This is a genomic window from Acidimicrobiia bacterium, from assembly GCA_041393965.1.
Lineage (GTDB): Bacteria > Actinomycetota > Acidimicrobiia > Spongiisociales > UBA5794 > UBA5794.
The window spans coordinates 55,564-113,234 of the sequence record JAWKJB010000002.1 but is presented as its reverse complement, the minus strand read 5'-3'; the positions used below and the strand labels follow the sequence as shown (position 1 = coordinate 113,234).

Annotated in this window: 57 protein-coding genes, 2 pseudogenes and 1 other annotated feature (2 of these 60 only partly in view); of the genes and pseudogenes, 32 read left to right on the top strand and 27 right to left on the bottom strand. The window is 61.5% G+C overall.

The window, feature by feature from the left end; genetic code table 11:
* Together R2823_05360 and R2823_05355 are read right to left on the bottom strand one after the other, a co-directional pair.
* A protein-coding gene (locus tag R2823_05360; GenBank protein MEZ5175616.1) for a hypothetical protein crosses the window boundary here: on the bottom strand, positions 1-46 show its beginning. 257 nt of this gene lie to the left of the window's left edge; 46 of the gene's 303 nt are visible here — the first part of the coding sequence; its start codon is at positions 44-46; the stop codon falls past the left edge of the window.
* Between the two features lie 64 nt (positions 47-110).
* Positions 111-389 carry a hypothetical protein gene (locus R2823_05355; protein ID MEZ5175615.1) on the bottom strand — a complete coding sequence of 93 codons (279 nt, stop codon included), beginning with the start codon at positions 387-389 and terminating at the stop codon, positions 111-113.
* Between the two features lie 98 nt (positions 390-487).
* Between R2823_05355 and R2823_05350 the strand changes: the two genes are divergently transcribed.
* Positions 488-1,054 carry a hypothetical protein gene (locus R2823_05350; protein ID MEZ5175614.1) on the top strand — a complete coding sequence of 189 codons (567 nt, stop codon included), beginning with the start codon at positions 488-490 and terminating at the stop codon, positions 1,052-1,054.
* Between the two features lie 69 nt (positions 1,055-1,123).
* On the opposite strand, the gene R2823_05345 is transcribed toward R2823_05350, so the two are convergent.
* From R2823_05345 to R2823_05335, 3 genes are all read right to left on the bottom strand, one after another.
* Positions 1,124-4,123 (bottom strand): hypothetical protein, encoded by a 3,000-nt coding sequence (locus R2823_05345; GenBank protein ID MEZ5175613.1) that lies wholly within the window; start codon positions 4,121-4,123, stop codon positions 1,124-1,126.
* A 142-nt stretch (positions 4,124-4,265) separates the two neighbouring features.
* On the bottom strand, positions 4,266-5,018 hold the full coding sequence (locus R2823_05340) for a potassium channel family protein (protein ID MEZ5175612.1): 753 nt from the start codon (positions 5,016-5,018) through the stop codon (positions 4,266-4,268).
* A gap of 111 nt (positions 5,019-5,129) precedes the next feature.
* Entirely contained in the window at positions 5,130-5,930 is an 801-nt protein-coding gene (locus R2823_05335) for an SDR family oxidoreductase (protein ID MEZ5175611.1), read from the bottom strand.
* 264 nt (positions 5,931-6,194) lie between these two features.
* Here R2823_05335 and R2823_05330 point away from each other — a divergent pair, with 264 nt between their 5' ends.
* The 6 genes from R2823_05330 to R2823_05305 are packed head-to-tail and all read left to right on the top strand — an operon-like array spanning position 6,195 to position 13,917.
* Positions 6,195-9,665 carry a molybdopterin-dependent oxidoreductase gene (locus R2823_05330; protein MEZ5175610.1) on the top strand — a complete coding sequence of 1,157 codons (3,471 nt, stop codon included), beginning with the start codon at positions 6,195-6,197 and terminating at the stop codon, positions 9,663-9,665.
* A complete protein-coding gene (locus tag R2823_05325) occupies positions 9,662-9,982 on the top strand; it encodes a hypothetical protein (GenBank protein MEZ5175609.1) in 321 nt (106 codons plus the stop codon). Before R2823_05330 ends, R2823_05325 begins: the two co-directional genes overlap by 4 nt.
* Positions 9,982-11,208, top strand: a complete 1,227-nt coding sequence (locus tag R2823_05320) for a 4Fe-4S dicluster domain-containing protein (protein MEZ5175608.1) — start codon at positions 9,982-9,984, stop codon at positions 11,206-11,208. Before R2823_05325 ends, R2823_05320 begins: the two co-directional genes overlap by 1 nt.
* 10 nt (positions 11,209-11,218) lie before the next feature.
* Complete coding sequence (locus R2823_05315) at positions 11,219-11,953, top strand: molecular chaperone TorD family protein (protein MEZ5175607.1); 735 nt, start codon at positions 11,219-11,221, stop codon at positions 11,951-11,953.
* The gene (locus R2823_05310; GenBank protein MEZ5175606.1) at positions 11,950-12,948 is read left to right on the top strand and encodes an ethylbenzene dehydrogenase-related protein; all 999 of its coding nucleotides are present in this window, start codon (positions 11,950-11,952) and stop codon (positions 12,946-12,948) included. The genes R2823_05315 and R2823_05310 overlap by 4 nt, the downstream gene beginning before the upstream one ends.
* A gap of 3 nt (positions 12,949-12,951) precedes the next feature.
* Positions 12,952-13,917 carry a hypothetical protein gene (locus R2823_05305; GenBank protein MEZ5175605.1) on the top strand — a complete coding sequence of 322 codons (966 nt, stop codon included), beginning with the start codon at positions 12,952-12,954 and terminating at the stop codon, positions 13,915-13,917.
* Positions 13,918-13,935: 18 nt separating this feature from the next.
* Here R2823_05305 and R2823_05300 read toward each other — a convergent pair whose 3' ends face one another.
* Both R2823_05300 and R2823_05295 read right to left on the bottom strand, forming a co-directional pair.
* Positions 13,936-14,127, bottom strand: a complete 192-nt coding sequence (locus R2823_05300) for a hypothetical protein (GenBank protein MEZ5175604.1) — start codon at positions 14,125-14,127, stop codon at positions 13,936-13,938.
* Positions 14,128-14,193: 66 nt separating this feature from the next.
* Entirely contained in the window at positions 14,194-14,496 is a 303-nt protein-coding gene (locus tag R2823_05295) for a hypothetical protein (protein MEZ5175603.1), read from the bottom strand.
* 197 nt (positions 14,497-14,693) lie between these two features.
* On the opposite strand from R2823_05295, the gene R2823_05290 reads away from it, so the two are divergent.
* The 6 genes from R2823_05290 to R2823_05265 are packed head-to-tail and all read left to right on the top strand — an operon-like array spanning position 14,694 to position 19,762.
* A complete protein-coding gene (locus tag R2823_05290) occupies positions 14,694-15,317 on the top strand; it encodes a TetR/AcrR family transcriptional regulator (GenBank protein ID MEZ5175602.1) in 624 nt (207 codons plus the stop codon).
* Positions 15,314-16,489 carry a 2-hydroxyacyl-CoA dehydratase gene (locus tag R2823_05285; protein ID MEZ5175601.1) on the top strand — a complete coding sequence of 392 codons (1,176 nt, stop codon included), beginning with the start codon at positions 15,314-15,316 and terminating at the stop codon, positions 16,487-16,489. The genes R2823_05290 and R2823_05285 overlap by 4 nt, the downstream gene beginning before the upstream one ends.
* Before the next feature lie 25 nt (positions 16,490-16,514).
* Positions 16,515-17,813, top strand: a complete 1,299-nt coding sequence (locus R2823_05280; GenBank protein MEZ5175600.1) for a 2-hydroxyacyl-CoA dehydratase family protein — start codon at positions 16,515-16,517, stop codon at positions 17,811-17,813.
* Position 17,814: 1 nt separating this feature from the next.
* Entirely contained in the window at positions 17,815-18,645 is an 831-nt protein-coding gene (locus R2823_05275) for an acyl-CoA dehydratase activase (protein ID MEZ5175599.1), read from the top strand.
* Complete coding sequence (locus tag R2823_05270) at positions 18,642-19,466, top strand: acyl-CoA dehydratase activase (GenBank protein MEZ5175598.1); 825 nt, start codon at positions 18,642-18,644, stop codon at positions 19,464-19,466. Before R2823_05275 ends, R2823_05270 begins: the two co-directional genes overlap by 4 nt.
* Positions 19,463-19,762, top strand: coding sequence for a hypothetical protein (locus tag R2823_05265; protein MEZ5175597.1), 300 nt, complete (start codon positions 19,463-19,465; stop codon positions 19,760-19,762). The genes R2823_05270 and R2823_05265 overlap by 4 nt, the downstream gene beginning before the upstream one ends.
* A 175-nt stretch (positions 19,763-19,937) precedes the next feature.
* On the opposite strand, the gene R2823_05260 is transcribed toward R2823_05265, so the two are convergent.
* Positions 19,938-20,558 (bottom strand): TetR/AcrR family transcriptional regulator, encoded by a 621-nt coding sequence (locus tag R2823_05260; GenBank protein ID MEZ5175596.1) that lies wholly within the window; start codon positions 20,556-20,558, stop codon positions 19,938-19,940.
* On the opposite strand from R2823_05260, the gene R2823_05255 reads away from it, so the two are divergent.
* Positions 20,543-22,327, top strand: a complete 1,785-nt coding sequence (locus R2823_05255; GenBank protein MEZ5175595.1) for an AMP-binding protein — start codon at positions 20,543-20,545, stop codon at positions 22,325-22,327. The two genes, R2823_05260 and R2823_05255, sit on opposite strands and share 16 nt — an antisense overlap.
* A 99-nt stretch (positions 22,328-22,426) precedes the next feature.
* Here R2823_05255 and R2823_05250 read toward each other — a convergent pair whose 3' ends face one another.
* Positions 22,427-23,851: a 4-hydroxyphenylacetate 3-hydroxylase N-terminal domain-containing protein gene (locus R2823_05250; protein ID MEZ5175594.1), complete on the bottom strand. Its 1,425-nt coding sequence runs from the start codon at positions 23,849-23,851 to the stop codon at positions 22,427-22,429.
* Between the two features lie 306 nt (positions 23,852-24,157).
* Here R2823_05250 and R2823_05245 point away from each other — a divergent pair, with 306 nt between their 5' ends.
* The 15 genes from R2823_05245 to R2823_05175 all read left to right on the top strand — a co-directional run bounded on the left by R2823_05245 (position 24,158) and on the right by R2823_05175 (position 38,770).
* Positions 24,158-24,925 carry an SDR family oxidoreductase gene (locus R2823_05245; protein MEZ5175593.1) on the top strand — a complete coding sequence of 256 codons (768 nt, stop codon included), beginning with the start codon at positions 24,158-24,160 and terminating at the stop codon, positions 24,923-24,925.
* Positions 24,926-25,093: 168 nt separating this feature from the next.
* Positions 25,094-25,879, top strand: coding sequence for an N-acyl homoserine lactonase family protein (locus R2823_05240; protein ID MEZ5175592.1), 786 nt, complete (start codon positions 25,094-25,096; stop codon positions 25,877-25,879).
* Positions 25,879-26,187 carry a RidA family protein gene (locus R2823_05235; protein MEZ5175591.1) on the top strand — a complete coding sequence of 103 codons (309 nt, stop codon included), beginning with the start codon at positions 25,879-25,881 and terminating at the stop codon, positions 26,185-26,187. The genes R2823_05240 and R2823_05235 overlap by 1 nt, the downstream gene beginning before the upstream one ends.
* A 55-nt stretch (positions 26,188-26,242) precedes the next feature.
* Complete coding sequence (locus R2823_05230) at positions 26,243-27,604, top strand: ABC transporter substrate-binding protein (protein ID MEZ5175590.1); 1,362 nt, start codon at positions 26,243-26,245, stop codon at positions 27,602-27,604.
* A gap of 92 nt (positions 27,605-27,696) precedes the next feature.
* Complete coding sequence (locus R2823_05225) at positions 27,697-28,575, top strand: branched-chain amino acid ABC transporter permease (protein ID MEZ5175589.1); 879 nt, start codon at positions 27,697-27,699, stop codon at positions 28,573-28,575.
* A gap of 19 nt (positions 28,576-28,594) precedes the next feature.
* Entirely contained in the window at positions 28,595-30,403 is a 1,809-nt protein-coding gene (locus R2823_05220; GenBank protein MEZ5175588.1) for a branched-chain amino acid ABC transporter ATP-binding protein/permease, read from the top strand.
* Between the two features lie 10 nt (positions 30,404-30,413).
* Positions 30,414-31,145 (top strand): ABC transporter ATP-binding protein, encoded by a 732-nt coding sequence (locus R2823_05215; GenBank protein ID MEZ5175587.1) that lies wholly within the window; start codon positions 30,414-30,416, stop codon positions 31,143-31,145.
* On the top strand, positions 31,145-31,966 hold the full coding sequence (locus tag R2823_05210) for a sulfurtransferase (protein MEZ5175586.1): 822 nt from the start codon (positions 31,145-31,147) through the stop codon (positions 31,964-31,966). Before R2823_05215 ends, R2823_05210 begins: the two co-directional genes overlap by 1 nt.
* Before the next feature lie 42 nt (positions 31,967-32,008).
* Complete coding sequence (locus tag R2823_05205) at positions 32,009-34,375, top strand: xanthine dehydrogenase family protein molybdopterin-binding subunit (protein MEZ5175585.1); 2,367 nt, start codon at positions 32,009-32,011, stop codon at positions 34,373-34,375.
* Positions 34,372-35,271: a xanthine dehydrogenase family protein subunit M gene (locus tag R2823_05200; GenBank protein ID MEZ5175584.1), complete on the top strand. Its 900-nt coding sequence runs from the start codon at positions 34,372-34,374 to the stop codon at positions 35,269-35,271. Before R2823_05205 ends, R2823_05200 begins: the two co-directional genes overlap by 4 nt.
* On the top strand, positions 35,258-35,755 hold the full coding sequence (locus R2823_05195; protein MEZ5175583.1) for a (2Fe-2S)-binding protein: 498 nt from the start codon (positions 35,258-35,260) through the stop codon (positions 35,753-35,755). The genes R2823_05200 and R2823_05195 overlap by 14 nt, the downstream gene beginning before the upstream one ends.
* Positions 35,752-36,954 (top strand): FAD/NAD(P)-binding oxidoreductase, encoded by a 1,203-nt coding sequence (locus R2823_05190; protein ID MEZ5175582.1) that lies wholly within the window; start codon positions 35,752-35,754, stop codon positions 36,952-36,954. The genes R2823_05195 and R2823_05190 overlap by 4 nt, the downstream gene beginning before the upstream one ends.
* Positions 36,955-37,000: 46 nt before the next feature.
* Positions 37,001-37,552, top strand: a complete 552-nt coding sequence (locus tag R2823_05185) for an SRPBCC family protein (GenBank protein ID MEZ5175581.1) — start codon at positions 37,001-37,003, stop codon at positions 37,550-37,552.
* A 76-nt stretch (positions 37,553-37,628) separates the two neighbouring features.
* Positions 37,629-37,910, top strand: a complete 282-nt coding sequence (locus tag R2823_05180; protein ID MEZ5175580.1) for a transposase — start codon at positions 37,629-37,631, stop codon at positions 37,908-37,910.
* Positions 37,907-38,770, top strand: coding sequence for an IS3 family transposase (locus tag R2823_05175; protein ID MEZ5175579.1), 864 nt, complete (start codon positions 37,907-37,909; stop codon positions 38,768-38,770). The genes R2823_05180 and R2823_05175 overlap by 4 nt, the downstream gene beginning before the upstream one ends.
* A gap of 50 nt (positions 38,771-38,820) precedes the next feature.
* Here the strand turns inward: R2823_05175 and R2823_05170 are convergent.
* From R2823_05170 to R2823_05135, 8 genes and pseudogenes are all read right to left on the bottom strand, one after another.
* A pseudogene (locus tag R2823_05170) lies at positions 38,821-39,890 on the bottom strand (IS3 family transposase).
* Positions 39,475-39,588: a sequence feature (AL1L pseudoknot), on the bottom strand. It overlaps the preceding pseudogene by 114 nt.
* 54 nt (positions 39,891-39,944) lie before the next feature.
* A pseudogene (locus R2823_05165) lies at positions 39,945-40,121 on the bottom strand (ATP-binding protein).
* Between the two features lie 8 nt (positions 40,122-40,129).
* Positions 40,130-40,384: a hypothetical protein gene (locus tag R2823_05160; GenBank protein ID MEZ5175578.1), complete on the bottom strand. Its 255-nt coding sequence runs from the start codon at positions 40,382-40,384 to the stop codon at positions 40,130-40,132.
* 233 nt (positions 40,385-40,617) lie between these two features.
* Positions 40,618-41,034 (bottom strand): hypothetical protein, encoded by a 417-nt coding sequence (locus R2823_05155; GenBank protein ID MEZ5175577.1) that lies wholly within the window; start codon positions 41,032-41,034, stop codon positions 40,618-40,620.
* A 393-nt stretch (positions 41,035-41,427) separates the two neighbouring features.
* On the bottom strand, positions 41,428-41,604 hold the full coding sequence (locus tag R2823_05150) for a hypothetical protein (GenBank protein MEZ5175576.1): 177 nt from the start codon (positions 41,602-41,604) through the stop codon (positions 41,428-41,430).
* A gap of 292 nt (positions 41,605-41,896) precedes the next feature.
* The gene (locus R2823_05145; protein ID MEZ5175575.1) at positions 41,897-43,027 is read right to left on the bottom strand and encodes an ABC transporter substrate-binding protein; all 1,131 of its coding nucleotides are present in this window, start codon (positions 43,025-43,027) and stop codon (positions 41,897-41,899) included.
* 143 nt (positions 43,028-43,170) lie between these two features.
* Positions 43,171-43,968: an ABC transporter permease gene (locus tag R2823_05140; GenBank protein ID MEZ5175574.1), complete on the bottom strand. Its 798-nt coding sequence runs from the start codon at positions 43,966-43,968 to the stop codon at positions 43,171-43,173.
* 19 nt (positions 43,969-43,987) lie between these two features.
* A complete protein-coding gene (locus R2823_05135; GenBank protein MEZ5175573.1) occupies positions 43,988-44,710 on the bottom strand; it encodes an ABC transporter ATP-binding protein in 723 nt (240 codons plus the stop codon).
* 347 nt (positions 44,711-45,057) lie between these two features.
* Here R2823_05135 and R2823_05130 point away from each other — a divergent pair, with 347 nt between their 5' ends.
* Together R2823_05130 and R2823_05125 are read left to right on the top strand one after the other, a co-directional pair.
* The gene (locus R2823_05130; protein ID MEZ5175572.1) at positions 45,058-46,449 is read left to right on the top strand and encodes a UbiD family decarboxylase; all 1,392 of its coding nucleotides are present in this window, start codon (positions 45,058-45,060) and stop codon (positions 46,447-46,449) included.
* 177 nt (positions 46,450-46,626) lie between these two features.
* Positions 46,627-47,025: a universal stress protein gene (locus tag R2823_05125; protein ID MEZ5175571.1), complete on the top strand. Its 399-nt coding sequence runs from the start codon at positions 46,627-46,629 to the stop codon at positions 47,023-47,025.
* Positions 47,026-47,172: 147 nt separating this feature from the next.
* On the opposite strand, the gene R2823_05120 is transcribed toward R2823_05125, so the two are convergent.
* From R2823_05120 to R2823_05075, 10 genes are read right to left on the bottom strand one after another with little or no spacing between them, the layout of a single operon-like run.
* Positions 47,173-47,655, bottom strand: a complete 483-nt coding sequence (locus R2823_05120; protein MEZ5175570.1) for an enoyl-CoA hydratase-related protein — start codon at positions 47,653-47,655, stop codon at positions 47,173-47,175.
* On the bottom strand, positions 47,592-47,960 hold the full coding sequence (locus tag R2823_05115) for an enoyl-CoA hydratase-related protein (GenBank protein ID MEZ5175569.1): 369 nt from the start codon (positions 47,958-47,960) through the stop codon (positions 47,592-47,594). Before R2823_05115 ends, R2823_05120 begins: the two co-directional genes overlap by 64 nt.
* Positions 47,957-49,057 carry a 6-oxocyclohex-1-ene-1-carbonyl-CoA hydratase gene (gene oah, locus R2823_05110; protein MEZ5175568.1) on the bottom strand — a complete coding sequence of 367 codons (1,101 nt, stop codon included), beginning with the start codon at positions 49,055-49,057 and terminating at the stop codon, positions 47,957-47,959. Before oah ends, R2823_05115 begins: the two co-directional genes overlap by 4 nt.
* Before the next feature lie 15 nt (positions 49,058-49,072).
* A complete protein-coding gene (gene had, locus R2823_05105) occupies positions 49,073-50,131 on the bottom strand; it encodes a 6-hydroxycyclohex-1-ene-1-carbonyl-CoA dehydrogenase (protein MEZ5175567.1) in 1,059 nt (352 codons plus the stop codon).
* Positions 50,128-51,123 (bottom strand): xanthine dehydrogenase family protein subunit M, encoded by a 996-nt coding sequence (locus tag R2823_05100; protein ID MEZ5175566.1) that lies wholly within the window; start codon positions 51,121-51,123, stop codon positions 50,128-50,130. The genes had and R2823_05100 overlap by 4 nt, the downstream gene beginning before the upstream one ends.
* Positions 51,120-53,504 (bottom strand): xanthine dehydrogenase family protein molybdopterin-binding subunit, encoded by a 2,385-nt coding sequence (locus R2823_05095; GenBank protein MEZ5175565.1) that lies wholly within the window; start codon positions 53,502-53,504, stop codon positions 51,120-51,122. The genes R2823_05100 and R2823_05095 overlap by 4 nt, the downstream gene beginning before the upstream one ends.
* Positions 53,504-53,986 (bottom strand): (2Fe-2S)-binding protein, encoded by a 483-nt coding sequence (locus R2823_05090; GenBank protein MEZ5175564.1) that lies wholly within the window; start codon positions 53,984-53,986, stop codon positions 53,504-53,506. Before R2823_05090 ends, R2823_05095 begins: the two co-directional genes overlap by 1 nt.
* Positions 53,983-55,158: a PrpF domain-containing protein gene (locus R2823_05085; GenBank protein ID MEZ5175563.1), complete on the bottom strand. Its 1,176-nt coding sequence runs from the start codon at positions 55,156-55,158 to the stop codon at positions 53,983-53,985. Before R2823_05085 ends, R2823_05090 begins: the two co-directional genes overlap by 4 nt.
* Positions 55,131-56,273, bottom strand: a complete 1,143-nt coding sequence (locus tag R2823_05080) for a thiolase family protein (protein ID MEZ5175562.1) — start codon at positions 56,271-56,273, stop codon at positions 55,131-55,133. Before R2823_05080 ends, R2823_05085 begins: the two co-directional genes overlap by 28 nt.
* Positions 56,270-56,689, bottom strand: a complete 420-nt coding sequence (locus R2823_05075) for a Zn-ribbon domain-containing OB-fold protein (GenBank protein ID MEZ5175561.1) — start codon at positions 56,687-56,689, stop codon at positions 56,270-56,272. Before R2823_05075 ends, R2823_05080 begins: the two co-directional genes overlap by 4 nt.
* 354 nt (positions 56,690-57,043) lie before the next feature.
* Between R2823_05075 and R2823_05070 the strand changes: the two genes are divergently transcribed.
* Positions 57,044-57,671 carry the 5' portion of a LeuA family protein gene (locus R2823_05070; GenBank protein MEZ5175560.1) on the top strand. The gene runs 623 nt beyond the window's last position, so only the first 628 of its 1,251 coding nucleotides appear in the window; it begins with the start codon at positions 57,044-57,046; the stop codon falls past the right edge of the window.

Sequence of the window (57,671 nt, the reverse complement as noted above, 5' to 3'; positions counted from 1 at the left end):
TGTCGAGCTTGGTGAGTCGCGATCGGGGTGTCTCGGTATCGTGCATGCGCGCAGTAGATCCGGTTTCGTTCCCGAATGCAAGAGGCAATCTCGCTTCCGTGCCGCGGACCTCAGGCTGGCGGTGCCGGAAGCTGCTCGGCTGCGAGTCGCACGAGATCCCGGACCATGTTCACCGCCGTGTCGGAGCTCGGTTCGGCGAGCGTCACCGTTGGTGCTTCCGTGCCGAGCCCGGTCCACATGCCGACAAGAAGCCGAAGCGGCCCGCGGAACACCGACAACTCGGCGATCCGGGCCCGCTCGTTGCCAACCACGATGCTCTGGGTGATCGATCCGAACACCATCGTTTGGGCAAGGCCGTTCGCAAGCGAGATCCCGGCTTCGGTGAACATGGGACCATTGGGCGTCGATCCTGCAAGGCCAGCAGCGATGAGCTCGTCGACGGCCTCTGACGAACTGGGCGGTCGGTCGGATCGGCGAAAGCGGCATCATGGCCGATACCAACCATCGCGTATCGTTGCTCGCTGCACCGGTCGACAGCGTCGCCATCATCGCGTCCTCGGACAGCACCGTGCCTGCGGGTCCCGATCGGTCGAGCTCGGCAAGCAGGTTCGCTGCGCGACGAAGGTCGGTCGCAGCGAGCATCCCCCACCATCCGTTCGGTGTCAGGGTCGCTTCGGTCGCCTCCGAAGGCGACACGAAGGTCGTCAGGTCGAAGAAGTCGTCAACGACGACCGCCACGCCGGTTGGCGTCTCGAGGAGGAGCAACTCGTATCCGCCATCGGTGGTCGCCTTCGCCACCCATCCCCGGTCATTCGACGCAACCTCCATCCGGCGCCAGGTATCGGACCCGGTGACGGTCGACATTGCGGAAAGAACATGGGTTGGATGGCTCAGGATCTGGAGTGATCGCTCAACGGCCGGAAGGAGGGTGCCGTGGTCGTCGACGAGCTCGGAGCCTTGCAGTGCCGCAGCGGCGTGCTCGATGTGGATCTGGGCGCCGAGCACAACGCCGCTTGGGCGGAGCCCGGCGAGGGTGATCGCGGCAGCCATCTGATGGTCCGTCATCGCGTATCGGATCGGGGTGTCGGTCATCGCAGTCTCCTCTTGATCTCGTAGCGGACCATCAGTACATGCCCATCAGTTCGGTTTGGGAGGGGCCCATGGACAGGCGGCCGCCGGTACCCATCTCTACGACGATCTCGCCTCCGTGGACCGTGGCGCCTTCGAGGTTGTTGCGGAGCTCCATGGCCTCGTCGAACGCCCTCCGGAACCCCGGATCGCCCGGCTGGAGGCCCTTGGCCTTCAAGATGTCTTGGACCGCGTTCATCTCGACACCGTGTTCCGCAAGCCCGAGGTCTTGGGCTTCGGCGGACAGGTCGGCGAGGCGCTGCCCGGTGATGATCTCGCCGGTTGTCGCGTCCTTCATGTACACCATGTCCATGTCTCCGGCGAAGGGTTTCCCGGTCTTGGTGTCGAAGACCCTGCCTCCCTCCCGGTAGATCGAACTCCCGGATTCTGCCGCGGCGCTCCGCCCAATCGGGATGTCGCCCGCCTTTTTGAATTCGGCAAGGCGTTGCGAGTATCGACTCGCGACCGCTTCGGCGAGCTCGTCGCTCATGTTGGAAGTGTCGGGCATCTTTGGTTCGAACAGCCCGACCGTGCCCCGGTGCTTGGGGTTCGCCCCGAGGTAGGTGTCGAGGTCCCCGATGGTCTTGGACTTGACGCTGAGGGGCTTGGGGATCGCGTCGCCTGCTTGCAGGTGGCGCAGCGAATACGGATTGGTCGTCCGCGACGCGACGACCACATTCCGTCGCCGCGAGAAGTCGGCGAGGCGTTCCAGGTGGTCGGCGGTGTAGCCGGCCTGGTTCAGCAGGCGGGGAGGGATCACATCGCCGGGGTTGAGCTTGCGAAGGGCGAGGTTGGGTGGGGGAAGGCCGACCTCTGGCATGTAGGTGCGCTGCAGGCGGTTGATCCGTGGCAGGTCTTCGGGGGCTTTCCCGCCGAATGCGCGACCGATCTTCCCCGTGATGTACTCGGTGAAGACGGCCTTCCCCACCTCCCAGGTGATCTCACCAGCGGTGAGGTCCCGGTTCGAGTCCGCCATCTTCTGGTCCGCAGCGGCCTCGAGGGTCCGGTACACATCGATCGGCGCGAGGATCACCTCGGACGCTCCCCCGGTTGCCCACGCGATCGCGATGCGTACCGGCATCTCCGGGTTCCTCACGGCCCATCCGGCGATCGCACCCCCGAAGGGCCCCGCCGCTGCGGTTCCCACCTGTTCGGCAAGCCACGCGGCATCCTCTTGCATGCCCTCGACGGTCATCCGGACGACCCCCGCGTCGCCGAGCTTGTCGATCGCTGCCTCGTCGTTGATCGTCGTGGCGAGGACGGTGCGCATCCGCCAGAAGTCCTCATCGGAAGGGGCAGGGTCGCGTTCGAGCCGGTCGAGCATTCGGTCGTACACGGGATCCCCCGCACGGTCCTCGATCACATCTCGGAGCCGTTCGGCGCGTGCCATGCGTGCGGCGCGCTCGGCCCGCTCGCGCTCGAGGCGCGCCCTCGCGTCGGCCATCCGTTCGCGGAAGTCCTCCGTGTATGTCGCCCAGTCCTGTTCAGCTCTCACCCGGTGTCGGTCAAGCCGTGCAAGCTCTTCGGCGGCGTTGCGGGCGCGGGCTTGGCGGGCGCGATCGATCAGCTCGATTGCCTCGGCTTCGGGCACCCACCGCACCGTCGTCCCGTCGTCCCACGGGTACAGGCCGTCCTCTCTCGGGACGAGCGGATCGCCATACTCGTCGACGAGTCCACCGCTGCCAGGCGTCTGGGGTGGCCGGTCGAAGAGATCCGCAAGGGTCTGCTGGCCCTCTGCGAGCGTGACGAGCCCGACCGCGACGGCCGCCGCAACAGCAGCAACCGCTGCCGCGGCGCCCTCATCGGTGTTGATGTCCCCTTCAGTGAGCCACCCGAGCGGATCGTCGTCATCGGGAAACGGTTGACCGATGGCGTCGACATCGAGCGTCGTCGTGGTCCCGTCGGTGGAGTCCCCAGAGGTCGTGCCGGGCGTGTCCGGTGGCTGTGTCGTTCCGGGGGTGGTCGTCGGCGGCGGAGCCGGCCCGGACCCGAGATTCGACAAGACCTCACCGAACCGCTCCGTCATCACGGTTTCGGTCTCCTCGAGCTGGGCGCCCTGACCGTACCGGTCGGTCTTGGCGAACGCGAGGTATGGCCCCACATCGGTGATCCAGAGTTCGGCGTAGTCGAAGCTGATCCTCACAATGTCGGGGTCGAGCACGGCGGCGGCGCCTGTCCCTGCGAGCGTTCCCACCTCGTTCGCGACGCCTTGGGCTTCCTGGGTGATCCGAGCGACTTCGGCCTGGGCCGTTGCGGGGTCCGGCATCAAGTACACGCCGACGGCGAGGTAGTCGCCCCAGTTGAATTGGTGGGTGTTCGAACATGCGGCGGTCGCGCCCTGGGGGTTCGGATCGAACGAGACGATGCCGAGCACCTGCATGTCGAATCGGACACCATCGGGTGATTGTCCCCAGTAGCCGTCGGACGGTGTGAAGTCGCAAAGATCGCTGTCCGTCTGGGCGAGCGCCGAACCACCGAGCATCGAGCCGAACACAACGACCGGGATGAGCACGGCAGCGACGGCCGCTGCCTTCGCGGTGGCACCGGTTCGGGCGACTCTGATGGGTCCCGATCGCCCGAAGATCAGCCCGAGGGTCACGAACGCCCCGAACAGCGCGATGCCCTGACCGACCCGAAACACACCGGTCCGGTTGATGATCCCTGCACTTTGCATCGCAACGAGTCCGGCAGCCCATACGGCGATCCCGACCATGGTGCGGACGGCGTACACCTTGTTGTCCCGAAATTCGACGGTGAGGTTGCGGCCCTGGAGGAGCCCGACGACGAGTCCCACCATGCTTGCCCCAACCGCGAGCGCAAGCGGTGTCTGGACCCCGACGATGACTCCCATGAAGACGATCACGCCCGCGGTGATCACCAGCTTGGCGATGTCGAAGCCGTTCCGGATCCGGGTGGGGCGTTTCGCGGTCCGAAGGGTCCACATCGTCATCAGGATCGTCCCGATGATGCCCCCCAGCATGATGATCCGTGCCACTGGCTCCACCTGCCTGCGTGCCGACACTGGCGCGCCCGATCCGTTCCTGGGTCGGGACTGTACCGACCGGCGCAGCGGATTCCAAAGCGCTGAGATTGGGAATGGCACATCTCTCAGCCAGCGGGGACCGACTTCGGGGCGGCTACTCGCGGTTCGGGTGCTCCCCGGTGGCTGCGTCGTGCCGGCGTTGCGAGACGAAGCCTGACACGATCATCGCGACGATCGTCACGAGGTACACCTGCCCGAGCACCGCTTCGAGCGCGGCCACCAACTGACCGAAGTGGCTCGCGGCGGACAGGTCGCCGTAGCCGAGGGTCGAGATCGTCACCAGGCTGAAGTACATGAATGATGGCGTCGGCTCGACCCCGGACACGAAGAAGGGCCCCCAATACGAATCGACGGAGAGGAAGATGAAACAGAAAGTCAGCGAGATGAGGATGTAGGCGGCAACTGCCCCCAACAGCGTCGCCCGCGTCACGATCCGGTGCCGGGCAAGTCTGCGAATCACCACGACGGGAACGAGGGCAGCGACCGCGACCCACACAACGGAGAGTCGCCCATGCACCAAGGATCGATCGGCAGTACCGCCAGCGACATTGATGACGAACACCACGACCGATACGGCGATCCCGATACCGATCAGGGTCTCTGCAAGGACGCGCCAGCGTTTCGCAACCCCGGATGACCGCAGGCCGACGACGAGGGTTCCCCCGACGAAGACCGACACCGCGAGGACGCCGACCTCTGCGGCAAGGTCTCCCGGCTCGGATCGCAGATCCACGAGGGACAAGGTGATGGCCGCAGCGATCGCAAGCAGCAGCAGCATCCCGAAGCGATCCACATGGCGAGGGTCGTCGTCAAAGACCGTCCACGGGTGATGCGCTGCCTTGTCCATGCTGCTCCGGGGTCGCAAGGTCGGCCCGATGCTATCGGAGCGGATCGATCCAGCACAGCCATCTGCTCACACGAATGCGAGACGGTCGTGACCCGGTGACCACTATGTGAACTATGTGAGGAGTGTGCCTCCGTCAATGACGACGACTTCACCCGTCATGTAGCTCGCAGCCTCCGAGGCGAGGAACACGACGGCGTTTGCGATCTCATGCGGCTCCCCCATCCTGCCCATCGGAACCTTCGCAGCGAGCATCTGGGCCGCAAGTGCCTCCATCTCTTCGACCGTCATCCCCTCTGGGGCCGTCCGGGACGCCTCGGTGCCCTCGGTGGTGATCCCACCTGGCGCAATCGCGTTCACGGCGATCCCGTGCGGAGCCAGTTCGAGCGCGAGGTTCCGTGTGAACATCACGACACCGCCTTTGGATGCATCGTACGCAGCGAGGCCCACCATGGAAGGATGGAGCCCATCGATCGACGCCATGTTGATGATCCTTCCGCCGCCTCCGGCTTCGATCATGTGCTCCGCAACCGCCTTCGAGATGAACGCGAGACCCACGAGGTTCACATCGATCACCTTGCGGAACAACGCCTCGTCGATCTCGAGCATCGGAACCATCGGATAGATGCCCGCGTTGTTGACGAGGATGTCAACCTTTCCGAACTTCGAAACGCAGTGATCCACGAGCGTTCGACCGGCGTCGGAGTTGGTGACATCGACGGCGATCGCTGAAACCGCGTCGGGACGATCGAGCCCTGCGACCTTGCCAGCAGCCTGGTCAGGGTCGAGGTCGGCAAGCACGATTGACGCCCCAGCGGTGACCATGCGTTCCACACATGCCCATCCGATGCCGGCACCGCCACCGGTGACGATCGCGTTCTTGCCTGCAAGTGAGAAGGGTCCCCAATCAGTCACCCCAACCTCCTGTCTCGATGTGCCGCCCCAAGGCTAGGAACCACCCAACCCCTGAAACCCGCCTCTGACATCTGATATCTGGAATCTGAGTTCTGACATCTGAAATCTGAAATCTGAAATCTGACATCTGACATCTGAATTCTGGCATCTGGCCTCTGGCATCTGGCATCTGGCCTCTGACATCTGGAATCTGGAAGATTCATTAGTTGAGTGTATATGAACTCACAAACTGTGTTAGGCTGCCGACGCAAATACGGAGGGCATGTGAAGAAAGTAACAAGACGCACGTTCCTCAAGGGCTCGGCGATCGCAGCGGCCGGTACCTATGTTGCGGCGCAGGGATTCGACAAGGCCATGACCTTCTTCCAGGCGGCCCCGGGGATCGACAACCCGCTCGTCTTCTACCCCAACCGGGAATGGGAATCCATCTACCGCGATCAGTACGCCTACGACGATTCGTTCACCTTCATCTGTGCCCCCAACGACACCCACATGTGCCGCCTGCGGGCATTCGTGCGTAACGGCATCGTCATCCGCATCGAGCAGAACTACGACGGCAACAAGTACGGCGATCCCCAGGGCAACACCTCGTCGGTGGCGTGGAACCCCAGGGGCTGCCTCAAGGGGTACACGGTCCACCGGCGCGTGTACGGGCCGTACCGGCTCCGCACACCGATGCTGCGTGCCGGTTGGAAGCAGTGGGCGGACGACGGGTTCCCATCGCTTTCGGACAACCCGGAGTTGCGCACCACCTACAAGTTCGATCAGCGCTCCCAGGATGAGTTCATTCCCATGGATACCGCCGAGATCGACGACTATGTCGCCCGGGGCCTCGAAGCGATCGCAGAGACCTACTCGGGCGAAGAAGGTCACCGCCGGCTGATCGAAGCCGACGGGTACGAACCCGAGATGCTCGAGTTCTGGGAGGAGTCTGGAGTCCGAACCATGAAGTTCGGCTCGTCCCTTCCGATCCACGGCGTCGCAGGGAAGTTCGGGTTGTTCCGATTCGCGAACATGTTGTCGCTTCTCGACGCGAAAGTGCGCGGCGTCGAGCCGGACGAGGCGATGGGTGCAAGGGACTGGTCCGAGTACACATGGCGCGGCGACCAGGCCCCCGGGTTTCCGTTCGTGCACGGCCTCCAAACCTCCGAGACCGACTTCTCAGACCTTCGCAACTCGAGGCTGCTCATCCAGGTCGGCAAGAACCTCGTCGAGAATAAGATGCCCGAGAGCCATTTCTTTCAGGAGATCATCGAACGCGGTGGCAAGGTCGTGTCCATCGTCCCCGAGTACGGACCCCAGGCATCCAAGGCCGACTACTGGATCCCCGTGCGGGCAGGCCTGTCGGACACGGCGCTGTTCCTCGGAATCGCGAAGGAACTCATCGACCGAAACCTGTACGACACCGACTTCGTCAAGCGCTTCACCGACTTCCCCCTCCTCGTTCGTCTCGACACGCTCCAGCGGCTCCGTGCCGACGAGCTGTTCGCGGGGTACACACCACAGCTTGCATCGAACGCGGTGAGCTTCACCGTCCACGGCATGACAGCCGAACAGTACGAACAGACCGGTGATCGGGTCGTGATGTCGTCCGGCGGTGCACCCGTCGCGATCACCCGCGAGGACATCGGAGACACGATGACGGCTGCGGGTATCGACCCGATGCTCGACTTCCGCGGTGAGCTCACCCTTGCCGACGGGTCGACGGTTGAGGTCGCCACCGGGCTCACCATGTACCGTGAACATCTCAAGGACTACGACCTCGACACCGTCGTCGATATCACGGGCGCCCCGAGGGATCTCGTCGAACGCCTCATCACGGACATCGCAACGATCAAGCCTGTCGGGATCCATGTCGGCGAGGGCATCAACCACTACTTCCATGCGACGCTCCACAACCGGGCGGTGTACATGGTTGCGATGCTGACCGGCAATGTCGGCAAGCCGGGTGCGGGCGTGAGCACCTGGGCAGGCAACTACAAGGGCGGGATCTTCCACGCCGCCCCCTGGTATGGCCCGGGCGTGGGCGGCTATGTGAACGAGGATCCGTTCAACCCGCTGCTCGACGAGAACGCCGTGTACACCCCCGAGACGCAGCGCCACACGATCCACGGCGAGGAGACCGCATACTGGGGATACGGTGACCGCCCGCTCGTGGTCGATACACCGTCTGGGGGCCGCAGGGTCTTCACGGGAACGAGCCACCTCCCCACCCCGACCAAGGTGCTTTGGTACAACAACGCCAACCTCATCAACCAGGCGAAGTGGGCCTACGAACTCGTCCACAATGTCAACCCGAAGGTCGACATGATCGTCGACCAGCAGATCGAATGGACGGCCTCGGCCGAGTATGCCGATGTGATCCTGCCGGTCAACAGCTGGCTCGAGTTCGAGACCGTGGAGATGGCCGGGTCCTGTTCGAATCCGTTCCTGCAGATGTGGCATGGTGGCATCGATCCGCTGTACGACAGTCGGGACGATGTGGCCGTGTTCGCAGGGATCGCCGAGGCCCTTGCTGCGCACACGGGTGAGCAACGGTTCTCTGACTACTTCAAGTTCGCCACCGAAGGCAGGCCCGAGGTGTACCTCAACCGGGTCCTGGATGCCTCGTTCACCACCGACGGCTACACGGTCGAAGATGTGATGGGTGGCACCTACGGGGAGCCCGGTGGCGCGCTCATGCAGTACCGGACCCTTCCGAGGATCCCGTTCTACGAGCAGATCCTCGATGCTGAGCCGTTCTTCACGGACACGGGCCGGATGAACGCATATGTCGACACGCCAGAAGCGATCGAGTACGGCGAGAACCTCATCGTGCATCGCGAGGCGGTCGAAGCGACCCCGTATCTGCCGAATGTGATCGTGTCGACGAGCCCGTTCCTACGGCCGCAGGACTACGGCATTCCGCTCGACGATATCGATGCAGACCGTCGCCAGGTCCGCAATGTGATGATGCCGTGGAGTGAGGTCAAGGCGACCACGAACCCGTTGTATGTGGACGGCTACGAATTCCTGTGCCTGACCCCGAAGTCACGCCATTCGGTCCACTCGTCGTGGGCCGTCACCGACTGGCATTGGATCTGGAACTCGAACTTCTCCGACCCGTATCGCGAGGATCAACGACTCCCCGGCGTCGGCGATACCCAGCTTCACATGAACCCCGACGACGCGAGAAGGCTCGGCATCGACAACGGCGACTATGTCTGGGTCGATGCGAACCCCGCCGACCGGCCGTTCAAGGGCTGGCAGGACGACGCCGAGTTCGCCGAGGTCGCTCGCCTGATGGCGCGTGTCTCGTACAACCACGCGTACCCGGCGGGTGTCACGATGCTCAAGCATGCGTTCTACATGGCGACCCCACTCACCGTGAGGGCACAAAAGGAGCGTGCCGACGGCCGGGCGCTGTCCCCCAACGGCTACCAGGCGAGCTTCCGGCACGGCTCCCAGCAGAGCATCACGCGGGGCTGGGCACCACCGATGCACCAGACCGACAGCCTGTTCCACAAGAAGGCAGCAGCGATGGGGTTCGTCTTCGGTTTCGATGTCGACAACCACGCCATCAACACGACACCCAAAGAGACGCTCGTGCGCATCCAGAAAGCGGAATCGGGAGGACTCGGCGGTGTGGGTCCGTGGGCGCCGGGGACCACCGGCGAGAGCCCTGGCGGTGAGGACGCGGTGATGCAGCGCTACATCATGGGTGGCCTCACAACGGTGAACGGGAGCTCGGCATGACGACAACCTGGCAACCGGTCCGTCTGCTCGATGTCCGACCCGAGATCGACCGGGACCACCTGATCGAAAAGGAAGTCGAAGCCGAAGACCCGATGGAGCTCGTCGGTGTCACCTACCCGACCGATCGTGCCAAGGACGAGCTCGCGGCACGCTGCTTCGTCGAGGAATACGCGATGGTCGGATGGAAGGCCGACGCCATTGCAAGCCTGTTCACCCAGCCCGAGTATGCGGCGCTGTACCGCATGTTCTCGGCATACGGATTCGGATTCGTCCAGGAGGCCATCGCCTCGGTGTTCCCGAACGAGAGGAGAGCCTGATGGCGACGGTTCACAACTGGCATCTCGGAAGGGAGATGGAGTACCGGCACGAAGGCGGGGTCTACGACCGGCAGTTCGCGGCCGTGTTCAACATCAACCGGTGCATTGCTTGCCAGACCTGCACGATGTCGTGCAAGTCGACCTGGACCCACTCCCCCGGCCAGGAACTCATGTGGTGGAACAATGTCGAGACCAAGCCGTTCGGCGGCTATCCGTCACATTGGGATGTCCGGCTGCTTTCGATGCTCGAGGACGCCAACCCCGACGGGCAGACCTGGACCGCACAGCCGGGACCGACATCGGCACCGTACGGCGAGTTCCAGGGACAGACCATCTTCGAAGCTGCCGACCTCGGCGAGCGGGTCCTCGGCTACATCCCCCAGGAGAACGATTGGAAGGCACCGAACCGCTACGAGGACCACGCGTCGAGCTATCCGAAGGACGGGGCGTCCCTTCCCGAACATGAAGGCTGGTTCTTCTACCTCGCCCGGATCTGCAACCACTGCACCTACCCCGGCTGTCTCGCCGCGTGCCCTCGGAGCGCCATCTACAAGCGACCCGAGGACGGGATCGTCCTCATCGATCAGGAACGGTGCCGTGGCTACCAGAAATGCGTCGAGGGATGCCCGTACAAGAAGGCGATGTACCGCCCGACGACACGCACTTCCGAAAAGTGCATCGCGTGCTATCCCCGAATCGAGGGCAGCGACCCGCTCACGGGTGGCAATCCGATGGAGACGCGGTGCATGGCTGCATGTGTCGGCAAGATCCGCCTCCAGGGACTCGTAAATGTCAACGCGGACGGCACCTGGACCTCGGATCCGTCCCATCCGCTGTATTACCTCGTGCACGAGGAGAAGGTCGCCCTTCCCCTGTATCCCCAGTTCGGGACCCAGCCGAACATCTACTACATCCCGCCAAGGTGGGTGCCTCGTGAGTACCTGCACCAGATGTTCGGCCCGGGCGTCGATCACGCCATCGAGGCCTACACCCGTCCGTCGCGACGGCTCCTTGCGGTGCTGCAACTGTTCCGGTCCACCCAGGAGATCATCTTCTCATTTGATGTCGAGGAGGGCCCGAAGCTCTCCGAGATCATGGTCAACGGCGAACCGATGGAGCTCTACGACGACACGGTCGTTGGCTTCGGTGAGGACGGTCGGGAGATCGTGCGGGTCAAGGTCGAGGATCCGGTGATCGAGCGACCGGACAAGATCAACTCGATATGAGGCATCAGCGATGACAACAGCAACACAGGAACGGATCGAAGCCGCCATCAGGGCTGATGTGTACGGCTTCCTCGCTCGGGTGGTCCCCTACCCCAAGGCGGTCCCCGATGTGGGATCCCTCCGTCATGTGGAGTTCGAGGATCGTGCCCTCGACGAGTGCCGCATCGCGATCGTGGAAGCATCCGATACGGATCTGGCATCGCTCCAAGCTGCGCACCGTGTCCTGTTCCCCGCCGTCGAGTCACAGGACGCGCCTTCGTACGAGACCGCCTACTCCAAACACGATGTGTTCCGGCAGGGCCAGGTGATGGCCGATGTGGCAGGGTTCTATCGGGCCCACGGTCTCAAGCAGGGCGGTGAGCGACGGGATCGTCCCGACGGCGTCGGTTCCGAACTCGAATTCCTCGGATTCCTCGCCCTCAAACAGGCGCTGGCGCTGAGTGAAGGCGAACTCGACAACGCTGCCTTCTGCGTCGAGACCCAGGCGTTGTTCCTGCAGGATCATGTCGGAGGATGGGTGCCGGACTATGGAAGGCGCGTCGCTGCTGTGTCCGATCATCCGTTCTATGTGGCGTTCGGCAACCTCCTTGCGCTCTGGCTCGAGGCGGAGATGGATTCGATGGATGTGGTTCCAGGGGAGCCCGATCTCGGGGCCGCCATGGGGCCGGACGGGATCGCCACGGCGGTGGCCGATCCGAAGATCCGCTGGGACGAAGTGGGATTCTCATGTGGGGAGCCGCTATGACGCGTATTGCAACACTCAGCACCAACACGAAGCGCTTGCTCGCGCTCGTGCTCGTACTCGTGGTGGCCATCGGCTTCCGGCTGTTCGATGTGGCGCCGGCCGCGGCACAGTCCACCGTGCTCACCGCATGGCAAACCGACACCGACCCCGGCATGGATCCGGCGAGTCAGGTGTGGACGGATACCCCTGCGACCCTCGTGCAGCTCACGGCACAGAATGTGACGCCGCCGATGAGCACCGGAGGGATCCCCTCGGTGAATGTGCGGGCGGTCCACTACAACGACATGCTGTATGTCAATCTCTCGTGGCCCGACCCGACTCCCGACCTGTCGACGGCCGCGGTCAACACCTTCGCCGATGCCGTGGCCGTGCAGTTCCCGTCGGTCGCCGCTTCGACGGTACCCGCCATCTGCATGGGTCAGGCAGACACTGCGGTGAACATCTGGCACTGGCGCGCCGATGCTCAACAAGGCGTGTCACCACTCCCCGATCGCGGCTATGTGGACCTCTACCCGTCCGAGGACGACCTCTACTATCCGGCCCGTGCCGCAGGGAACATCCAGGATCTCGGCACGGTTATCCAGAACCTTGTCGCCGGTGGTTTCGGTACCCTGTCCCCGCTTGCCGAGCAGGTGATCGGCGGAGAGGGCGTCCACGGCGACCTCGGCTGGTCGGTCACCTTCGCACGCCCCTTCGCGGCTCCCGGTGAGAACCAGCCGACCTTCGCGGTTGGGGACACGGTCGATGTCGCCGTCGCCGTGTGGGATGGCGCCAACGAGGACCGCAACGGCCAGAAGTCGGTTTCGCAGTTCCTGCGGATGGAGATCGCAGGCGGCGATGCCTTGCAGCCGCCGGTGGTTCCCCCGTCTGATACGCCGTTCCCGTGGGGCACCCTTGGCCTCGTGGTCATCGCTGCGGTGGTGATCGGGCTCCTCCTCGTCGCCTTCGGCCGCCCGTCGGCCTGGGAAGGGGATGAGGCCTCGAGCGAGGGGTGACCGGTGGGGCAGCAGGGACGGGCGCGTGAATTCGATACCGTCACCATCGCTGGCTTCGCCGCCATCGCCCTGCTGATCGAACTGGTGCTGTTGCGCGTCGCGACGCGCACGGCCATCAACATCCCGGGGCTCGGCGAGATCGAGATCGGCTTTCGCGTGGTCTCCGAACTGGGAAGGCTCGCGTTCAATGCTGCGGTGATCCTCGTCGCAGCGACCATTGTCGGATTGCTGTTGACCGCAGCCTCACGACGCCGATGGGCGCTCGTCGGTGTCCTTGGTGCGTTCCTCGCCGCAGCCGTCGCGGCACCGCTCGACCTGGTGTCGGAGCCCGCCACCGATGTCGTGATCGTGCTTGCGATCGTGGCGGTACCCATCCTCGGCGTGATCTCACGCGACACACCCGTCGTCCGGGTGATTCCATCGTTCCTGTTCGCCGCAGCATTCGCCGTTGCGGCGGTCCCGACGATCGTAGGGAAGACCGTGCCGGGCACCACCCTCCCGGTGACCGGCATCCTCACCGTGGCCGAGCTGCTTGCTCTCGCCGCCGCGGCTTCCCTGGTGATCCTCGTCTGGGGCCGCCCGCAGCGGCGTCCCGTCGTCATCTCCGTTCTGACGGGAGGCGCCTTGGCAGGGCTCCTCGCCGCGCAGCCGGCGACCATCGAGACACTCATGCTGTGGAACCTCGGCCTCGCCGGCTACTTCGGCCCCGTCGCGTACGGAGCGGCGTTCGGCGCCGCCCTGTACGCAGCGCTGACGGCACTCGGGCGGAAGGACCGGCTGACCGCGATCGGGATCGCATGTCTGGTCGCTGGGGGCATCGGCCTCCACAGCACGCTCCAGAGCGCGTCCGTGTTCATCGGTGTCCTTGCCCTGTCACAGTCGAACAGCTTCCGGGCAACGGCAACCCGTCGAACCGATGTCGCTGCGGCGCCACCAACAGCGCCGAAGGCATCCGTCATCGCCGGCTGACCGGCAATCGCCGTCAGGTTACGAGCAGATCGCGGTGAGGGTGCCGGGGATGGCCTCGATCTCATCGGTTCTGAAGTCGTCGAAGGTCGCGTCGGCTGTCACCGATGCACCGTCGTACACGATGACCCCGTCGGGAGCGCCGGTAAAGCCGGTTGTCGCCTCCCAGCTGACGCTCGGATTCTCGAAGTCGTCGATGTCGTTGAGGGTCACGGACTGAATGGTCCCTTCGCCTCCCATGCCCCCCTGTTCATCCGTATCCTGGATCGACGCATCGAGCTACACCCGGACACCGTCAACCGTCCCCATCGCACCCGAGGAGAACGGAACCCATGCATTGCCCGTGTTGTCGGGACCTGCGATGCAGTAGCAGTTGTCGAACTCATAGGTCTCGTCACCGACCGTGAGGGTTGCGATCCCGTTGCCACCCGGCGGCGGCATCGGATCGGACCCCACCGTCGTCGTTGGGTTGTTGGTTGCCGAAGCACCGGCAGCCGCCACCGTCGATGTCACATCGTTCGCATCGTCGCCGCCGCCACACGCGGCAGCCACGAGAACCAGTGCCGTGCCGATCGGAATCATTCACTTCATCATCTGACCTCCCTCACTCGACGAGGAGCGTAGGTGTCGCAGCGGCCTTCGATGTCGGGCGCCCCGGACGAACACGGAGACGAGCGAGAGCCCGATTCTTCGGGTTGACAGAAGGTTTCTCAGTCTGATACTCTGGAACAAACCGGCCAGTCGGTATGTAGTCGGCCGGTAGGAAGTTGGAAGTACGGATGGCAAGCAGCACTTCAGCAACGCTCTCGAGATCCGAGACCACCGTCGCCAAGATCATCGCGGCGGCCAAGAGCCTGTTTGTGTCGCGCACCTACGCCGATGTCACGATGGACATGATCGCGACGGCGGCTGGCGTCACCAAGGGGGGCCTCTATCACCACTTCCCTTCCAAGGAGAGCGTCTACGCATCGATGATGCTCGACGACTTCGCAGCAAAGCGGGACCTCTTCTCCGAGGCGGTCGCCATGGAGGGGACCTGCCGAGACCGCCTCGCCAAGCTGACCGGTGACTTCCTCGCTCTCCCACCCGAGGAGCGGCGTCTTGCCGGGCTTGTCCGGCGTGACATCAACACCTTCTCGGGCGACGAACGCACCCAACTGGTACGGGCATACCAGATGGCCCTCCCCCGCCAAATCGAAGCCATCATCGCCGACGGTATCGCCGACGGCGAGCTCGCGCAGGGAGATCCTCGTCTCTTGTCGTGGTGGTTCGTCGCACTCGTGGAGGTTGCGGTGAGCCGCTACGCCGACGACTCGCTCGGCAGCGCGAGCGCCCGCCTTGATCACCTGCTCGACCTGTTCTTCGACGGGGCAGCAGCCAAACACAACGGAGGAAACGAATGACATTGGCCACCACAGGCGTGTTCACCGAGTGGCGCGGCAAGTCGCTCGACGATGCGCTCGTCGAATGCCGCGACATGGTCGAAGGCTCCGAGTTCGAGACGGTGCGCCGCTGGCGCGACCAGGGAGGCAAGGTTGCAGGCCACTTCCAGGTCTATTTCCCCGAGGAGATCGTGCACGCCGCGGGCATGCTGCCGTTCAAGGTCAGAGGCGCCCCACTCGAGCCGTCGAGCGCCGACTCCCATTTCGGCTCGTATCTGTGCTCCATCCTCAAGACATCCCTCGAGCTCGCCCTTTCGAACACGGTTGAGATGGACATGTTCATCTCCCACCCCATCTGTGACGCCGCCCGGAACCTCGCGGCCATCTGGGGCCGGAACCTCGATTATCCCGCGCAGATCCTCTATCTGCCCCAGAACCCGAACTCGGCTGGCAGCGTCGACTACCTCGTGAACGAATACGATCGGATCAGAAGACTCGCCGAGCAGATCACCGGGGCCACCATCACCGAAGACGATCTGTGGGCATCGATCGATGTGTTCAACGAGAACCGCAGGTTGTTGAGGGAGCTGTACACGATCAAGCGGGACAAGCCGTGGCTCATCGCCGCCGAGGACGCCTACGCACTGGTGGCGCTCGCCGGGATGATGCCTCGAGAGGAACACAACGAGATGATGGCCACCCTGCTCCCGATGATCCACGAACGGGATCTCAAGAAGGAGGACCGCATCAGGGTGGTCTTCGAGGGGGGCTTTTGCGAACAGCCGCCGTTTGACCTCATCCGGATGCTGGGGCGGACCTGCTATGTCGTCGATGACGACTTCCTCATTGGCCTGCGATACATCACCGAGGATGTTCCAACGACCGGCACACCGCTGCGCCAGCTCGCAGAGTCCTATATCGATCGTTCGTCCTACAGCCCGGTTCAACACGACCTTCGCAAGCCGAAGGAGAAGATGCTCAAGGACCGCATCGCGAACGCGAGGGCCGATGCGGCGATTCTGGCCGCAGCCAAGATGTGTGAACCCGGCCTTGAGGAGCAGGTCACCTATACCCACACCCTCGACGAGGACGAGATCGCCTACTTCGTGAGCGAATTCGAAGAGCTGATGACCTCGTTCGACCAGCTCGAACTCCAGCTCGAGACCTTCGCAGAGAACCTGTTGTTCGCATGATCAACCGCACCACGAGGAGACACCGATGACGACACAGACCAAAGACATCGTTGGAAGAGGCAACCGGGAAGGCGCCGATCTCTTCCGGGATTGGTTCACCGAACTCGACACCGCAGCAAAGGAAGGCAAGGACGCCGCCTATGTGTTCGTGATGGGCTCGATCAACGAGGTCCTCAAGACCTTTGACTTCCCCGTCACTTTCCCTGAGATCAACTCGCTCCAGACGGCAGTGCGCAGGGTTGCCCACGAGTATCTCGAGGAAGCCGAGGACTACGGCTACTCCCCCGACATCTGTGGCTATGTGAAAGCCGATGTCGGCACACAGCTTCGCGGAGGCGAGCACCCGATGGCGCAGATCCCCAAGCCGGGCCTGACCGTGCTCACCAACGCCTGCAACACCTACATCAAGTGGGCCGAGATCTGGGAGCGGATGTACGACACGCCGATGTTCACGATCGATGTTCCGGGCACCCGCCAGGAGGGGCTCGTCACCTGGAAGGGCGACATTGACTTCGATGCCGACCGCAAGTATGTCGAGGTGCAGCTCCACGAGCTGATCTCGCTGTGTGAGGAGCTCACCGGCACGAAGTTCGATATCGACAAGTTCCGCGAGGTGCTCGGGTACGCCAACACGATGAGCCGATCGTGGGAACGGATTCTCGAGCTCAACGCGGCGACCCCGTCGCTGTTCAACGCCTTGACCGACGGCACGATCTATCTCGGTGTTGCCAACGGCCTTCGCGGCACCAGAGAGGGGGCAGAGTACTTCGAGCGACTCGTCGAGGAGATGGAGTACAAGGCAGCCAACGGTATCGGCCAAGCGATCGATGAGCGGTACCGGCTCGTGTTCGTCGGTGTCCCGTGCTACCCGATCTTCCGCCGGTTCAACGAGCTGTTCACCGAGTGGGGCGGCACCTTTGTCAATTCGACCTACCTGTGGTTTGCCTCAGGTGGCACGAATCGGGGATTCCAATACGATCTCGACGATCCGATCGCGAGCCTCGCCGAAGGTGTGCTCGTCAGTGTGCGGGACGCGATGGACTCGATGTTCCACCAGAATGTCGCCATCAAGGACATGGCAGAGAACTTCAACATCGATGGGGTCATCTACCACCCGATCAAGAGCTGCCGCACCGTGTCGACCGGTCTCGCCGACGGTCGGAAGCACATGACGGACGAACTCGGCATCCCGTCGCTGTTCATCGAATCGGACATGATGGACCGCAGGGTCGTCTCGGAAGCACAAATGAAGAACCGCATCGATGCCTTTTTCGAAGGCCTCGCATCCCGGGAGCGTCAGGCGCTCGCCGGACAGAAAGGATGAGGTGATCTCGTTGGCATATGCAGCAGGAGTCGATGTCGGCTCAACACAAACCAAAGCAATCATCATCGACGAAGACGGAAACATCGTCGGGCGCTCACTCATGGACACCGGCGCAAATGTGATCCACGCCGCGGAGAACGCCTATGTGGCGGCCCGCGAGGAGGCAGGGATCGACGAGCGTGAAGTCGAGTATGTGGTCGGGACCGGCTATGGCCGCTACCGCGTCACCTTCGGCAACAGCCAGGTGACCGAGATCAGCTGCCACGGCCGGGGTGCGGTACACCTGTTCCCCAACACCCGCACCGTGGTCGACATGGGAGGGCAGGACACCAAGGCCATCTCCGTTGACGAGAACGGCGAGATCACCGACTTCTGCATGAACGACAAGTGTGCAGCGGGAACGGGCCGCTTCCTCGGTGCCGCAGCCGCCGCGTTGGACATCCCCCTCGATGATCTCGGTCCGGTGTCGCTCGAGAGCACCAAGCCGATCAAGATCTCCACGACCTGCACCGTGTTCGCAGAGTCCGAGGTGCTCGCCTGGATCGGAAAGGGAAAGAAGATCGAGGACATCTTGTGGGGTGTGCACACTTCGATCGCTTCACGGTCCGCAGGCCTCATGCGACGGGTCGGGATCAACGATGAGGTCACCTTCACCGGGGGTGTGTCTCGCAACAAGGGCATGGTCAAGGCGCTCGAAGAACGGCTCGGCAAGCATCTCAACATCAGTGAGGACTGCCACTACATGGGAGCACTCGGAGCGGCGCTGTTCGCTCTTGACAATGTCAAGGCGGGCCGCAATCCCGTTGGTTCAGGAGCGGGGGTGTCATCGTGATTGTCACAGCAGGCATTGATGTCGGTTCGACCTACACCAAGGTCGTGATCCAGGACGAGGAAGGTGAGCTGCTCGCCAAGATCGTTGGACCGACCGGATTCAAGCTCCGTGAGGTCGCTCGGGCGATGTATGACGAGGCTCTTGAAGCGGCCGGTCTGACCGAGGACGACATCGACTATGTGATCGCAACGGGGGCGGGTCGTCACCAGGTGGATTTCAAGGACATCCATGTGACCGACCTCACGGCAAGTGCCCGTGGCGCGTGTTTCCTCTTCCCTGGGACGCGTACGATCCTCGATATCGGCGGTCAGACGATGAAGGCTTCGCGGGTCGACGAGTCGGCCCAGGTGCAGTCGTTCCGTCTCAACGACAAGTGTGCGGCAGGGACCGGCGCGTTCCTCGAAAAGACCGCCCGCTACATGGGTTACACCACCGAAGAGATCAGCGCCCTGATGACCACCTCGAAGGACCCGGTGCCGATCTCGGGTGTGTGCGCGGTGTTCGCTGAGTCCGAGGTGATCAACCACCTGTCGATTGGGACACCACCGGCAGACATCATGCAAGGAGCCATGGAATCGTTGACGGGTCGGTCGGTGCAGCTGATGAAGCGGGTCCGGGCCGAACCCGAGTACACCCTCATCGGGGGCATCTTGCGGTTCGAGACGATGGGCCGCTCCGTTGCTGCGGCGCTCGACGCCGAGGTCAATGTGCCAGATCCCGAGCTGGTCCAGTTCGTATCAGCGCTCGGTTGCGCGATCCTCGGTCGACGCAGACTCGAGAAGCTCGCACAGGAGAAGGTCGAGGCAGCAGTCCCGGCATGAACGAGGTCTTCGAGTCCGCGATTGGTGAGCCGGCGCTCGTTTCCGCGGTCTACTGCGCCGAGGAGATCGCTGTACTCAACGGCGAAGAACTCCACGCCGCCGGGTGGATGCAACGCACGGTCACCGACCCCAGCCGGATCACCGAACTCGAAGAGCTCTACCAAAGTGTCGGATTCGAGACCACCATCGTGCCGCTCGACCCCGACAGCTTCGGGGACTCCTGCAACGAATGCGCCGTCACCGCCTGTTCAGAGTACCTCGCCCTGTTCACCCGGAGACTCGGAGTGTCGGCGTAGACGCAGGCCAGCGTGTGCAGCTGCACATGGCCATCAACGCCCTAGTCATGGCTTCAAGGAGGCGGTGATCCCTTGCCGGTGGAGAGGGCTGGGTTCCCCGACACCATCGCGGCTGCAGCCAGTTGCAAGGCCACTGCGGCAGAGGCAGATCGGATCGAGAGTGGGTCCATCGCGGCTAGCGGGCGCGTAACCCCTCGAGCAACAATTCGAACATGAAATCGGCAACAGCTGCCGATGAGAGCCGACGATCGGCGCGGTACCATTGGTAGGCCCAGTTGCACATTCCAAACATGCCGAGCGTCACGAGACGAATATCGAGCGATCGGAGACTCCCCTCGGCCATTCCTTCATCAATCACTTGCTCCACGAGCATCTGGTAGTGGTCTCTTTGCTTCATGACGACATCGCGGTCGGTCTCTGATAAATCTCGCCAGTGTTCGAAGAAGACCCGAACATGCCCGCGCTTGTGCTCCATCAAGTACAGAACATCGCGCATGATGGCCCGCAGCTGATCCAGAGGAGTCATCGATCGACGGGCGGGGTCTTCTTGGCGCCGAATCAGGTCGACAATGAACTCTTGGTGAATCCGAAAGAGGATCTCATCCTTGCCAGCGAAGTAGTGGTAGAGGGTGGGTTTCGCAATGCCCACAGCCTCCGCAAGCTGTTCCATCGATGCTTGCCAGTAACCTTCGGCATCAAACAGCGAGGCAGCATAATCGACGATCTGTGCTCGCCGCTCATGGCCCACGCCGGTATCTGTTCGTGGCTGCGCTAGCTGCGATGGTTGGTTTTCCATTCTTCCACCCTATCCGTACCGGAATCGCTAACCTGCTCCGCCCTTCGACCGACCAGGCGGTCGAATGCTATTGTAGATCACAAGCTTTAGTCAGACAACGCGGCATACAGCATCGCACCATCGTAAACGGCTCGGTGCTCGATGAGACCTCGGAGGTCAGTATGGAGGCAAATCGTGTCCCACTCAGTCCGATCAGCTTCTTGAATCGAACTGCAGATGTCTTTCCCCACAAGGCTGCGGTCTTGGTCGGTGACGGATCGCGGATAACGAATTCAGAATTCAGAACCCGAACAACGAGGCTTGCGAACGGACTCATCGCGATGGGCCTCAATCAGGGCGATCGGGTCGCCGTCCTAGCTCCCAATGATCTACAGCTGCTTGAGGCACACTTCGGCGTACCTGGCGCAGGCTGTGTCCTCGTTGCGCTCAACACGCGGCTCAGTTCGAGGGAGTATTCGCAGATCCTCGCTGATGCACTTCCCCGCGTTCTCATCGTTGACCAGACGCTTCTGGCGGGGATCGAGGATGCTGCCACTACGATCCCGTCCATAGAGAGGATGCTCGTTGTTCATTCTGAGTCAGGGGCTGGGACGGTGGATGAGGATTATGAGCAGTGGCTGTCGAGTGCCGCTGCTTCCGAATCGCTTCGCCTTCCGAAGCATGAAGACCAACCCATTGCAATCAACTACACGTCGGGCACGACTGGAAGGCCCAAAGGCGCGGTCTACACCCATCGGGGAGCCTACCTCAACGCTCTCGGACAGGCCCTCGGCATGGGCCTTGACTCGAGTTCAGTCTTCTTGTGGACCCTGCCGATGTTTCACTGCAATGGCTGGTGCATGACGTGGGCCGTAACTGCGACGGGTGGACTACATGTCTCGCTGAGAGCATTTGATCCCGATCGCGTGCTCAAGATCATTGAGCGCGAGCGTGTTACGCATTTCTGTGGGGCGCCCGTAATCCTCAACGCGATGGCTACGGCGACAGGTGGGCCCCAGCAGGAGTATTCGCACAAGGTCATCGTGGCAACCGGGGGTGCCCCTCCATCCCCCACTGTGATCGAGCGGATGCAATCCCTCGGAATCCACGTGCGGCACCTGTACGGTCTAACCGAGACATATGGTCCATCGTTGATTTGTGAACCTCAGCCCGAATGGTCGCTACTCGATGTCGATAGGCTTGCCCAGCGTATCTCGCGACAGGGCGTTCGAACCGTCAATGTGGAGGCAGCGCGTGTTGTTGATAACACCGGCGACGATGTGGCGTCGGACGGCGAAACTCTTGGCGAGATCGTGATTCGGTCCAATACAGTCATGGCGGGCTACTTCGGGGATGATATTGCCACTTCGGATGCGCTGGGAGACGGTTGGTTTCACACGGGTGACTTGGCTGTGGTGCACGAAGATGGGTACATCGAGGTCCGCGATAGATCCAAAGACATCATTATCTCGGGTGGCGAGAACATCTCGTCAATCGAGGTTGAGAATGTGATCCTGTCGCATCCCAAAGTATCAGATGCGGCAGTTGTCGCCACGTCCGACGAAAAATGGGGAGAGGTGCCAGTGGCATTCGTGACACTCCTAGACGGCGAGTCGGCGCAGGAGAGTGAGATCGTAGAATGGGTGCGCAGCACGCTCGCACACTACAAAGCACCCAAGGTTGTCGTCTTCGGACCCCTTCCGAAGACCTCGACAGGCAAAACCCAGAAACACCAACTGCGCGAACGCGCTGCAGCGACCGATCGTATCAACACCCAGGATCAGGAATGAGCGAACGAACCGCCTCGACCATCTGTCCCTCTCCAGTTTCGCCCAACAAGCTGGAATCTTCGACTGTGCTGACCTACACAGGCCTCCGACTCGATCGGGTCAAGCTCGATTCGGTTCGAGTCCCGCAAGGTGTTTCGCATAGGTCACCGCAGGCTTCGGATCGTAAGCTCTGAACATCGCCATCTTCTCAGCTTCCAGCGAACCTTCGGCATGGATCGCGAGCACGGACTGGTAGCCAGCGTAGAGGCGTGCCGTAAGGTCACTGATCAGGTTCATCATCGCCATGCGCTCAGCAGCCGGCCATGATCCTGCAAGGTACTTCTCGAGGACCGGCCGCACCTCTGGCGATTCCCAATCCTTGCCAGACGGGCCCGTGACCAACAGTCCTCCAGCAAGATCCTGAACGATCTCGATTGCAGCATGGAACTCCCTGGCGAATGTCCACTTCGCTAGATTCGTTGTGAAAACATGCGGATACGCAATTGAGTGCTCAGTGGTCGCCCTCTGTGCGGCCAGTTCGATCAGCCCCCGAACGGTCTCCGCGTACCCGGCAAGCCATGTCAACTTGTCTCGGACATGGCTGGCGGCCAAGATCCCGTTGGCTTCCGCAATCGCGATACCGGCACCAACGAATGCGTCCAACAGCGGCAGCTTGTAGCTTACAGCAGTGAACCTATGGAACTCGACAAAGCTGAGCGCTGTTGCGCCTGCCAATTCGGTCGAGTCAATAAAGAAGACATCTTCCCAGGGTACAAAGACATCGTCGAAGACGGTCAGAGTGTCGAGCATCTTGTGAGCGTGAGACACTGGATGAGTCCATGGGTGCTCTCCACCATCGAGGAAATCCGAAACATAGAATGTCAGACCCTCCGTGTCGGCTGGAACCTGAAAGGACACTGAATACGGTTCGTCTCCTGGCATCATGGTTCGGCTTGGCAAGACGATGATGTTGTCAACATAAGGCGCGCACGAGGTGTGAGCCTTCGCGCCACGGACGATGATTCCGTCATTGCGCTGTTCAACCACGCGTAGGTAGGAGTCTGGATCCTGTTGCTTGGAGGGTCGAAGACTGCGATCACCCTTGACATCGGTCTGAGCAACCGCGAGGGCACGATCGTTATCCCGACACTCCGCGTAGAAGGACATCAGCCGATCATATCCGTCGTGTTCGTAGCGCTGGAGAACACGCATCAACGCGAACAGGGCGTCGGTCCCAATCTCCTTTATGAGAAGGACGAGCGTCGCGCCCTGAGCTGTCGCGGCCTCGATCAGTCGAGACCGCGCCGCGAGATGGTCGGATGTGCGAGGAACGCGATAGTACGCCGAATAATCTCCGTCCTCGTCGGTCGCGACGGCAAGCTTTCTGTACTGCTGCGATTCGGCCAACTCGAAATCGATAGATGCATGCCGAGCCGCAATTCCAATCTCCGAGTGTGCCACCACATCTTGAACCTTCGTCCCTCGGTAGACGACCCGACGGTTGTCATGCAGTCCTTCTAGAAACTGGTCAGCGGTCCGAAGCATGTTGATCATCCCTTCTTGTGTTCTTCATGTCCTTCACCCAGCTCACGCACGGCAGTCCTCGAAACTCCGCAGCGAGCAGATTCATGCCTGGCACCCGTACGGTACCAACCGACTAGGCGGTCGAGCAAATCCTTCGGTAGGATGACACCGACGAAAACGACTGATTGGATGTTCGGCGCGACGTGGCGAATACACAGCGCGGGGTCTCCGATGGGTTTATGCGTGCCTTGGAGCCGACGAGTCGGCGGCTGGGCAAGCGCGTTTGTGAACGCAAGGTTGGTCGACTCACGCACAGAAAGGCTCCTGATGGGCGGACTGTTTGACTTGGCGGGGAAGTCCGTGCTCGTCACGGGTGGAAACAATGGAATCGGCCTGGGCATAGCGGAGGCGATCGCCTCCGCTGGCGGTTCGGTGGCAATCTGGGGTCGCAACGCGTCACGAAACTCGGCAGCACTTGAGAAACTCAGAGCAATATCAGCTTGCCGTATCGTTGCGTTCCCGATCGATGTTGCGAATGAGCACGAGGTTGCCGATGGTTTTGCAGCCACGGTTGACGAACTTGGCCGAGTTGATGTCGTGTTCGCGAACGCTGGCGTAGGAGGAGCCTCGACACCATTGGTCAACCTGGAAGCCACCGACTGGCGCTCGGTGCTGGCCGTGAACCTTGACGGTACATTCTGGACATTTCGAGAAGCACTCCGCTACATGCAACCGCAGCAACAGGGATCATTGATTGCCATATCCTCCGTCTATGGGGACCGAGGATTTCCGCTTGGCGCCCCCTACGCTGCCACGAAGGCAGCCGTTCGAGCCGTTATCAGAAGCATTGCCGTTGAATACGGGCCGTACGGAATCCGGGCGAACGCGATCGCACCGGGGTGGGTCTCCACAGGAATGACAAGTTCGTTCATCGATGGCGACCACTTCTCCAAGCACCTCAAACCGAGGGTACCGCTAGGTCGCTGGGGCCGCCCGAGCGACCTAGCCGGAATAGCCATCTACCTCGCCTCGGATGCTTCGATCTGGCACACGGGCGACACGATCACCGTCGACGGTGGTTTCCTGTGCAGTTGACCAGACCGAAGGGGTGGAGCTGGACCGCTGAGCTTGACCGAACCATGCCACTCTCGGACACGGTGTGGCAGCCAGAAGCAACGATTTGCGCGGTCGTAGCACGATCGGTATAGTCACAACCGACTAGTCGGTCGACACCAGGTCGGCGAGGACAGCGGAGGACCTCGGATGACTTTCACAATCACCCCCCTAGTGGTTGCCTACGGACCGCACAGGGAGAAGAGCAGATTCACCTACATGCACTACGCGGGTGAAACCATCGACCTGCCCTATGTTTCCTGGCTGATCGAGGGGGAAGGGATCAGGGCCCTGGTCGATGTCGGTTGCAGCGCGACGGACTACGTCGAACATATCAGACCGGCGGATCGACCGTTGGTCCATGTCGGTCAGACATTCGACGATGTGCAGGATGTGACGACAATCGAAGAACATCTGGCCGCACGCGGTTGGACGCCCGATGACATCGACATGGTGATCTTGACTCACCTCGATTGGGACCATTGCATGAGCACTCGAATCTTCCATAAGAGCAAGATCATCCTCCAGCGAAGCGAATGGGATGCTCTACCTCCACATCCACTGTTCAAGAGCGGCTACTGCCCCCCCTACATCTATGAAGAAATCGGGGACATGGACCTAGACCTCGTAGAAGGAGACAAGCAGTTGGCTGAAGGTCTACGACTCATGCTGACGCCAGGGCACACACCCGGGGGACAGTCAGTCGTTGTCGATACTCGCAACGGGAAGTTCGTGATTGGCGGCATGTGTACGATTCGCGAGAACTTCTACCCCCCCGCAGATCTCGGCGACATTGAATACAAGGTGATCCCGCCAGGCGGGCATGTCGATGTCATCGGTGCGTACGACAGCATGATTCGGATGCTGGATGTTGGTGGCGACAATGTCCTCCCGGTACACGATCTGCGAGCCTTCGACATGGGTGTCGTTGGCTGATGCCCGACGAGCCAACCACGGCAATAGCGGTGCCCGAGATTGCCCCGCCAACCGGGTCCTACAGCCACGCTATCCGATCGGGTTCTGGTACCGGACTCCTGTTCGTTTCGGGCCAGATTCCGATCGATTCGGCAGGCAGCCTTGTTGGAAGGCAGGATCCGGAGGCTCAGTGCGAACAGGTCTTTCGCAATCTCTCAGCGGTCTTGAAACGGGGCGGGTCATCGCTCGAGTATGTGTTGAAACTCGGTGTGTTCATGGTCTGCGCGATCATCTCTCAGCCTTCGCTGCCGCCCGTGCTCGCTTCGTGAAGCCGCCGTTTCCGACGAGCACTTTCGTGCTCGTTTCATCACTCCTCGACCCAGAATGGCTCGTCGAGGTAGATGCCATCGCGAGCGTCCCATCGTAAGAACCCGAATCCCCCGTACGCACTTCAACCGAGCTGACGCAGGAACGAATCCAACGACACCGAAACCACAAGCAACAGGAGAAGACATGCTCAAGCCTTCATTAAAGACCATCTCCATCGGCCTGGCGATCGGAATGCTCGCCGCATCATGCAGCTCGGACTCGTCCGAGGAACCAACCACAACACAGGCCCAGCAGGGTGCAACCACCACCGTCGGCGGCCAGATGGAACCTATTCGGGTCGGTACCCTGCTCTCGGTGACCGGTCCACTTGCCAATCTCGGCGACAAGATGCAGCAAGGCATGCAGCTCGCCGTGGACCAGATCAACGATGCGGGCGGAATCGATGGTCGACCCATCGAGTGGATCATGTACGATCCCGCCGGAGACGCCTCAACCGCTATTGACCAGACGCGTCGCCTGATTACCAGTGATCAAGTAGATGTCATTGTCGGTGGCGGAACATCCAGTGGTATAGCGCTTGGTATGGCCGACATCACGGAGGAGGCGGGTATCGTCTTCATGGCAACAGAAGGCGCTCGTCAGATCGTCAGCCCGATCGAGGATCGGCAGTTGACTTTCAAGTCCACATTCAACGACACCGAAATCATCGAGCGCACAATCGAATTCTGGCAAGACCGTGGTATCACCAGAGTAGCCTTCCTCCCGGACACGACCGGATTCGGGACCTCTGCCCTAGAAGTCATAGAGGAATTGGCACCTCCCGCGGGTATTGAGCTGTTCGTTGAGTCCTTCGATCCGTCCACGACCGATCTCACTCCACAGTTGTCCCGATTGGCTGCGAACAATCCCCAGACATTCTTCGCATGGACAGCCACGCCCGCCGGTGTGGTGTTCCTCAAGAACGCCAGCGAGCTTGGACTGCAGGATGATGCCCTTCTGCAGAACGGGTTTGGATTCGTCGATAGTCGGTACATGGTCCAGGCTGAAGATGCTTCCGTGGGGTCCCTCCTGACCGCGGGGAAGCTGCCCGTGTACGACCAGCTTCCAGGTGGAGACGCGCAAAAGGAAGCCCTCACCAAGTTCCATGACGCGTTCGTAGACGCATTCGGCGAGGCTCCGAATGTGTTTGCTACTCAGACATATGATGGAATGATGCTCGTCGCTGAAGCGATCAGACGTGCCGGCACGACAGAAGGCACCGCGGTTGCCAAGGCCCTTGAGAGCATCACTGACTTCGTCGGCTTGAATGGCGTGTACAACTTCTCAGCCGACCGACACGCCGGACTCCAAGCGTCCGACGCGGTTGTATTCGAGTGGAATGGCGAGCGCTTCAGCCTGGTCTGGCCCTCGTTGTAGGTCTCGTTGGGTACCTGTCTCGGACCGCAACTGCCGAGAACTCGGGGTCCCGAGACAGGTACCGTGTTCACGGTGGGTCTTAGGAGCGAACGATGACGCATCTCATCCGAGTTGTGGTTTCCGGCTTGGGGTCGGGCGCGATCTACGCGATGGTGGCTCTCGGGTTTGTGCTCGTGTATCGCGGGACAAAGGTCATCAACTTCGCTCAGGGTGAGTATGTGATGGTCGGTGGCGTCGTCGCAGGAGCGGTGTACGAGGCCTTCGATGTCCACATTCTCATACCAATCGTTGCAGGGTTGTCGGCTGGCCTTTTCGCCGGACTCCTGACGCAGGTCTTGGTGTCATCGACGCGCCGAGCACGCGACAACCCCCATTTGGTGACCCTCGTGACGATCGGTTTCGCTGTGGCACTGAAGGCAGCAGTGATGGTCACCACCGACCGGCAGACGTACCAGCTACCTGGCTTCACGAACAGAATCCCGATCACCGTCGCGGGCGCCACAGTCAATGGACAGGTTTTGCTGAATGTCACAATGATGGCCGTCTCCGCTGTGCTCTTGATGCTCTTCTTCCGGTACACGCGCCGAGGGCTGTGGCTGAGGGCAACCGCCGATGACCCAGAGACCGCCGAGGCATACGGCGTGTCTTCGACGGGTTCATTCCTGTGGTCATTTGGATTGGCAGGGCTTCTGGGAGGGCTTGTGGGAATCGGGCTGACACCACTTGCCCTTATCTCGTTCGACTCAGGAACCTTGCTCGGATTGAAGGGATTCTCGGCGGCGGTGATCGGTGGCCTTGCAAGTCCAGCCGGTGCAATCATCGGAGGATTGATCCTCGGCCTTGCGGAGGCTTTCGTAGCAGGATACGGTCCGAGTGCCTACGCGGATGTCGTAGCGTTCGTCGCTCTACTTGGGATCTTGCTGGCTCGACCGACTGGAATCTTCCGGGAAGTCTCGGTGGACCGTGTCTGATGGTCGACTTGTTACGCTCGTGAGCCGGAAACTCATGGGGATCGGTGTGGGTGCGGACACCATCGCGTTCCTCGTCATCCTTGTAGTGCTGCCCCTGTTCTGGAGCTCAGACTATGAGCTGTCGGTGCTGGCGCGGTTCGCCATTCTGAGCACGCTACTGATGGGCCTCAACCTGATCACTGGTTATGGCCGAATGATCAACCTGGCCCACGCTGGCTTCTATGGGCTCGGGGCATACACCGCTGGAGTACTGACGGCAAAGCTCGCCATTCCAACGGCCATCGGGTTCTGGGTAGCGCCAGCTGCGGCGGCTCTGGTGGCTTGGGCGATTGGGATTCCGAGCCTTCGGCTGCGCGGGATCTACTTCGCTATGGCCACGCTTGGGACCGGCATGGTGCTTTTCCTGGTTTTCGGTCGCGCCGTTGATATCACCGGTGGGCCAAATGGTCTGCGGGGAATCCCACCCCTCACGCTTGGTCCTCTCGCTGTGGACTCGGCAATGACGAGATATGTGCTGGCAGCTGGGATCGCAATCGTTGTCTTCTGGATTGTGCGGCGGCTCGTCGTTGCGCCGTACGGGCAGTCCCTTCATGCCGCAGCGGTCTCCGAACCCGCCGCAGCCGTTGCCGGGGTCAATATCCAGCGAGTTCGGCTCACAGCCTTCGTCTTGAGTGCCGCGATAGCGGGGCTTGCTGGCTCTGTCGAGGTCTTCAATTCCCGGTTCATCTCACCCACGAGCTTCGACTTCTTTGTCGCAGTGACATTCCTCGTCGGATTGACGCTAGGTGGTAGCGGAACAGTCCTCGGACCAGTCGTCGGGTCGGCCGTGCTCGTTGCATTAGCTGAGGGACTCAGTGACCAACCGAATCTACGCTTGCTGCTCATCGGACTCGTGTTCCTGGTGGTCCTTCAAGTCTTACCGGATGGGCTCGTCGGGTCCATCTATGGGTTCTATCGGCGTCATCGCCCTCATCGCCCTGGCGAACTTGACGATTCGATCGAGGTGCCCACACAGTACATGCGAACACGGAATCCCCGTCCGCTGCAGATATCGAACATATCCAAGCATTTCGGCGGGGTTCAAGTTCTGTCTGAGGTTTCCTTGACAGTTGTACCAGGCCGGGTACTAGGCCTCATTGGTCCGAATGGCGCGGGCAAGACGACGCTGGCAAATGTCGTGTCAGGTTTCGTGACGCCGGATCGCGGCACAGTCTTTGTCGGGTCCGTGGACTTGACGAATAGCTCGGTGAACGAACGAGCATCTGAGGGTTTGGGTAGGACGTTTCAGAATCTTGAGTTGTTTCCCGGGCTTTCCGCCGTCAACAATGTGCTGATGGGCGCGTATATTCATCGGCCAAACCGCGTTGTGGATGCTCTCGTCTGGAGTAAGTCAAGTGCTGCTCAAGAGGCATCACAGCGGGAGCTCGCCATGCGGCTCCTAGCCTCGATGCACTTACTCGACGACGCACACAAGGATGTCGACAGTCTGCCGTTCGGTAAGGCCAAGCTGGTTGAGCTCGCCCGCCTCCTCGCACTCGAACCCGAGGCGGTTATCCTTGACGAGCCCGCAGCCGGCCTACCGAGGCATGGAACCGGTCCAGTCCGAGATCTCATCGCGGATCTACAAGAACGAGGCATCGGTGTGGTGCTAATCGAGCACGATGTCAAGTTGGTGATGGGCGTGTCGCACGAAGTTCTTGTTCTGGATCATGGTGTAGCGATCGCTCACGGAACACCCGTCGAGGTTCAGTCTGATCCACAAGTGATCGCCGCGTATCTTGGCCAACCTGTTCGGAGCGTGGACCGGGAAGCCGACAGTGCCAGATAGCCTGCTCTCGGTGCGCGACCTCACGGTCTCGTATGGACGCATCCAGGCAGTCCACGGGATCTCCATCGATGTACCCGAAGGGGCGGTCGTGTCGCTGCTCGGCCCCAATGGAGCTGGCAAGACGACAACATTGCGCGGAATCGCAGGATTACAGAAACCGATCACCGGCAATGTGGCCCTCCTCGGCAACGACATCACTGGACGCTCGGGCCACTCAGTTGCACGCCAAGGAATCAGCCTTGTGCCGGAAGGACGGCGGGTGTTCCCTTCCCTAACTGTGCTCGACAACCTTCGTGTCGGTGCGACCCCGCGGCTGGCACGGCCGTGGCGAAGTCCGGATTCGCTCGCCGATGTCTTTTCCCTCTTTCCGGAGCTGTCCGATCTGACGAATATGCCCGCCGGGCTGCTATCTGGTGGTGAGCAGCAGATGCTTGCGATCGGGCGGGGGCTGATGGCTCAACCTCGGCTACTGGCACTAGACGAACCCTCGATGGGACTTGCACCACAGCTGGTCGAGCGGATCTACTCCTCGCTCGAGGAAACCAAGCGGCTCGGCACATCGATCCTGCTAGCAGAACAGAACACACATCTGGCGCTCGAACTCTGTGACTGGGTCTATGTTCTCGACACCGGGAACATTGCTGCAAGCGGCCCCGTCAACGAGATGAGACGGTCAAGTCAAGTAGCAGCCTTCTATCTCGGAACCGAAGGCAGCACGGAAGGACAGGAGGCACCTTCGTGATGGAATCGCCGAGTCTGATATCGACTCATGAACTCGCTGACCGGATGGGAGACGAGCAGATTCGCATTGTCGATCTGCGCTGGTCTCTCGAAGATGAGGAAAGGGGCCTTTGCGACTACCGAGCGTCTCACATACCCGGTGCCGTCTATCTCCATTGGCTGCGAGACCTCTCTGATCCCGACGACCCTGTCGAGGGACAGATCGCTCCACCCGATCGGTTCTCCGCTGTGATGTCCTCCGTTGGCATTGGCAATTCGACGCTGGTCGTCGCCTATGACGATTCGGAGATCCTGATGGCGTCACGCCTGTATTGGGCCTTGGCGTACTACGGCCACGGGGCAGTACGAGTCCTCGATGGCGGATGGCAGAAATGGTGTCGAGAAGGGCGTCCAACATCGTCTGCTATTCCCACAATCACCGAGGCCGAGTTCGTCGCGACGCCGCGAGACAGCCTTAGATTGACGAAGAGCGACGTGATGGGATCACTGGAGCTTGGGACTGCAATCCTTGATTGCCGTATGGATGAGACCTGGTTCGAGTCAGGTGAGCACATCCCTGGCGCGCGTCGGTTTCCCGCACCACAGTTGCTCAACGCTACCGGAACGTATATCCCAGATGACGACGTACTCCGTCGGGCTCATGACCTGGGATTGTCCAAGGACGACGAAGTGATTCTGTATTGCGGTGGCGGTGTCTCTGCAAGCGCGGCTTTTCGAGCGCTTCACTCCGCTGGCTATACGAATGTGTCGGTCTACGACGGATCCTGGGCTGAGTGGGGAGACGACGCCGAGGCACCAAGGGAACCACATGATGTTCGATGATCCAATGGACGTCGGGGCACTGACAGAATCGCGCGGCTACACATGGTGACAAAGCACATCGGAAGACCAGTTACCCGACTCGAGGATGATCGGCTCCTCCGCGGTCTGGGTGAGTTCGTATCTGATGTGCGATTGCCGGGAATGGCTGAAGTGGCCTTCGTGCGGTCTCCGTTTGCTCATGCAAGAATCGTCAACATCGACGTTTCGATGGCACTTGAGGTGGAGGGGGTGCTCTCAGTACTCACAGGTGAAACACTACCCCCACATCATCCGCTGACTGACACTGTCACGATCGAAGGCCTCACTAAGACACCTCAAGAACCATTGGCGCAGGAGCGAGTGAGGTATGTGGGGGAACCAATCGCAATCATCGTGGCAGAGGACCGTTATGTGGCCGAGGACGCCTGCAGCCTCGTGATTGTCGACTACGACGAGCTGCCCACCATCACCGGAGTGGCAGAAGCGGCGCAGGGCAGCACACTGCTCTTCCCAGACCTTGGATCAAACGTTGTCTACTCCCACACAAAGACCTTTGGCAACCCCGGGCGCTACTTCTCGAACGGAACGAGAATCCACCGCCACGTGTTCCGGGGAAACCGAGTCTCAGCCTCGCCGCTTGAGACCCGCGGATGCATTGCCCACTTCGACCGCGGTCGTGCTTCCCTTCGTTTCTGGTCTTCTACGCAGAGCCAGCACCTCCTCCGTCGCCGCCTGGCCACAACGACGGGTCTTGCCGAGAACCGCATCCGCGTTACCGTCCCTGACGTCGGAGGTGGATTCGGCCAGAAGATCCCTGCTTCTCCTGAGGAGGTGGCTGTAGCGCTGGCATCCATTGCGGTCAATCGCCCAATCAGGTGGATCGAGGACCGACGAGAGAACCTCATCAGCGCGCCGCACGCCAAGCAGCAGACCATTGTGACGGAGATGGTGGTCGGCAGTGAGGGGGAGTTCCTCGCGATGCGCTCTGATGTTGCGGGGGATTCGGGGGCTTACTCGTTCAACACGGCGAGTGCCCTGATCGAGCCCTTCTTGTCAGCCCTTCTGATGCCAAGTGTGTATCGAATCGAGCACTATGAGTGCACTGTCACAGCGGCTCTGACCAACAAGTCACCCATTTCCCCATATCGAGGTGTTGGTTGGACGGCATCGCATACGGCGCGGGAATTGCTGATTGATCAAATAGCAAGGTCGCTCGGCCGTGACCCCGCCGATCTTCGCCGACAGAACATGATCACCTCCGGCCAGCTTCCGTACGAATCCACCACCGGAATGGTGTACGATACCGGCAGCTTCGTTGAATCCCTCGATCTGGCTCTCGAACTCATCGAGTATCGCACAATTCGGGAGTCGCAGCAGCGTACGAGTGTCCCTACTGAGCGCCGTGTCGGTGTGGGTATCAGTCCATATGTGGAGCCCGGTGGTTGGGGAACCGGCGGTGCAGCAGAAAGCCACTGGTCGTTCTCCTCGTATGACGCAGTCTCGGTAACGATGGAGCCGTCGGGAAGGGTTACGCTTGCGGTTGGTACGCCAACCCAGGGTCAGGGTCACCGAACGTCACTTGCTCAGATCGCTGCCGAAGGGCTGGGGGTCCGTCTAGAAGACGTTGAGGTTGTTGACAATGACACTGCTACGACCCCTGTCAGTATGGCCGGAACGCGGGCGAGCCGGACGGCAGTCGTCTCAGGTGGAGCCACAATGCTCGCGGCGTCGGACCTACGAGAACGAATCGAAGCGGTTGCCGGGTATCTGCTCGACGCCCCTGAAGATGAATTGGTGGTGAGGGATGGCACGGTCTTTGTCAAGGACAATCCAGCGCGCTTGGTCACCATGGAAGAGGTCGCGGGTGCCGCGTATTTCGATCCCGGTGTCAGGGGGATCGTACCGGAGCCCGACTTCACGGTGCGTCGATTCTACGATCCGGGGGCGACCTACTCGAACGGCTGTATCACCTGTGCAGTTGAACTGGATACGACAACGGGACTTATCCGGATCATTGACCTAGCCGCAGTTGAGGATTGCGGGACGATTATCAATCCCATGATCGTTGGCGGTCAGGTCCGAGGAGCGGCGGCCCAAGGAATCGGCTACGCCCTGCTTGAGCAGATCAACTACGACCTCGAGGGCCAGATCCGTACCAGCACATTCGCCGACTACCTGTTGCCAACCGCTGACGATGTGCCGAGAGTGAAGGTCAGACACATCGAATCGCCATCACGCAACACGGTAGGCGGTATCAAAGGCATGGGGGAATCCGGCATGATTGCGGTGCCGGCTGCCGTCGCGAACGCGGTCGCCGATGTCCTGCCTCCTGGCTCGGCAATTGAGCACTTGCCACTTGACCCTGAGTATGTCCTCGACCTTCTGCACGGAAACCCCCACGAGAGTATCGAATCCGAGGACGCCTCATGAAGCCAGCGTCTTTCGAACTTGCGATCGCGGAATCGGTCGATCACGCGTCGGCTCTTCTCGCTGAGAATGGTCCTGATGCCAAGATCTTGTCGGGAGGTCAGAGTCTCGGTCCTCTTTTGAATCTGCGCCTCGCGTTTCCGGATCTCTTGGTCGATATCAATCGTTTGTCCACGCTTTCGGGAACGAACCTGGACGCACAAGGCAATCTCGAAATCGGGGCGCTGACCCGCCACCGGAATGTCGAGACATCAGAAGCCGTCGCTTCGCGATGGTCGATCCTTGCACGCGCGGCCGGTCAAATCGGGCACATCTCGATCCGCAATCGCGGAACCATCGGCGGGTCAGTTGCGCATGCCGACCCAGCAGCAGAATACCCGTCGGTTCTGGTAGCCCTCGATGCGCGTATTGTCCTCGTCAGCCGACGCGGTGCGCGCGAGGTGCCGGCAGCTGAGTTCTTTCGAGGCCCGTTCACAACAACGGCGGAACCAGATGAGCTCGTGACCGCGATTCGCATTCAAGACCGACTCGGGCACGAAGCTCAAGCCTGGATGGAATTCTGTCGGCGCACTGGTGATTTCGGGATCGTCGGCGTGGCAGCGGTAGTCAGGGTGGATCCCGACGGGTCATGCTTGTCAGGTCGCTTGGTGTATTCCGGCGTTGACTCCAAGCCCTGGGAATCAAGCTCGGCCTCCCAGTATCTCCAAGCTGCCAGATTATCCGAGGATGCGATTCGTGAGGTCAGCGAGATAGCGGCGAGTGAGTCGGATCCGGTCGCCGACGATCATGCCTCGGCGAGCTTTCGCCGTCATCTGATCCGTGAACTGACACAACGGGCATTGATCGAGTGCCTCCACAACACGAAGGGAAGCAAGAGGTATTCGAATGACGACCGATAAGATCAGCATTGAACTGACAGTCAATGGGATCAGATTCCTCCGGGAAGTCGAACCACGCTTGACCTTGGCCGACTTCTTGCGTGGCGACCTTGAGTTGACTGGTACCCATGTCGGATGTGAACACGGTGCCTGCGGCGCATGCACCGTCTTGCTCAACGGGAAATCCGTTCGGTCCTGCATCCTGTACGCAGCCCAGATGTCAGGTGCTGACATCGTGACAATCGAGGGTCTCGAGACGGAAACCGGCGAATTGCATCCGGTGCAACACGCCATGAAGGAGTGCCACGGGCTGCAGTGCGGCTTCTGCACTCCCGGCATGGTGCTCACCATCATTGAATTGCTGGACAACGAACCCAACCCTTCCGATCAACAGGTACGTGAATGGCTATCCGGCAACATCTGCCGGTGTACCGGATACGAGTCCATTGTCGACGCGGTCAAGATAGCTGGCTCAGCCGTTGCTGACCTCGGGAATGCCAGATGAGATCTCGGAAGACGAACTCGCGACGAAGGGTGCTAATCGTCGGAGGCGGAAATGCCGGAATCTCGCTGTCAGCTCGGCTCGCTCGACAGACACATCTCGATGTGTCGGTTATCGAACCCTCAAGCGTGCATTTCTACCAGCCGCTATGGACTCTGGTCGGCGGTGGTCTGACGAGCGTCGACAAGAGCGTTCGGACGACTGCCCGCGTCATGCCAGAAGGCGTAACCTGGGTGCAGAAATCAGTCGTGTCATTGGACCCAAATGCCGCTACCGTCGATCTGGATGATGGTGCGACCATCGAATACGACTCTCTTGTCGTGTGCCCTGGAATCGAACTTTATTGGGACGCTCTGCCAGGGGCTGAAGCCGCGCTCTCATCGGGAGCTGCAACAAGCGTGTATTCGGCACAGCTTGCGCCAGCGACCTGGGAACGAATCCGACGGCTAGAAGGCGGGACCGCCGTTTTCGTCGTTCCCGATGGCCCGATCAAGTGTCCTGGCGCTCCGCAGAAGATCATGTACCTCGCGTCCGACTATTGGAGATCCCAGGGCATACTTGACAGAATCAGAGTCATCCTTGTCCTCCCCGGTGAAACACTGTTCGGACTCCCCCAGTTTGCAGCCCGACTCGAAGCTGTTGTTGAGCGGTACGGAATTGAGGTCCGGTATGGCCACGAGGTAGTCGCCGTCGACGGTACGGAGGGCACCGTCACGGTGCAGGATCGATCTACCGGAGACCAGTCGAGCATTCCATATGACTTCTTACACTGTGTTCCGCAGCAAGGGCCAGCGGACTGGATCAAGGCAAGTCCTCTTGCGAACGAGGCAGGGTGGGTAGATGTTGATCCAGCCACCTTGCAACATCGTGTTTACGACAATGTCTTTTCACTCGGCGATGTTGCGAGCACGCCCAATGCCAAGACTGGCGCAGCTGTCCGAAAGCAGGTACCCGTCGTCGAGAGGAACCTGCTCTTGGAAGCAACCGGAGAAGCACCATCGAGTCACTACAACGGGTATGCGTCGTGTCCGTTGACGACCGCGCGGAACCGTGTGCTGCTTCCGGAATTCGACTATGACGGCAATCACATTCCGTCGATCCCGTTCATCAATCTCGCGCGAGAACGGTATGACATGTGGCTCCTCAAGCGGTACGGATTGCCGTGGATGTATTGGAATCTGATATTGAAGGGAAGGATGTAGTGCGATGTGCTTGCACGCCGCTCGTGCAACCTGGGGATCAGGCACGATGAGAATAAGTCGAGAATTCCAGGTGCGTCGCCCACTAGAGGAGGTTTGGTCGATCTTCGACGATGTCCCAGCCGTCGCGAGTTGCCTGCCGGGCGCTGAGATTCTTGAGGATCTCGGCAATGGCAAGTACATGGGTAGGATCCAAACACGGCTCGGCCCCATTAGAACGAACTTCGAAGGAACAGCAGCCGTCCAGAGCGATATCTCGGACCGATCCGGTCGAATTGAGGGCGAAGGCGTCGATCGCAAAGGTGGCAGCCGAGGCAAGGTCGTGGTCGAGTATTCGCTCAGGGAGACCGACCGTGAGACTTCGATTACAGTCGACGCGGATGTCGCCCTATCGGGTGCGGCGGCGCAGTTTGGCCGAAGCGCGATTATTGAAGAGCTTACAACTCAGATAATCGATGAGTTCGTCAGCTGCCTCGAAGGCACCCTGGATTCAGGAAACGACGGTTCGTCAGGCTTCCAGCAACAGCCCACCGTCTCACTCGGCGTGCTACTCATCAGGAGCATCCGGGCGTGGTTGAGAAAGCTCTTCAGCCGCAGCTGAACGGTAACCTGTGGAGTTGACCCGGTTTGTTGGACACCCGATCCTGGGGTGAGTCTCAGGGGAAGGGAGCCCTTCGATGGGTCGTCCAAGCAAGTATCCGGAGGAGTTCCGGAGGGAAGCTGTCGAGTTGTATCGGTCGTCTGACCGTCCAAGGGTCGAGGTTGCTCGGTCGTTGGGGATTTCGGATAACACGCTTGCAGCGTGGGTCAAGGCGGCTCGTGCCGAAGCCGAGTCGGGTCTTGATCCTGATGAGCGTGCTGAGCTCGAGCGGCTCCGGAAGGAGAATCGAGAGTTGCGTCTGGATCGGGAGATCCTCCGCAAGGCGGCAGCGTATTTCGCTCGGGAGACGAACAGGTGAGCCGACGGTTCGTCTCCGAGCATGCCGATCGGTATCCGGTCACCAGGCTCTGTGCACTTGCTGGGGTGCCTCGTTCAACGTTCTACGAGTGGCGGAGCCGGGAGCCGTCCCAACGTGACCGCGACGACGCTGCACTCACCGTTGAGATCGTCGATATCCATACGGCGTCTCACGGCACCTATGGGGCACCGCGGGTCTGTGGCCAGCTACGGCATCGAGGCATCCAGGTAGGCCGCAAGCGGGTCGCTCGCCTCATGGCTGCTGAGGGTCTCGTGGGTGTTCACGGGCGCCGCAAGTGGCGGAAAGGACGACCGAACACGGCACCAGCACCAGACCGGCTCCAACGCGACTTCACCGCCGAGGCACCGGATCAGCGATGGGTTGCTGACATCACCGAGTTCGCCTGTTGGGACGGCACCCTCTACCTCGCAGGCATCAAGGACCTCTGTGATCAGTCGATCGTTGGCTGGTCCATGGGTGTGCGTCAGACCACCGACCTGGCCGTCAACGCCCTGGTCATGGCGCTCGGCCGGCGCCACCCAGACGATGAACTCATCCATCACGCCGACCGGGGATCCCAATACACGAGCCTGGAGTTCTCGAACCGAATGGCCGACTGGGGCATTGCACCATCGTTCTCGAGGACCGGGAACTGCTACGACAACGCCGCCATGGAGACCACCTGGGCAACCATCAAGCGCGAGATCCGACACATCTACGGCGACTGGTCACAGATGACCCGCTCCCAGCTGCGCACCGTCCTGTTCGAATACATCGAAACCTTCTACAACCGGAACCGTCACCAAGCCCCACTCGGACACCGAACACCCGCCGCCACCTACGCTGACCACGCCGCATGAACCAACACAAACCCGTGTCCAACAAACCGGGGCAACTCCAGTCCCTGGTCGGGCCCGTAGATCAGCTCGGTCTTGTAGAGGCCGTTGACGGTCTCAGCGAGAGCGTTATCGAAGCTGTCACCGACCGACCCGATCGACGGGGTGGCTCCGAGCTCGTCGAGTGCTTCGCCCCACCGGATCGATGTGAATTGGCTGCCGGCGTCTGAGTGCGCCACCAGCCCTACGAGACTGCATCCCCGGTTCCAGGCGGCCATCGCCAACGCGTCGGTCACCATCTCGGCTCACATGTGCGAAGCGACCCGCCAGCCTACGATCATCCTGGAGAAGGCGTCGGTGATGAAACACACATACGCCACACCCGCCCAGGTCGCCACATACGCGAGGTCGACCACCCACAACCGGTTGGGAGCCGACGCGGTGAACCCGCGGTCGACCAGATCAGCCGGCCGGGCCACGCCGGAATCAGCCTTGGTGGTCCGCACCCTGCGCTGGCGTGACACGCCCTGGATCGCCATGAGCTTCATGAGTCGGGCGGTCTGGTCCCACCCGATGTCATGGCCCGCACGTTTCGCTGCCTTCCACAGCTTGTGCACCCCATACACCTTCCGGTTCGCCACCCAGATGGCCATGAGGATCGCCATCATCAGCTGATCCCTCAGCGCCCGGGCCGACGGCTCCCGTCCCTTGTTGTCGTAATAGGTGGACGGGGCCATCGGCAACTCTTTGCAGATGGGCTCGACCCCGAACTCGTCCCGGTTGTCGTCCACGAACGCCACCATCATCTCTGTGGGCGGTCGAGCTCCGCCGCAAAGAAAGCCGAAGCCCTCTTCAGAATCTCGTTCGATCGGCGCAACTCCCGGTTCTCCTGCTCCAACCGCCTGATCCGGTCCGCATCAGCCGTCGTGGTGCCAGGCCGCTCACCAGCGTCGGTCTCAGCTTGAGCGACCCAGTTCCGCACCGACTCGATCCCGTACCCGAGCTGGGAGGCGACCGCCTTCACCGACCCGAACCGCTCACCCGTCTCCTCCCGTCGCAGCCGCACGAGACGTACCGCCTCCGCCTTCTGCTCCGGCGTATACCTGCGCCTCGTCGGCGCCCCAGACCATCCATCAGAACTCATGACTCCCATCCTCACATCCAAACTCGAGAGTCTCCAGATTTCCCAGGGTGGTTCACTCTTGCCGGTGCCGGAGGGTCCGCATACCACCAGGTTCTCGTGGCGTTCGATCCATTCGAGGGTGGCCAATGACCGTTGGGTCGGTTCGGGAATCGAAGACACCGACGAATCGCAGGTGTCGAACGTTTCCCTGGTGGGGAACCCGGCTGCTTTGCAGCGGTGGGCAATCGACGAGGCTCGTCTCATTGGTGACCCTGGGGTCGACCTGCGGTGACGGGCCACCTCCACGCCCCTGAAGCTGACACGCAGGTGGCGACGATCTCATCACCGTCGACCCGCACCCATACTGTCTCGTCGACAGGAGTGTGAGGAACCGAATACGCGACACCGCCGTAGCTGATCATCGACGACCATGACACTCTGCGGGTCTCGCCAAACGCAGCCGTGAAACCAGGGTCGGGGATCCGATGGAGACGCTGGCGTTCGTCGGCGAGCATCTCGGCTGGAGCTCGGCGGGTGAGCCTTGGATCCTGTGATTGACCTTGTCCATGAACATCTCGCAGACTTCCACCAGCTCCGCCCACGACTCGTATTCGTCTCTGATGTTGGATCGTGGGGACCAGGTCGGCTCTGGCGATCCGCAGTGCTGCTTCCGACCCGCCCTTCGACTCTGGATCCGCCCGAACACACGTAGCGATCGTCACTCCTTCGTGGTTGCCCGCCTCGACGATCAACGGATGACGAACCGCGATCCCGCCACATTCTCGATGGTCACCGTCCGTTTGTTGTCGGTCAGCCAATAGGTCGGAGCGCCACCGAACCGGCGCATCGCCTGGTCGAGACAACCGATCACTGTCGGCAGAATCTGCCCCAAGTCGGGAAACCACCCGCGATCGGGACCACGCCAGCCACGCGCACCACAACTGCGTCTGCCGACCATCCACTCGGGGGCCATACCACATTCCCATTGGGCCGACATTCCCGGTTCGGTGATCCACGGCCGATACACCCGCCGTCTCCCCGCCCGATAATTCGCCTTTGCCTCAGCCGGCACCCGACGGTCCGTCCGATCCGAACCCGTAAACCCGAACGACTCGAGCTTGTCGATCACGACATCACCACCAATCTTGCCCTGGGACCGTTCCACCCAAACCTCCAGCTTCGGCGGGAGCGGGTCGATCAACTTGGCCGCACCACTGGGTCCACCGACGGTAACTAGCCAAGAACTAGCCCACGTCGCGGCGGGCCAAATACTCCGCCACCCTGTGATGCGAACAGCCCGCCAGCTCCCCAGCGGCACGAAGCGACCCAGTTAGGTCGAAAGTTCCCAGAATCTCCATGATCGCCTCGTGAGACTCCACCTGTTCCTCCTGGTCCGCTGGTCTGGCCTGGTCTACCGCCGTTGCAAACGGGAGGAACACCCCAACGCAGCAATCCACGATGAGGACGCAAACATCAACATGGGCAGAACCACTGGCCGCCAGTGGGCAATTCTGATGGTCGCCGGTGGGCAGCTACATGACCGCCAGTGGGCAGGATCTCACGGCCGCCGACACCGGGAACGCGTGTCCAACAAACCCTGGCAACTCCAGGGACTTGCCAGGGTCACCGTCGCGGGGCCGGTCTCGGCTTGGCGAGCGATCTCTTTGACGGTCTTGTAGTGGTCCGAGGTGTACCACTCGGAGATCTTGCCGACGAGGATGCCGACGACGAGCATCAACGCGTCCGACGCCCTGTCAGACGTCCGGGCCTCGCCGCGAATTGGAGAAAAGAGCGCAACGACTAAGGCCCCCAGTCAACCGTCGTTGACAACGGAACGCTCAGGCCACCCGAGTACTCTTGACTACTCCTGTTCGGCTGCGGCGACTGGACCGCGGTGACATCGGAATCTGATCACCCCCACGTTGACCCTGGCCTTTCCCCCGTGCTACTCGCCGGGGGAAAGGCCAGGGTTAGCGCTATCTCAGTCTGTCACGTTCTCACTCGCGGAACCCTCATCACGCATCAGATCACCTATCGAGATAAGTGCGTGCGAACTCAACAAAGGAAGAATCGATCGCGTCCTCGTAGGTGATCTGATCGTCCTCGATCTCACCCCGGCTCTTGAACCAGTCGAAATCAGATTGCATCGAATCGACGCGCAGAGCCGCGAACTCGTTCAAGCCTGCGGGGACAATTGACTCCGCAAGCTCCCGAGTTTGCAGGCTCGTATACCGAAAGACTGTTTCGAGGAAGTCGTCGGGCAATGCCCCACCAACTATCTCGCCCGTCTCCGTGTATACGGCGCGGTAGTCCGCCACACCGCGGGCGTAGGCCACCATGAACCGATTCGCCACGTCACGGTTTGCTCGGAATCCAGGTCCAAACAGCAAGATGGCTTGCTGCGTGACCTGACCCGCTCGCAGCTCGTCCTCGCCAATCCATCGCTTGCCAATACCCTTGTCTTCGGCAATCGCAATGAGTGGTTCTATCGATTGCACAACATCCATGGAACCATTCTCTAGGGCGACCGTCATGTCAGAAAAACCCATGACAGTCGTCTCAATGTCCGTCAGTTCGAGGTCACAAGTGGCGAGCCAGATCGCCAGTGAGTGCAACACGCTGTTGGACGGAGCGCTTATTCCGACCCGGGCACCGGCCATATCGGAGCAATCAGACATCTGGCTGTCGGCCGGGAGCATCAAAGCAGAGTAGCCAAATCCGGGTGGATCTGATCCCTTATCTGCCACTGCCCGGATGTCAAGTCCACGTGCAACAGAATTCCACAAGCCTGGGCCAACAGCACCGCCAGCTACATCAATCTGATCGCTAGCCAGCGGGGCGATCATCTGCCCTGAGTTCGGGAAATCAGTGACTTCTATCTCGAGTCCCACATCTCGGAAGTAGCCCCGATCAACTGCCAGAAACAGACCCATGTCAGAAAAGGCACCCACAACACCGACTTTCACTGTTACAACAGGATCCAAGGGCGTCAACTCATCGGGTTGCGCACTGGTGGATGACGTGCTCGTTTCGCCTGGGCTGGGCTCAGGCGCTACAGATGTGGTGGTACTCATACTGCTCGCCTGCTGGGTCGTGGTAGCGCTTTCCGCACCACTGCCGCACGATGTAGCGGCCAGCATGATGGCGACAAGCGCCACGAATTGTCGGTAGTACCGACGCCTCGCGAGATCTCTTAGATGGTTCATCGCTCCTCCTGTTATTCGCTGTCTTCAGGTGTGTTCATGTTGCGACACCATGGGCCAGCTCTTCGTTGTCTCGGCTTCGATCTGGAATGGATGCTTCACCGCCTTCCCGGGATTAGTCGTCTCTCCATCTGCTCGAGTCCGATGTTGGTGATAAATCCCAGCAGTGCTAGGACAACCAATCCCACATACATCTTCTCAACAGCAAACACCTCCCAGGAACTCCAAATCAGATAACCGATACCGACGCGGGTTCCCACGAATTCGGCGGCCACGATCAGGAGTAGAGCGATCCCCATGCTCAGCTTGAGACCAGTGAGAATCGACGGAAGAGCTCCTGGTAGAGCAACGATTCGGACGAACTGTGATCTGCTCGCTCCGAAGGCCGCACTGACCTCACGGTACGAATGGGGCAAGTTGATTACGCCGTCCATCGTCGCGAAAAGCTGGACGAAAAACACCCCGATTGCGACGAGTGATATTGCGGTCTTCTGCCCAACGCCAAACACCAACAGCAGAAGTGGCAGAACCGCGAGCTTCGGAATCGGGAACAGCGCGGCAACAATCGGAAGCAGCCCTGCCCTGATTGTTCGAGAAAACCCCATCAGGCAGCCAAGCGTGGCCCCCGCAAGCGCACCAATCGCGAACCCGAGGAGTATTCGTGTCAAGCTGGCACGTAGATGCGACAGCAGCTCACCCGATTCGAGCATTGAGCGAAATGTATGTGCAATCTCACTCGGAAGCCCAAAGAAGCGGGTGTCAACGATGTTCGTGCGACCCGCCAGCTCCCAGGCGAGGATCAGCAGAATCGGCGAGGCAAGGTAAAGCAGCTTCTCGATCCAGGCCTGCGACTGATGGGCGCGCGCAGTGAGCGTGCTGACGGTCGGTCGTGCCATCGCTCGGCCAGAACTAGCATCAGGCATTCGCGGCGCCGAACCCTTCCACATGAGTACCATCTCGATACTGAAGCCGAATCATGTTCTCCAGCTCTCGTTCCAAACGCAGGAACTCAGGATCGTATCGGATCTCGTTCGGGGTTCTCGGTCGATCAAAGGGAACGTCGATTTCAGCAATTAGGCGACCCGGATTCGTCCCCATGACGAGAATTCGGTCCCCCAAGACCAGCGCCTCCATGATGCTGTGAGTAACAAAGACAACCGTCCGACGATCCCTCTCCCATATCTCCAGGAGCTGTTCTTGCATCACCATCTTCGTTTGGACATCGAGCGCCGCGAATGGCTCGTCCATAAGCATGAGATGAGGATCAATGCACAGCGCGCGAGCCAGGTTCACTCGCTGACGCATCCCACCAGAGAGCTCGCTGGGGTAGGCCTGCTCAAAGCCCTCCAGTCCGACGCGTGCCAACTCCTTTCTGGCGCGTGCACGACGTTCGCCCTTCGATTGGCCATTCAGCCGTAGGCCAAAGCTCGCGTTGTCGAAGGCTCGCATCCACGGAAACAGTGCCGCATCTTGGAACACCGTTGCCACGCGAAACTCAGATTCCGATCCCTGTTCCACCAGCAGATTCCCCGACGATGGTTCGGTGAGTCCGCCGAGGATCTTCAACAGAGTGCTCTTGCCACAGCCACTTGGTCCGATAACTATCACGAACTCTCGATTGTGGATCGAGAAGCTCACATCTTGAAACGCTACGATACGAGTTGAGCCCGTCTCGTAGACCTTGGACAAGCCGGTAGCCGCGATAACCGGTGTCGTTGGAGCGTGGAACCGGATCGTTCGATTTGAAGCCCGCGGCTCTGTACTCATTGGTCAAACCAACTCGCGCAGCACACCCGCATCGCGGTGGTTGGTCGCGCCTTGTTGACCTCAGCGGGTAGCGGCTCCACTTCGCAGGTACTCGACGGTTGTTCCATATCCTGTTACAATACCGACCGCCCAGGCGGTCGGTCAAGTCGAGTCCGCACGAGGAGGAGAAGCCGACAGATGGCAAGGGACCAGCACGCAGCGAAGAAGACGGGGAGTTCATGAGAGACCTGAGGTGGTTTCTACGCCACCTTGATGAATCAGATGCCACTTCGTTCGTTCGGGTGCATCAACCGCTCAGCACATACCTCGAAGTATCGGTGCTCCAGCAGAAGCTCGCTCATTCGGGTCGGTATCCTGTAGTACTATTGGAGTCGGTCAGCGAGTCGCGACTGCCCTTGGTGACTAACCTTTTCGCGTCATACGACTCGCTCGCTCGAGCTCTGGATCTCGATTCAGTGAAAGGATTGCTGCCTCGTTTTGTCACTCGGCAAACCCAATCAATGCCACCGACTGTCGTCTCCGCTGGCAAAGCGCCAGTCCAGGAGGAGGTGATGTTGGGTGAGGATGTCGACCTTGAGGCCCTGCCAATCACTCACCATGCGGTTCTAGATTCGGGAAGATACATCACCGCGGGTTGCATGGTCTGCCGAGACCCGGATAGTGGAACATACAACGTCGGAATCTATCGACACGAGCTTCAGGGCCCCAGGACTCTGGGCGCAATGTTCAGCCCCTATCAGGATGCTGCTCATATCCTCCGGCGACACCGAGAGCTGGGACGAGCGATGGAGGTGGCAATCTTTATCGGTCACCATCCAGCCGTCGCCATCGGGGCATTGTCTGTCGGTCCGGTTACTACTCACTCCGAATACGATGTCATTGGAGGCTTGCTCGGTGAATCGCTTGAGGTCGTCAAAGGCGAGTCTGTGGACTTGATGGTTCCTGCCAGAGCGGAAATCGTGATCGAAGGCGTGATTGACCCAAACACTGAGACCTCAGATGGCCCCTTCGCCGAATTCACCGGCTATTACGGAGGCAGGAAGACTGCTGCATCGATCGATGTCACAGCCGTGACGCGGCGCAAGGATGCCATATATCACGATCTTGATCCAGCGCATAGAGAGCATAACCTCGTCGGCGCCTTACCGCTTGAAGCAGCCCTGCATGACTCGATTCAGGCTCGAACGAAGGCCCTTCGTGATGTGTGTGTGCCGATATCTGGTAGTTGTTTCTTCAGCGCCTACGTTTCCATCAACAACATCTCTGAGGGTCTAGCAATGCAGGCTGGTCTCGCCGCGCTTGCTACACATGCGAACCTCAAGCATGTTGTTGTAGTGGATTCCGACATAGACGTGCGGAATGAGGAGCAAGTCCAATGGGCAATCAATACACGCTTCAACGCCGCGCGCGACCTCGCCATTATTCCAAACGCCACTGGCGGGAACCTTGATCCGGTTGCATACGGAGCGGATGGATTCACTCCCGGTCCGATGAGCACAAAGCTGATACTGGATGCGACACAACCCTTGAGCAGGAGCTTCCCAACTCGAATCACTCCTTCCCCGGAAATCTGGGAGAGAATCTCCCTCGAGGACCTCGCACTGGAATGAACGGAGCATCAAACCACGCCTCGGGAGAACAACATCGAGGAGACTGTCGTCGAGTGAACTCGCCCGAGGAGCTCCCGAGATGCTGCCAATACCCGACTCGTACTCCGAAGCGACACGTGCGCATAGCAAAGGGTGGGCCCGTGTGACGGGAGATCCGATCCACAAGGGAGGTTTCCTGTGAGAATCGTGGTTGGTTTTGTCGACAGCCCCGAAGGTGAAGCGGCCATCGAGGTCGCTATCGAAGAAGCAAGGTTGCGGAGCGGGGGTCTTGTCATCGTCAATTCGATGCTGGGCGGGCACCACGAGCAACCGGAGGATTACAGGAAGATGAACGAACGCCTTGAAGGTCTCACCCAGCGACTGCTCGCAGAGGGGATCGACCATGATGTGCGCGAGTATGTACGTGGTGAGAAACCGGTAGCGGACATCGTGGCTGCCGTCAACGAGTACGACGCCGAACTCGTCGTCATCGGTATTCGGAAACGGTCAGCAACCGGAAAGGTGCTGCTCGGTTCAAACGCGCTTGACATCCTCCACGACTCGCCTGTACCGGTTCTTTGCGTCAAGGCACCGTAGGATCGCACGGCCGAGTCGGCTTCCGGGCCAACGAGATGACGGCTTGTGCGCAGTGCGCGCCGGGCCGCCCTCGCGAGCTGGGGAACTCGCTAATCGCGGTCAGACTCAAACCAAACAGTCTTCGGTGACCCAGACTGGTTCAGTCGATTACTTGTCGCTCCACGCGGGTGACCGCTTATCGATAAAAGCTTGGATGCCCTCGACGCCGTCGTGGGTTGGGAGCAGCTCCTCAAGGTAGGCGCGCTCGGCGGCTGCGAGACGGGCGTCGACATCGGCGGCGTAGGACTCCCGGATGGCAGCGGTCGCGATCCGCAGCGACGACGCGGACCGCGCGAGGAAGTGCTGTCCGACATACGCATCGATGGTGGCGTCGAGCTCGCCGTCGGGGGCGACAGCGTTGACGATGCCAACGGCCTTGGCTTCATCGGTGCGGAGGGTGCGGCCAGTCAGGAGGATGTCCTCGGCGAGACGGCTCTTCCCCTGGGCACCGAGCAACGCCGTGGCTGCTGGAGGGAGGACACCGAGTTGGATCTCGGGGCAACCGAGCTTGGCGGACTCCTCAGCGATCACAATGCCGCAGCCCAGCACGAGTTCGAGCCCGCCGCCGAGACAGTTGCCCTGCACCCCCACCAATGTGGGATAGGGGAAACGGACCAATGCACGGATGACCCCGCCGAGCGCTGCGAGCATGGCGGGGCGACATCGGGGAGATGTTCTTCGACGCTGGCGCCGAACGAGAAGTTCTTCCCCGCGCCGCGCAGCACCAAGACCTTGGCACCTCTGGCAGCCGCCGCTGCGGTGAGCGCTTCGTCGAGTTCGGCACACATCGCGATGTCGATGACATTCCCCGGAGGTTTGTCGATCGTGATCGTGTGGACCGCACCGTCGGCCGAGACCTCATGGCGTACCGACGGCTCAGCAGTCGGATCGGTCATGCATCGGCCTTGAACTGCGGAGACACGGCCTCGATCAGCTCGTCGCTCCAGGCCTCCCCGCGTGCGAGCCTGCGTCGCAGATCGATGTAGTCAACCTCGCGCCCAGTTTCCTTGCTCCCCCTATGGAATGCCCGGAATCCTGCCTTTGCCTCCGTCATCATGTTCACCGACAGCCAAGCCCGGCTTGTCTCCTTGTTCTTGTCCCAGTGCTCAAGCTTCTTCTTGCGAATCGATTCGGTTGTCTTGATCGTGCAATCCGGCATCGTGTAGAGAATCTTGGTGATCGTCTCGTCGACACCGGCATCGAGCAACGAGAAGTCAACGGTCGCGGACTTCATGAGCTCCTTCGCGGCTGCGAGGTCGTCGCCTTCCTTTGGCGTTCCGTGGACGATCTTGCCCCACTCGTCGAGGTACCGGTCGGTCACGACGAGCGGGTTGGGAATGAACGCACCGTCGACCTTCAGCACCGGGAAGATGTCGTTGACCAACCCGAGCCGCAGTGCCTGATGGGCGCTCCACGGGTCACACAGGATGCAGCTCGCCATCGAATGGGCGAACCCGACATACAGATCGAGGAAGTCGGTGGACCCCCCGTCGGGAGCCGACCCGTGCTTCGGGCCCGCCTGTCCGAACCGCGCCATGTCCGAGGCGAGCGTCAGGTCGCACGCCATCCCGATCTCCTGACCGCCCCCGATGCGCATCCCGTTGACCCGGTTGATGACCGGCTTGTCACACATCAGGATCGCCGAGACCATGTCGTTGAAGATCCTCATGTACTGGCGGTACTCGAGCGGTCGACCCGCGTAGTACTCGGAGTACTCCTCGGTGTTGCCCCCCGTGCAGAACGCACGATCACCTACAGCGGTGAACACGACGGCCACCGCCGCCCGGTCCATCGACGCTTTCCGAAATGCGAGGATCACCTCTTTCACGGATGCGGTCGTATATGAGTTCAGTTGCTTCGGGTTGTTCAGCGTGATCCACACAGCGTGCAAGCCGTCGACCTCGTTCCCGTCCTGGTCGTGGATCGGACGCTCCTCGTAGAGGATCTCGGAGTACACATGGTCGGGAGCCAATTCATGGTTGATGAGTGTCACCTGGTGCCACCTTTCCTATGGGATGAGAATGGTTCGTCGTGGATCGACATGGTTGTGGGCATCGTCGATGGCCCGAGCGATCTCGGCCATCGGGACTTTGCGGATGAACGGGGCGAGATCGACCTTCCCGGAGATCACGAGTTCGACCGCCTCGGGATACCGCTCTGGCGGACATCCCCAGGTCCCGAATGCGGTCGCATCGAACGCCATCAGGTTCGAGAGCCGTACCGAGATCTTGTCCATCGTGAACCCCACCACCGCGAGGGTGGCCTGCGGACCGAGGAGACCGTACGCGGTTTCCTGACCCGGAGCGGTGCCGGAGCATTCGAAGATCTTCCAGCCAATCGACGGCGCGCCGAGCTGCTTGGCGTGGAACCGCACGGCGTCGCGCACCTCCCTCGGATCCATCCCCCTCGAGTTCACGGTCGCTGCCGCCCCATGATCCTCAAGGACGGCGAGCCGGTCGTCGTCGATGTCGATCGCGACCACCTTGGCCCCGCTCGCAGCAGCGATCTGCACCGCGTACGAACCGACACCGCCGACGCCGATCACCACGGCGAGGTCACCGTCGGTGACGCCGGCGCGACGCACAGCCTGGAGCGGTGTTGTGACCGCGTCAGCGATCACCGACAAGTCGGCGAGTTCGTACCGTTCGGGCAGGTCTTCGATCACCGAGAGCCCCCGCGTGGGAATCGTCACATGGGTTGCCCAGCCTCCATCAAGATCGTTTCCAGGCATCAGCTGGCGTGTGCAGGCATTGCCCTTGCCCTTGTTGCACAGATCACAGTCCCCACACGGGATCACTGCGGGTACGAGCACATCACGACCAGGCCACTCCTCAGCGCCGGCGCCGGCCTCGACGACGGTACCCGCGATCTCGTGTCCGAGGACGAGTGGCAGCCCTGCCTTCGTCGAGACGCTCCCGTCGAGGAATCCGAGGTCGGTGTGACAGATGCCGCAGCCCGCCACCTGCACCACGACTTCGTGGTCTTGTGGCTCGCGACCGGCAGCTTCGACCTTCTCGAGGGGTTCACCGACGGCAACGAACCGCCAGGCGTATCTGCTCTCCGTCATCGGTTCCCTTCCGCCTCACCGTCGCCGCCCGCGACCTCGTGGAGCGCCTTGGCTGCATGGACCGGGATCATCCACTTGCGGTAGCGAGACCCCGTGTCGGTGTTGTCCTGGCTCCGGAATGCCTTCGAGACGAGCTCCGAAGCTTCGTCGATCGTTTCGTCGGTCAGCACCTTGCCCACGAGGTATTCCTCAGCGTCGGTCGCTCGCAACGGCGCCGATGCGATACCGCCGACGGCGATCCGTGCGGTCGTACAGACGCCTCCCGCATCAAAACTCACGGCAGCAGCCACCCCGAGCAGACCGAAATCGATCGAGCCCCGCCTGCGCAGCTTCTGGTAGCTCGCGCGTCCGTCGAACGGTGGGATGGTCACATCGATGAGGATCTCGTCTGGCGCCTTCGTGAGGTAGTCCATGCCGTCGTTGTGGTAGAGCGCCTCCACGGGGATCGAGCGTTCTCCCCTTCCGCTGACGAGCCGCACCGTCGCGTCGAGGGCGATCATCACCGGGGCGAGATCCGTCGAGCTGATCGCCCAGCACTTGTTGCTCTTCGGCGCAACCCAACAGGTGTCACCGCCGTCCTTGAGGCAGTGCCCGCGGGTCCGCCGCCAGTCGAGCGGCATGTCGATGTAGTTGCAGCGTGTATCGATGCACAGGTTCCCGCCGATCGTGCCCGTGTTCCGGATCTGCGGTGAAGCAACCGATTCGGCGGCCACGGCAACGACCCTGGGGACCGTTGGGGAGGTGACGATCTCAACGAGGGTCGTCGATGCCCCGATGATGCAGTTGCCGGTGTCGTCGACCCTGATCCCTGCCATGTCGTCGATGTGGGCAAGCGACACGAGCGTGACCGGTGTGGCCTGTCGCCGCTTCATCTTCGGGACGAGATCGGTCCCACCACCGATCACGGAAACGGTCGGATCGGCGAGCAGCTCGACCGCCTCGTCGAGCGTTGCGGGTGTGACATATCCGACCGGCGGGACCTGGATCGTCATGGTGCACCGACCTTCGTCGCCATCGGTGCGAACGCCTCGGGTGGCTCCACCTTGACGAGCGGCGGGAACTCGAAGTCGGGAACCGAGTCAGGGCCGTACCTGCCCTCCCGCCCCCGTGCCCGATCGCGGAGCGCGGAAACGATCCGGTCAGGGGTGAACGGGGTGGCATCCATGCGGATACCGATCGCATCGTAGATGGCGTTCGCCACGGCCGGGATCACCGGAAGAAGCGGCCCCTGGCCCACCTCCTTGGCACCGAACGGGCCCTCCGGGTCATCCGTATCGACGATGATCGACTCGACCGGCGGCATGTCGAGGCTCGTCGGCATCTTGTAATCCAACAGCGACGGCCCCCGGAGCAGCGCTCCACGGAAGCTCTGTTCCTCATACAACGCCTCACCGAGACCCATATAAACCCCACCTTCGATCTGGCCCTCGACGAGGAGCGGATTGATCGAGGTCCCGATATCGTGGGCGAGCCAGACCTTGTGAACTTTCACCAACCCGGTCGTCGAGTCACAGTCGAGCTCCACGACGGCGGCCGAATAGCTGTAGGCGGGCGAGATGCCCACACCGGCACCTTTGTGGGATCCGGCGAGTTCCGGCGCCTTGTAGCTGCCGGACACGACGAGGGATCCCGTGGCGGCGATCGTGATCGTGACCGCCTCCAGCCACGGAACGCCGGTGTCAGGATCCCCGTCCACCTCGATGCGTCCGTTGCGGGCGACAAGATCCCCGGGGGCCACCCCGAGTTTGTCTGCGACCGCGGTGACGATTCGATCACGGAGGTTGACCCCCGCTGCGAGGGCCGCGTTGCCGCCCATGAAGGTGACCCTCGACGAGTAGCTCCCCAGATCGACGGGGGTGAGGTCCGTGTCGGCGGTCACCATCGCAATGTCGGTCGGATCGAGCCCGAGCGTCTCTGCGACGATCGTCGCAAGCATCGAGGTGGAACCCTGGCCGATGTCGGTCGCCATCGAATACACGGTGACTCCCCCGCCACGATCGACCTTGATCTGGACCTCTGATTGGGGCATGTCGTTGAAGTAGATGGGGAGCCCTGCCCCCGACATGTAGGCCCCAACCGCGAGCCCGATACCGCGTCCCTCCGGGAGCTTGCCGTGTTTTTCGGCAAAGCCGGAAGCCTCAGCGACGCGTTCGATGCATTCGGTGAGCCCACAGCTCGTGATCCGAAGATGGTTGACCGTCATCGAATGCTCCGGCACGGCATTCACGAGCCGGATCGACACGGGATCGATGCCGAGATCCTCCGCGGCCTTGTCGAGCTGACACTCGAGTGCGAACCGGGGCTGCGGCGTTCCGTGGCCCCGCTTCGGGCCACACACCGGCTTGTTCGTATAGACCCTCACACCCTCGAACCGATAGTTGGGGATCGAATAGGTGGTGGTCTGGAGTGCGCCGGTGTAGTACAGGGTGGCGATGCCGTAGCTGCCGTAGGCGCCACCGTCGAGGTAGGTCTTGAAGTGGCTCGCCGTGATGCGGCCCTCGGAATCGAAGCCGGTCCTCACCCACATGAGCACTGGGTGGCGACCGCGGTGACAGTAGAACACCTCCTCACGGGTCAAGGTGATCTTGACAGGGCGCCCGGTCATCATCGACAGCTTCGCCGCAACGATCTCATGTGAGAACGGGTCGGTCTTGCCCCCGAAACCGCCGCCGACCGGTGCAGCAATCACCCTGATCTGCCCCGCGGGCATCTCGAGCACCTTGGCGAGGGTCCGGTGGACATAGTGGGGAACCTGGGTCGAGGACCACAGCGTTACCTTCCCCGACGGCTCCCACGACGCGAGGGCGGCGTGCATCTCGAGGGCAGCGTGGGTGTTGCCCTCGAAGTAGAACACATCCTCCCTGATGTGGTCCGCTGCGGCGAAACCCTCATCGACATCGCCGAACTCGAGGGCCGCCGCTCGGTGGGTGTTCCTGCCCTTCCCGTCACCGTGGAGCAGGTCGAGGTTGTCGTCGAAGGCGTCCTCATAGGTTGCGATCGTGTCGAGCGGCTCATACACGACTTCGATGAGGTCCAGTGCCCGTTCAGCGGTCTTGGCATCGACCGCGGCAACCGCGGCGACTGCTTCCCCTGCGTGACGCACACGGTCGATGGCGAGGGCCGGTTCATCCTGGCTCACCGGAAGAATGCCGTAGGTGATCGGGAGGTCGGCGCCCGTGATGACTGCCTTCACACCCTCGAGCGCTTCGGCCTTCGAGGTGTCGATGCTGACGATCCTCGCGTGCACGGCGGTGCTTCTGAGCTGGCGACCGATCAGCATGCCGGGGAGCTTCATGTCATCGACATAGGCGGTCCGCCCGGTCGTCTGTTCCATCCCGTCGACACGGGCTGCCGGTATCCCGACGGCTCCCATCAGCCGGACTCCGGTGCGCTACGGGTCGCCGCAAGGTGGACGGCGCTGATGATCTTCACATAGCCGGTGCACCGGCACAGGTTGCCCGCGAGGGCTTCGTTGATCTCGTCGGTCGAAGGGTCAGGGTTCCGATCGAGGAGCGAGCGCGCCGACAGGATCATGCCCGGTGTGCAGTATCCGCATTGCGCGGCGTTCAGCTCTGCGAATGCGGTCTGGAGCTCATCAGGGAACCGCCCGTCGGAGAGGCCCTCGATCGTGGTGATCGTGCTTCCGGCAACCTGCCACGCAAGGGTGATGCACGACAGCACCGGCTTGCCGTCGACGAGAACGGTGCAGGTCCCGCACTCTCCGAGGTCGCAGCCGTGCTTGGTGCCGGTCATGGACAGATCCTCACGGAGGAACTCCAGCAGGGTCCGGTTGGTGTCGATGATCGCGGAGCGCTGCTCCCCGTTGATCTCGAGCGTGAGCACCCCGTCGGTCATCCCGGCAGCACCCCATCGTTGCGGATGAAGGCCTCACCCTGCGCGATCCGGCGCGCGGTCCGCAGATAGGTGGCTTCCTCGGCTTCCCAATTCCCGGCGCTGCGTGCCACCCGCGCAGTCACCGGCATGACGCCCGCAGGGTGCCCGATCGCGAACCTGGTCGCATCCACACGATCGGGGCTCGTGACGGCATGCACGGTGGTCCCTTCAATGGAAGCGGCAACACCGGTGCAGGCGGCGACCGTTCCCGGATACGCCTTGTGCACGACCGGCGGGCGGCCGCCGACCACCCGCGCGACGAGGTCGATCTCGGAGGCCTCGACCTTGTCCTCGGAGCCATAGGCCACATACGCCGCGGGTTCCGACACGATCGCTGGCACGGGGGTGAGGCCGTCGGTTGGCATGCCAAGGAGGGTAGCGGCGCTCGCTTTCACGGCCGAAATCGCTTCGAGGTTCCCCTCGGTGAACTCCCCCGGCGTCTCGTTCCCGCGCATGCCAACCGCTTCGGCCCGCATGAAGACCGTCAGGTTGGCAAGGTCAACGATCGTGACCTCAACGGGGCCGATCTCGGTGTCGAGGACATCCGACACATTGCCGGTGGGCAGCAGCGACCCGGTGATTCCCCCCGCGGTCTGCGCAAAGTCGAGGGAGATGGGGGCTCCGGTGCCCGGCACCCCGTGGACACGGTACGAGCCCTCGACGGCGGCCCTTCCGTCGACGATCGGAACACCTGCGCGCAGCACCCGTCCGGTGTTCGTATTGTGGATCGCGACCGTCGTCACCGGCACAACCACCGGCACGAGGCCCTCGTCGACGGCGTAAGCCCCCACCGCCGCAGAGATGTTCCCGCAGTTGATGTCGTAGTCGACGACCGCCTCGGTGATGCTCACCTGCGCAAAGGTGTAGTCGATGTCGGCGTCGGGTCGGGTCGTTGGCCCGATGATGGCAAGCTTGGAGGTGAGGAGGTCGGCGCCTCCGAGTCCGTCGATCTGACGCGGGTCCGGACTGCCGAACAGCGCCAAGATCATGGCGTCGGCTGCGGCGGCACCTTCGGGGACATGCTCGGATCTGAGGAAGACGGCTTTGCTGGTGCCGCCGCGCATCAGCACGAACGGCACCGACCGTTGCTCGGTGCCAGACGCTTTCAGCGAGTCAAGATCTGAACGGTGCACGCAGCTCCCTCGATCCCGACTGCCTTTCCGCCCCGACAGTGGGCGAGGCCCACCTTGGCTCCCTCGATCTGGCGATCTCCCGCCTCCCCGCGGAGCTGACGCACCAGCTCGACGACCTGGGCCACTCCCGTGCCGCCGAGCGGGTGCCCTTTGCCGATGAGGCCGCCACTCGGGTTCACCGGCAGACGGCCGTTGATGTTGGCTTCGCCACGCTCGACCGCTCGGGGATAGCTGCCCTGCTCGAAGAGGCCGAGGCCTTCAACGCGCAGCACCTCAGCGATCGAGAAGCAGTCATGGACCTCGGCGAAGTCGACCTCGTCTGGGCCAACACCTGCCTTCTCGTAGGCATCTTGCGCCGTCGCCCAGGTGAGCGGTTCGAAGGTCATCGTCGTTGGCTCAGTCTCGACCGAGCCGGAACGAAGCGCCGAGGCGGCGAGCCTGACACCTCGCCCATTGGCGTACCTCGCTGCTGCGGCATCACTCATCATGATCACCGCAGCAGCGCCGTCGGTCACCGGCGAGCAGTCGTGGAGGTGGAGCGGATCGGCGACGGGACGCGACTCGAGCACATCTTCCACCGTGATCGGCGTACGGAAATGGGCGAGCGGATTCTGCGCCGCGTTCGCCTTGTTCTTGACAGGGATCAGGGCGAGCTGTTCGCGGGTCATGCCATGATCGGCCATGTACCGGGTGGCGCGCATGGCGTAGATCCCCGGCATCGTCGCCCCGATGGCCGCTTCCGGATCGCTTGGATCCGGGGTGAGGGCTCCCCCGAACTTCGAGGTGAGGTGCTCGGTGCCGACCGCCACCACAACATCGTTCTCACCGGCACGGATCGCAAGGGATGCCTCGCGGATCGCGGTGGCACCGGAGCTGCAGGCGTTCTCGACATTGACGAGCGGAAGGCCTGCAAGGCCGACCTGGGCGAGGATCCGCTGGCCCGTCACCATGCCCTGGAACACATGGCCGACATAGGCCGACTCGATGAGGCGTGCGTCGATGCCGGCGTCGGCGACTGCCTCGAGCAGCGCGGCCGAGCCGAGGTCGGTGGCATCGCTGTCCGGATGCTTGCCGAAGCGGGTCATGCCGACCCCGACGATGTGGACATCGGTCATTCAGACACCTCCGAGGGACGAAATCGGTAGCCCGTGAGTGGGTTGCCATCGGCATCCTCACCGAACGGTTCAAGCGAGAGCGACATCGGCATGCCGATCTCGATGTCATCGAAGTCTATCCCTGAGATCTGGCCCATGATGCGGACACCCTCAGGGAAGTCCACATACCCGAGCGCGTACGGAACCTCGAACGCGGGGATCGACTGGCGTACGATCGAATAGGTGTACAGCGTCCCCTCGGTCGAGAACCGGATCGTGTCCAGTTCCTGGCTCAGGCATCCCGCACAGGCCTCCCGGATCGGGAAGAAGCACGCCCCGCAGTTGGTGCATCGGCTGCCGAGCAGGTTGCCGGTGCCGTCGTCGTGGATCTCGAGCTCCCCCGGTCGGAATGATGCCCCCATCACAGCTGTCGTCAATGCTCCTCCTTCGTGTGGCCGTGGGCACGCCGAACCGCATCTGCCTTCCGGCCGGTCGGTCGTCCAGACCCGAGTGTCTCCCCGTGACCTCGCTGCGTCAATGAGCCACCGACCCCATTTCTGTGATGCATTCAGCCTACCTGCGGTCCGGGCCGTCGCCTGACGAATCGTCGGGATCCTCTTGCCGGATCGTGATTTGTGCACCACGATCACTGTCGTGATGCGAATGCATCAGATAAATGATACAAAAGGCGGATTGCCGGTCGCCCCCGTCCTTGGGATTCTATGACTACCTTGTCAACCGACCGGCCGGACGGCTGCGAGGGATCGATCCAACGCAAAGGAGGCGAGGGCATGGGGCAAGACACCAGCGCTCGGGAACAGGAGCTGCTCTACGACTGGAATGTCGTCGGCATGGAGGGCACGCCGGCACCTGCAACGGTGGAGCTCGACGACGAGACGCTGCGTGACGGCCTCCAGAGCCCGTCGGTCCGTCAACCGAACCTCGATGAGAAACTCGAGATCCTCCACCGCATGGCTGGCCTCGGCATCCAGGCCGTCGATCTCGGCTACCCGGGCGCCGACGCGACCGTACTTGACCATGTCACCGCCCTTGCCGAAGAGATCGACAAGGAAGGCTTCTCGATCGAGCCCAACTGTGCAGGCCGGACCCACCCAGCAGACATCCTCCCCATCGCCGAGGCCCAGCAACGCTCCGGCGTCGCGATCGAAGCTTCCCTGTTCCTCGGCACGAGCCCCATCCGCCAATTCGTCGAGGGCTGGGATGTCGACTTCCTCGCAAAGACAACCGTCGACGCCATCAATCTCGCCCGCAAGGAAGGTCTCGAGGTCATGTATGTGACCGAGGACACGACCCGGGCAAGGCCAGAGATCCTCCGCACGCTGTACACCGCGGCGATCGAAGCGGGCGCACGGCGCATCTGCCTCTCCGACACCGTCGGCCACGCAACCCCATGGGGGG

Bases quoted from the DNA above. Each gene is read 5' to 3' on its own strand.
- R2823_05355 (MEZ5175615.1), bottom strand. From the start codon at position 389: ATGTTCACCGAAGCCGGGATCTCGCTTGCGAACGGCCTTGCCCAAACG.
- R2823_05350 (MEZ5175614.1), top strand. From the start codon at position 488: ATGGCCGATACCAACCATCGCGTATCGTTGCTCGCTGCACCGGTCGAC.
- R2823_05340 (MEZ5175612.1), bottom strand. From the start codon at position 5,018: ATGGACAAGGCAGCGCATCACCCGTGGACGGTCTTTGACGACGACCCT.
- R2823_05325 (MEZ5175609.1), top strand. From the start codon at position 9,662: ATGACGACAACCTGGCAACCGGTCCGTCTGCTCGATGTCCGACCCGAG.
- R2823_05320 (MEZ5175608.1), top strand. From the start codon at position 9,982: ATGGCGACGGTTCACAACTGGCATCTCGGAAGGGAGATGGAGTACCGG.
- R2823_05315 (MEZ5175607.1), top strand. From the start codon at position 11,219: ATGACAACAGCAACACAGGAACGGATCGAAGCCGCCATCAGGGCTGAT.
- R2823_05310 (MEZ5175606.1), top strand. From the start codon at position 11,950: ATGACGCGTATTGCAACACTCAGCACCAACACGAAGCGCTTGCTCGCG.
- R2823_05295 (MEZ5175603.1), bottom strand. From the start codon at position 14,496: ATGATTCCGATCGGCACGGCACTGGTTCTCGTGGCTGCCGCGTGTGGC.
- R2823_05290 (MEZ5175602.1), top strand. From the start codon at position 14,694: ATGGCAAGCAGCACTTCAGCAACGCTCTCGAGATCCGAGACCACCGTC.
- R2823_05285 (MEZ5175601.1), top strand. From the start codon at position 15,314: ATGACATTGGCCACCACAGGCGTGTTCACCGAGTGGCGCGGCAAGTCG.
- R2823_05280 (MEZ5175600.1), top strand. From the start codon at position 16,515: ATGACGACACAGACCAAAGACATCGTTGGAAGAGGCAACCGGGAAGGC.
- R2823_05265 (MEZ5175597.1), top strand. From the start codon at position 19,463: ATGAACGAGGTCTTCGAGTCCGCGATTGGTGAGCCGGCGCTCGTTTCC.
- R2823_05255 (MEZ5175595.1), top strand. From the start codon at position 20,543: ATGGTTGGTTTTCCATTCTTCCACCCTATCCGTACCGGAATCGCTAAC.
- R2823_05260 (MEZ5175596.1), bottom strand. From the start codon at position 20,558: ATGGAAAACCAACCATCGCAGCTAGCGCAGCCACGAACAGATACCGGC.
- R2823_05250 (MEZ5175594.1), bottom strand. From the start codon at position 23,851: ATGCTTCGGACCGCTGACCAGTTTCTAGAAGGACTGCATGACAACCGT.
- R2823_05245 (MEZ5175593.1), top strand. From the start codon at position 24,158: ATGGGCGGACTGTTTGACTTGGCGGGGAAGTCCGTGCTCGTCACGGGT.
- R2823_05240 (MEZ5175592.1), top strand. From the start codon at position 25,094: ATGACTTTCACAATCACCCCCCTAGTGGTTGCCTACGGACCGCACAGG.
- R2823_05235 (MEZ5175591.1), top strand. From the start codon at position 25,879: ATGCCCGACGAGCCAACCACGGCAATAGCGGTGCCCGAGATTGCCCCG.
- R2823_05230 (MEZ5175590.1), top strand. From the start codon at position 26,243: ATGGCTCGTCGAGGTAGATGCCATCGCGAGCGTCCCATCGTAAGAACC.
- R2823_05225 (MEZ5175589.1), top strand. From the start codon at position 27,697: ATGACGCATCTCATCCGAGTTGTGGTTTCCGGCTTGGGGTCGGGCGCG.
- R2823_05210 (MEZ5175586.1), top strand. From the start codon at position 31,145: ATGGAATCGCCGAGTCTGATATCGACTCATGAACTCGCTGACCGGATG.
- R2823_05205 (MEZ5175585.1), top strand. From the start codon at position 32,009: ATGGTGACAAAGCACATCGGAAGACCAGTTACCCGACTCGAGGATGAT.
- R2823_05200 (MEZ5175584.1), top strand. From the start codon at position 34,372: ATGAAGCCAGCGTCTTTCGAACTTGCGATCGCGGAATCGGTCGATCAC.
- R2823_05195 (MEZ5175583.1), top strand. From the start codon at position 35,258: ATGACGACCGATAAGATCAGCATTGAACTGACAGTCAATGGGATCAGA.
- R2823_05190 (MEZ5175582.1), top strand. From the start codon at position 35,752: ATGAGATCTCGGAAGACGAACTCGCGACGAAGGGTGCTAATCGTCGGA.
- R2823_05185 (MEZ5175581.1), top strand. From the start codon at position 37,001: ATGAGAATAAGTCGAGAATTCCAGGTGCGTCGCCCACTAGAGGAGGTT.
- R2823_05180 (MEZ5175580.1), top strand. From the start codon at position 37,629: ATGGGTCGTCCAAGCAAGTATCCGGAGGAGTTCCGGAGGGAAGCTGTC.
- R2823_05160 (MEZ5175578.1), bottom strand. From the start codon at position 40,384: ATGCTCGCCGACGAACGCCAGCGTCTCCATCGGATCCCCGACCCTGGT.
- R2823_05150 (MEZ5175576.1), bottom strand. From the start codon at position 41,604: ATGCTCGTCGTCGGCATCCTCGTCGGCAAGATCTCCGAGTGGTACACC.
- R2823_05140 (MEZ5175574.1), bottom strand. From the start codon at position 43,968: ATGGCACGACCGACCGTCAGCACGCTCACTGCGCGCGCCCATCAGTCG.
- R2823_05130 (MEZ5175572.1), top strand. From the start codon at position 45,058: ATGAGAGACCTGAGGTGGTTTCTACGCCACCTTGATGAATCAGATGCC.
- R2823_05115 (MEZ5175569.1), bottom strand. From the start codon at position 47,960: ATGACCGATCCGACTGCTGAGCCGTCGGTACGCCATGAGGTCTCGGCC.
- had (MEZ5175567.1), bottom strand. From the start codon at position 50,131: ATGACGGAGAGCAGATACGCCTGGCGGTTCGTTGCCGTCGGTGAACCC.
- R2823_05100 (MEZ5175566.1), bottom strand. From the start codon at position 51,123: ATGACGATCCAGGTCCCGCCGGTCGGATATGTCACACCCGCAACGCTC.
- R2823_05095 (MEZ5175565.1), bottom strand. From the start codon at position 53,504: ATGGGAGCCGTCGGGATACCGGCAGCCCGTGTCGACGGGATGGAACAG.
- R2823_05090 (MEZ5175564.1), bottom strand. From the start codon at position 53,986: ATGACCGACGGGGTGCTCACGCTCGAGATCAACGGGGAGCAGCGCTCC.
- R2823_05080 (MEZ5175562.1), bottom strand. From the start codon at position 56,273: ATGACCGATGTCCACATCGTCGGGGTCGGCATGACCCGCTTCGGCAAG.